General features: G+C 68.2%; 57 protein-coding genes and 3 pseudogenes (2 of these 60 only partly in view). 28 read left to right on the top strand and 32 right to left on the bottom strand.

Annotated features, from left to right (window positions below):
- A protein-coding gene (gene greA / locus OG966_RS25805; protein WP_326652240.1) for a transcription elongation factor GreA crosses the window boundary here: on the top strand, window positions 1-153 show its 3' portion. It extends 348 nt beyond the left edge of the window; only the last 153 of its 501 coding nucleotides appear in the window; its start codon lies beyond the left edge, outside the window; the stop codon is at window positions 151-153.
- 138 nt (window positions 154-291) lie between these two features.
- Here the strand turns inward: greA and OG966_RS25800 are convergent, their stop codons facing one another.
- The 3 genes from OG966_RS25800 to ilvA all read right to left on the bottom strand — a co-directional run bounded on the left by OG966_RS25800 (window position 292) and on the right by ilvA (window position 3,610).
- Window positions 292-1,143, bottom strand: a complete 852-nt coding sequence (locus OG966_RS25800) for an ABC transporter permease (protein ID WP_326652239.1) — start codon at window positions 1,141-1,143, stop codon at window positions 292-294.
- Window positions 1,140-2,159, bottom strand: a complete 1,020-nt coding sequence (locus tag OG966_RS25795) for an ATP-binding cassette domain-containing protein (protein ID WP_326652238.1) — start codon at window positions 2,157-2,159, stop codon at window positions 1,140-1,142. Before OG966_RS25795 ends, OG966_RS25800 begins: the two co-directional genes overlap by 4 nt.
- Before the next feature lie 221 nt (window positions 2,160-2,380).
- Complete coding sequence (gene ilvA / locus OG966_RS25790) at window positions 2,381-3,610, bottom strand: threonine ammonia-lyase (protein ID WP_326652237.1); 1,230 nt, start codon at window positions 3,608-3,610, stop codon at window positions 2,381-2,383.
- Between the two features lie 147 nt (window positions 3,611-3,757).
- Between ilvA and OG966_RS25785 the strand changes: the two genes are divergently transcribed.
- The 4 genes from OG966_RS25785 to OG966_RS25770 all read left to right on the top strand — a co-directional run bounded on the left by OG966_RS25785 (window position 3,758) and on the right by OG966_RS25770 (window position 5,274).
- Window positions 3,758-4,270 carry a MarR family winged helix-turn-helix transcriptional regulator gene (locus OG966_RS25785; RefSeq protein WP_326652236.1) on the top strand — a complete coding sequence of 171 codons (513 nt, stop codon included), beginning with the start codon at window positions 3,758-3,760 and terminating at the stop codon, window positions 4,268-4,270.
- A 32-nt stretch (window positions 4,271-4,302) separates the two neighbouring features.
- Complete coding sequence (locus tag OG966_RS25780; protein WP_326652235.1) at window positions 4,303-4,755, top strand: sigma factor-like helix-turn-helix DNA-binding protein; 453 nt, start codon at window positions 4,303-4,305, stop codon at window positions 4,753-4,755.
- Complete coding sequence (locus OG966_RS25775) at window positions 4,752-5,003, top strand: hypothetical protein (protein WP_326652234.1); 252 nt, start codon at window positions 4,752-4,754, stop codon at window positions 5,001-5,003. The genes OG966_RS25780 and OG966_RS25775 overlap by 4 nt, the downstream gene beginning before the upstream one ends.
- A 79-nt stretch (window positions 5,004-5,082) precedes the next feature.
- On the top strand, window positions 5,083-5,274 hold the full coding sequence (locus OG966_RS25770; RefSeq protein ID WP_326652233.1) for a DUF1059 domain-containing protein: 192 nt from the start codon (window positions 5,083-5,085) through the stop codon (window positions 5,272-5,274).
- A 111-nt stretch (window positions 5,275-5,385) separates the two neighbouring features.
- Here OG966_RS25770 and OG966_RS25765 read toward each other — a convergent pair whose 3' ends face one another.
- Window positions 5,386-6,540, bottom strand: coding sequence for a cystathionine gamma-synthase (locus OG966_RS25765; protein ID WP_326652232.1), 1,155 nt, complete (start codon window positions 6,538-6,540; stop codon window positions 5,386-5,388).
- A 71-nt stretch (window positions 6,541-6,611) separates the two neighbouring features.
- Here OG966_RS25765 and OG966_RS25760 point away from each other — a divergent pair, with 71 nt between their 5' ends.
- Together OG966_RS25760 and msrA are read left to right on the top strand one after the other, a co-directional pair.
- The gene (locus OG966_RS25760; RefSeq protein WP_326652230.1) at window positions 6,612-7,715 is read left to right on the top strand and encodes a hypothetical protein; all 1,104 of its coding nucleotides are present in this window, start codon (window positions 6,612-6,614) and stop codon (window positions 7,713-7,715) included.
- 124 nt (window positions 7,716-7,839) lie between these two features.
- Window positions 7,840-8,505 (top strand): peptide-methionine (S)-S-oxide reductase MsrA, encoded by a 666-nt coding sequence (gene msrA, locus OG966_RS25755; RefSeq protein WP_326652229.1) that lies wholly within the window; start codon window positions 7,840-7,842, stop codon window positions 8,503-8,505.
- Between the two features lie 258 nt (window positions 8,506-8,763).
- On the opposite strand, the gene OG966_RS25750 is transcribed toward msrA, so the two are convergent.
- Window positions 8,764-9,537, bottom strand: coding sequence for a polysaccharide deacetylase family protein (locus tag OG966_RS25750; RefSeq protein ID WP_326652227.1), 774 nt, complete (start codon window positions 9,535-9,537; stop codon window positions 8,764-8,766).
- Window positions 9,538-10,356: 819 nt separating this feature from the next.
- On the opposite strand from OG966_RS25750, the gene OG966_RS25745 reads away from it, so the two are divergent.
- The 5 genes and pseudogenes from OG966_RS25745 to OG966_RS25735 all read left to right on the top strand — a co-directional run bounded on the left by OG966_RS25745 (window position 10,357) and on the right by OG966_RS25735 (window position 13,105).
- Complete coding sequence (locus tag OG966_RS25745; protein ID WP_326652226.1) at window positions 10,357-10,671, top strand: hypothetical protein; 315 nt, start codon at window positions 10,357-10,359, stop codon at window positions 10,669-10,671.
- Between the two features lie 43 nt (window positions 10,672-10,714).
- Window positions 10,715-10,840 (top strand): annotated as a pseudogene (locus tag OG966_RS40905) (peptide-methionine (S)-S-oxide reductase MsrA); the annotation flags it as partial.
- 63 nt (window positions 10,841-10,903) lie between these two features.
- Entirely contained in the window at window positions 10,904-12,010 is a 1,107-nt protein-coding gene (locus tag OG966_RS25740; RefSeq protein ID WP_326652225.1) for a serine hydrolase domain-containing protein, read from the top strand.
- Window positions 11,982-12,336 (top strand): annotated as a pseudogene (locus OG966_RS40900) (DUF3885 domain-containing protein); the annotation flags it as partial. The gene OG966_RS25740 and the pseudogene OG966_RS40900, both read left to right, overlap by 29 nt.
- A gap of 292 nt (window positions 12,337-12,628) precedes the next feature.
- Window positions 12,629-13,105 carry a hypothetical protein gene (locus OG966_RS25735; RefSeq protein ID WP_326652224.1) on the top strand — a complete coding sequence of 159 codons (477 nt, stop codon included), beginning with the start codon at window positions 12,629-12,631 and terminating at the stop codon, window positions 13,103-13,105.
- Window positions 13,106-13,334: 229 nt separating this feature from the next.
- Here OG966_RS25735 and OG966_RS25730 read toward each other — a convergent pair whose 3' ends face one another.
- Both OG966_RS25730 and OG966_RS25725 read right to left on the bottom strand, forming a co-directional pair.
- On the bottom strand, window positions 13,335-14,396 hold the full coding sequence (locus OG966_RS25730) for a YhjD/YihY/BrkB family envelope integrity protein (protein WP_326652223.1): 1,062 nt from the start codon (window positions 14,394-14,396) through the stop codon (window positions 13,335-13,337).
- Between the two features lie 53 nt (window positions 14,397-14,449).
- A complete protein-coding gene (locus OG966_RS25725; RefSeq protein WP_326652222.1) occupies window positions 14,450-16,510 on the bottom strand; it encodes a restriction endonuclease in 2,061 nt (686 codons plus the stop codon).
- A gap of 317 nt (window positions 16,511-16,827) precedes the next feature.
- Between OG966_RS25725 and OG966_RS25720 the strand changes: the two genes are divergently transcribed.
- Both OG966_RS25720 and OG966_RS25715 read left to right on the top strand, forming a co-directional pair.
- A complete protein-coding gene (locus tag OG966_RS25720) occupies window positions 16,828-18,219 on the top strand; it encodes an IS1380 family transposase (protein ID WP_326652221.1) in 1,392 nt (463 codons plus the stop codon).
- A gap of 2,012 nt (window positions 18,220-20,231) precedes the next feature.
- The gene (locus tag OG966_RS25715) at window positions 20,232-20,678 is read left to right on the top strand and encodes a hypothetical protein (RefSeq protein WP_326652220.1); all 447 of its coding nucleotides are present in this window, start codon (window positions 20,232-20,234) and stop codon (window positions 20,676-20,678) included.
- A 31-nt stretch (window positions 20,679-20,709) separates the two neighbouring features.
- Here OG966_RS25715 and OG966_RS25710 read toward each other — a convergent pair whose 3' ends face one another.
- Window positions 20,710-21,195 carry a hypothetical protein gene (locus tag OG966_RS25710; protein ID WP_326652219.1) on the bottom strand — a complete coding sequence of 162 codons (486 nt, stop codon included), beginning with the start codon at window positions 21,193-21,195 and terminating at the stop codon, window positions 20,710-20,712.
- A 758-nt stretch (window positions 21,196-21,953) separates the two neighbouring features.
- Window positions 21,954-22,901: a restriction endonuclease gene (locus OG966_RS25705; protein WP_326652218.1), complete on the bottom strand. Its 948-nt coding sequence runs from the start codon at window positions 22,899-22,901 to the stop codon at window positions 21,954-21,956.
- Window positions 22,902-23,229: 328 nt separating this feature from the next.
- On the opposite strand from OG966_RS25705, the gene OG966_RS40895 reads away from it, so the two are divergent.
- Together OG966_RS40895 and OG966_RS25700 are read left to right on the top strand one after the other, a co-directional pair.
- Entirely contained in the window at window positions 23,230-23,778 is a 549-nt protein-coding gene (locus OG966_RS40895) for an HNH endonuclease (protein ID WP_442806758.1), read from the top strand.
- A gap of 677 nt (window positions 23,779-24,455) precedes the next feature.
- Window positions 24,456-24,803, top strand: coding sequence for a hypothetical protein (locus OG966_RS25700; protein ID WP_326652217.1), 348 nt, complete (start codon window positions 24,456-24,458; stop codon window positions 24,801-24,803).
- Window positions 24,804-25,611: 808 nt separating this feature from the next.
- Here OG966_RS25700 and OG966_RS40890 read toward each other — a convergent pair.
- Together OG966_RS40890 and OG966_RS25695 are read right to left on the bottom strand one after the other, a co-directional pair.
- The gene (locus tag OG966_RS40890) at window positions 25,612-25,914 is read right to left on the bottom strand and encodes a DUF7848 domain-containing protein (protein WP_442806757.1); all 303 of its coding nucleotides are present in this window, start codon (window positions 25,912-25,914) and stop codon (window positions 25,612-25,614) included.
- A complete protein-coding gene (locus tag OG966_RS25695; protein ID WP_326652216.1) occupies window positions 25,914-26,345 on the bottom strand; it encodes an ATP-binding protein in 432 nt (143 codons plus the stop codon). Before OG966_RS25695 ends, OG966_RS40890 begins: the two co-directional genes overlap by 1 nt.
- A 179-nt stretch (window positions 26,346-26,524) precedes the next feature.
- Between OG966_RS25695 and OG966_RS25690 the strand changes: the two genes are divergently transcribed.
- Window positions 26,525-27,850 (top strand): XRE family transcriptional regulator, encoded by a 1,326-nt coding sequence (locus tag OG966_RS25690; protein ID WP_326652214.1) that lies wholly within the window; start codon window positions 26,525-26,527, stop codon window positions 27,848-27,850.
- Here OG966_RS25690 and cutA read toward each other — a convergent pair whose 3' ends face one another.
- Window positions 27,851-28,171, bottom strand: a complete 321-nt coding sequence (gene cutA, locus OG966_RS25685; RefSeq protein WP_326652212.1) for a divalent-cation tolerance protein CutA — start codon at window positions 28,169-28,171, stop codon at window positions 27,851-27,853.
- Between the two features lie 569 nt (window positions 28,172-28,740).
- Between cutA and OG966_RS25680 the strand changes: the two genes are divergently transcribed.
- Both OG966_RS25680 and OG966_RS25675 read left to right on the top strand, forming a co-directional pair.
- Entirely contained in the window at window positions 28,741-29,025 is a 285-nt protein-coding gene (locus tag OG966_RS25680) for a hypothetical protein (RefSeq protein WP_326652211.1), read from the top strand.
- Window positions 29,026-29,313: 288 nt separating this feature from the next.
- Window positions 29,314-29,772 carry a hypothetical protein gene (locus OG966_RS25675; RefSeq protein WP_326652210.1) on the top strand — a complete coding sequence of 153 codons (459 nt, stop codon included), beginning with the start codon at window positions 29,314-29,316 and terminating at the stop codon, window positions 29,770-29,772.
- A gap of 168 nt (window positions 29,773-29,940) precedes the next feature.
- Here the strand turns inward: OG966_RS25675 and OG966_RS25670 are convergent, their stop codons facing one another.
- Window positions 29,941-30,228, bottom strand: coding sequence for a hypothetical protein (locus OG966_RS25670; RefSeq protein ID WP_326652209.1), 288 nt, complete (start codon window positions 30,226-30,228; stop codon window positions 29,941-29,943).
- A gap of 152 nt (window positions 30,229-30,380) precedes the next feature.
- On the opposite strand from OG966_RS25670, the gene OG966_RS25665 reads away from it, so the two are divergent.
- Window positions 30,381-30,839 carry a DUF4291 domain-containing protein gene (locus OG966_RS25665; RefSeq protein ID WP_406731131.1) on the top strand — a complete coding sequence of 153 codons (459 nt, stop codon included), beginning with the start codon at window positions 30,381-30,383 and terminating at the stop codon, window positions 30,837-30,839.
- 151 nt (window positions 30,840-30,990) lie between these two features.
- Here the strand turns inward: OG966_RS25665 and OG966_RS25660 are convergent, their stop codons facing one another.
- On the bottom strand, window positions 30,991-31,464 hold the full coding sequence (locus OG966_RS25660; protein ID WP_326652208.1) for a hypothetical protein: 474 nt from the start codon (window positions 31,462-31,464) through the stop codon (window positions 30,991-30,993).
- Window positions 31,465-31,663: 199 nt separating this feature from the next.
- Between OG966_RS25660 and OG966_RS25655 the strand changes: the two genes are divergently transcribed.
- Window positions 31,664-32,317: an ATP-dependent Clp protease proteolytic subunit gene (locus tag OG966_RS25655; protein ID WP_326652206.1), complete on the top strand. Its 654-nt coding sequence runs from the start codon at window positions 31,664-31,666 to the stop codon at window positions 32,315-32,317.
- A gap of 1 nt (window position 32,318) precedes the next feature.
- Window positions 32,319-32,921 (top strand): ClpP family protease, encoded by a 603-nt coding sequence (locus tag OG966_RS25650; protein WP_326652205.1) that lies wholly within the window; start codon window positions 32,319-32,321, stop codon window positions 32,919-32,921.
- Between the two features lie 58 nt (window positions 32,922-32,979).
- Here OG966_RS25650 and OG966_RS25645 read toward each other — a convergent pair whose 3' ends face one another.
- Complete coding sequence (locus OG966_RS25645) at window positions 32,980-33,414, bottom strand: helix-turn-helix domain-containing protein (protein WP_326652204.1); 435 nt, start codon at window positions 33,412-33,414, stop codon at window positions 32,980-32,982.
- Between the two features lie 125 nt (window positions 33,415-33,539).
- Window positions 33,540-33,722, bottom strand: a complete 183-nt coding sequence (locus tag OG966_RS25640) for a hypothetical protein (protein ID WP_326652203.1) — start codon at window positions 33,720-33,722, stop codon at window positions 33,540-33,542.
- Between the two features lie 183 nt (window positions 33,723-33,905).
- On the opposite strand from OG966_RS25640, the gene OG966_RS25635 reads away from it, so the two are divergent.
- On the top strand, window positions 33,906-35,510 hold the full coding sequence (locus OG966_RS25635; RefSeq protein ID WP_442806756.1) for a hypothetical protein: 1,605 nt from the start codon (window positions 33,906-33,908) through the stop codon (window positions 35,508-35,510).
- Between the two features lie 55 nt (window positions 35,511-35,565).
- Here OG966_RS25635 and OG966_RS25630 read toward each other — a convergent pair whose 3' ends face one another.
- Entirely contained in the window at window positions 35,566-36,192 is a 627-nt protein-coding gene (locus OG966_RS25630) for a TetR/AcrR family transcriptional regulator (RefSeq protein ID WP_326652201.1), read from the bottom strand.
- A 78-nt stretch (window positions 36,193-36,270) separates the two neighbouring features.
- On the opposite strand from OG966_RS25630, the gene OG966_RS25625 reads away from it, so the two are divergent.
- Together OG966_RS25625 and OG966_RS25620 are read left to right on the top strand one after the other, a co-directional pair.
- Window positions 36,271-36,771: a DUF1453 domain-containing protein gene (locus tag OG966_RS25625; protein WP_326652199.1), complete on the top strand. Its 501-nt coding sequence runs from the start codon at window positions 36,271-36,273 to the stop codon at window positions 36,769-36,771.
- 181 nt (window positions 36,772-36,952) lie between these two features.
- Window positions 36,953-37,321, top strand: coding sequence for a VOC family protein (locus OG966_RS25620; protein WP_326652198.1), 369 nt, complete (start codon window positions 36,953-36,955; stop codon window positions 37,319-37,321).
- A gap of 171 nt (window positions 37,322-37,492) precedes the next feature.
- Here OG966_RS25620 and OG966_RS25615 read toward each other — a convergent pair whose 3' ends face one another.
- The 7 genes and pseudogenes from OG966_RS25615 to OG966_RS25585 form a co-directional block, all read right to left on the bottom strand.
- A complete protein-coding gene (locus tag OG966_RS25615) occupies window positions 37,493-37,846 on the bottom strand; it encodes a DUF1330 domain-containing protein (protein WP_326652196.1) in 354 nt (117 codons plus the stop codon).
- Between the two features lie 558 nt (window positions 37,847-38,404).
- Window positions 38,405-39,532 carry an HTTM domain-containing protein gene (locus OG966_RS25610; protein WP_326652194.1) on the bottom strand — a complete coding sequence of 376 codons (1,128 nt, stop codon included), beginning with the start codon at window positions 39,530-39,532 and terminating at the stop codon, window positions 38,405-38,407.
- Complete coding sequence (locus OG966_RS25605; RefSeq protein WP_326652192.1) at window positions 39,519-40,103, bottom strand: DUF5819 family protein; 585 nt, start codon at window positions 40,101-40,103, stop codon at window positions 39,519-39,521. Before OG966_RS25605 ends, OG966_RS25610 begins: the two co-directional genes overlap by 14 nt.
- A gap of 345 nt (window positions 40,104-40,448) precedes the next feature.
- On the bottom strand, window positions 40,449-41,492 hold the full coding sequence (locus tag OG966_RS25600; RefSeq protein ID WP_326652190.1) for an ice-binding family protein: 1,044 nt from the start codon (window positions 41,490-41,492) through the stop codon (window positions 40,449-40,451).
- Window positions 41,493-41,521: 29 nt separating this feature from the next.
- Complete coding sequence (locus OG966_RS25595; RefSeq protein WP_326652189.1) at window positions 41,522-41,722, bottom strand: hypothetical protein; 201 nt, start codon at window positions 41,720-41,722, stop codon at window positions 41,522-41,524.
- Between the two features lie 610 nt (window positions 41,723-42,332).
- Window positions 42,333-42,563 (bottom strand): annotated as a pseudogene (locus OG966_RS25590) (helix-turn-helix domain-containing protein); the annotation flags it as partial.
- A gap of 255 nt (window positions 42,564-42,818) precedes the next feature.
- On the bottom strand, window positions 42,819-43,862 hold the full coding sequence (locus OG966_RS25585) for an NAD(P)-dependent alcohol dehydrogenase (RefSeq protein ID WP_326652187.1): 1,044 nt from the start codon (window positions 43,860-43,862) through the stop codon (window positions 42,819-42,821).
- A gap of 120 nt (window positions 43,863-43,982) precedes the next feature.
- Between OG966_RS25585 and OG966_RS25580 the strand changes: the two genes are divergently transcribed.
- On the top strand, window positions 43,983-44,843 hold the full coding sequence (locus tag OG966_RS25580) for a helix-turn-helix transcriptional regulator (protein WP_326652186.1): 861 nt from the start codon (window positions 43,983-43,985) through the stop codon (window positions 44,841-44,843).
- A 5-nt stretch (window positions 44,844-44,848) separates the two neighbouring features.
- Here the strand turns inward: OG966_RS25580 and OG966_RS25575 are convergent, their stop codons facing one another.
- The 3 genes from OG966_RS25575 to OG966_RS25565 form a co-directional block, all read right to left on the bottom strand.
- Window positions 44,849-45,928 carry a GNAT family N-acetyltransferase gene (locus tag OG966_RS25575; protein ID WP_326652185.1) on the bottom strand — a complete coding sequence of 360 codons (1,080 nt, stop codon included), beginning with the start codon at window positions 45,926-45,928 and terminating at the stop codon, window positions 44,849-44,851.
- 82 nt (window positions 45,929-46,010) lie between these two features.
- Entirely contained in the window at window positions 46,011-47,276 is a 1,266-nt protein-coding gene (locus OG966_RS25570; protein WP_326652184.1) for a L,D-transpeptidase, read from the bottom strand.
- A 210-nt stretch (window positions 47,277-47,486) separates the two neighbouring features.
- The gene (locus OG966_RS25565) at window positions 47,487-47,849 is read right to left on the bottom strand and encodes a hypothetical protein (RefSeq protein ID WP_326652183.1); all 363 of its coding nucleotides are present in this window, start codon (window positions 47,847-47,849) and stop codon (window positions 47,487-47,489) included.
- 108 nt (window positions 47,850-47,957) lie between these two features.
- Between OG966_RS25565 and OG966_RS25560 the strand changes: the two genes are divergently transcribed.
- Entirely contained in the window at window positions 47,958-48,230 is a 273-nt protein-coding gene (locus tag OG966_RS25560) for a hypothetical protein (RefSeq protein ID WP_326652182.1), read from the top strand.
- A gap of 68 nt (window positions 48,231-48,298) precedes the next feature.
- Here OG966_RS25560 and hutH read toward each other — a convergent pair whose 3' ends face one another.
- From hutH to OG966_RS25535, 5 genes are all read right to left on the bottom strand, one after another.
- Window positions 48,299-49,840, bottom strand: a complete 1,542-nt coding sequence (hutH, locus tag OG966_RS25555) for a histidine ammonia-lyase (RefSeq protein ID WP_326655368.1) — start codon at window positions 49,838-49,840, stop codon at window positions 48,299-48,301.
- Window positions 49,841-49,926: 86 nt separating this feature from the next.
- Window positions 49,927-51,126 (bottom strand): GGDEF domain-containing protein, encoded by a 1,200-nt coding sequence (locus OG966_RS25550; RefSeq protein WP_326652181.1) that lies wholly within the window; start codon window positions 51,124-51,126, stop codon window positions 49,927-49,929.
- 59 nt (window positions 51,127-51,185) lie between these two features.
- Window positions 51,186-51,986: an enoyl-CoA hydratase/isomerase family protein gene (locus OG966_RS25545; protein WP_326652179.1), complete on the bottom strand. Its 801-nt coding sequence runs from the start codon at window positions 51,984-51,986 to the stop codon at window positions 51,186-51,188.
- Window positions 51,987-52,417: 431 nt separating this feature from the next.
- Entirely contained in the window at window positions 52,418-53,515 is a 1,098-nt protein-coding gene (locus OG966_RS25540; protein ID WP_326655367.1) for an adenylate/guanylate cyclase domain-containing protein, read from the bottom strand.
- 310 nt (window positions 53,516-53,825) lie between these two features.
- Window positions 53,826-54,683 carry a biotin--[acetyl-CoA-carboxylase] ligase gene (locus OG966_RS25535; protein ID WP_326652178.1) on the bottom strand — a complete coding sequence of 286 codons (858 nt, stop codon included), beginning with the start codon at window positions 54,681-54,683 and terminating at the stop codon, window positions 53,826-53,828.
- Window positions 54,684-54,797: 114 nt separating this feature from the next.
- Between OG966_RS25535 and OG966_RS25530 the strand changes: the two genes are divergently transcribed.
- Window positions 54,798-55,321, top strand: partial view of an acyl-CoA carboxylase subunit beta gene (locus OG966_RS25530; RefSeq protein WP_326652177.1) — the beginning only. It continues 1,066 nt past the right edge of the window; 524 of the gene's 1,590 nt are visible here — the first part of the coding sequence; it begins with the start codon at window positions 54,798-54,800; the stop codon falls past the right edge of the window.

Below are 55,321 nucleotides of genomic sequence, written 5' to 3'. Positions count from 1 at the left end.
TACGCGAGCGACAACATCGAGACGTACTCACCGCAGTCCCCGCTCGGGTCCGGCGTGAACGGCAAGAAGGTCGGCGAGAACGCGGAGTACGAGCTGCCCAACGGCAAGACGGCCTCGGTGAAGATCCTCGAGGCCAAGCCGTACACGGGCTGAAACAGGAGGAACAACGGAGGGGCCGGGCCGCCGCATGCGGTCGGGCCCCTCCGTCGTTCCGGCACCTTCCGGTGCTTCAGCACCTTCCGGCGTTTCATCACCTTCCGGCGTTTCATCACCTGGTGTCAGCGTCCGGCCTCAGGCGGTCGCCGAGCGGTACTTGCGCACCGACAGCGTCCGGAAGACCACGATGATCAGGACCGACCAGAGCATCGAGGCCAGCACCGGGTGTGCCATCGGCCAGGCGTCGGACGGCGAGGCGCCCGGGTTGCCGAACAGCTCACGGCAGGCCTGGACCGTGGCGCTGAAGGGATTCCACTCGGCGACGGGCTGCAGCCAGCCGGGCAGATTGCTGGACTGCACGAACGCGTTCGAGATGAACGTGACCGGGAAGAGCCAGATCAGACCGCCGGAGGTGGCCGCCTCGGGCGTCCGGACCGAGAGTCCGATCAGTGCGCCGATCCAGGAGAAGGCGTAACCCAGCAGAAGCAGCAGCGCGAACGCGCCGAGCGCCTTGGGAATGCCCTCGTGGATCCGCCAGCCGACCAGCAGAGCGACGATCGCGAGGACGACGACGGTCAGCGCGGTCTGGACGAGGTCCGCGAGCGTACGGCCGGTGAGGACCGCTCCACGGGCCATCGGCAGCGAGCGGAACCGGTCGATGAGGCCCTTGTGCATATCGTCGGCGATGCCCGCACCCGCGCCCGCCGTGGCGAACGTCACAGTCTGGGCGAAGATGCCGGCCATCAGGAACTCACGGTAGACGCCGGGGTCCGTGGTGCCGCCGACGTTCATGGAGCCGCCGAAAACATAGCTGAACAGCACCACGAACATGATCGGCTGGATCATCCCGAAGATGATCATCTCCGGGATCCGGGTCATCCGGATCAGATTGCGCCTGGCGACGACGAGTGAGTCGTTGACGGACTGGACGACGCCGCCGCGTGGTCTCGGTGCCGTCGGCTTCAGCGTTTCCGCAGTGGTGGTCACTTCGCGCTCTCCTTCCGGGTCTTCTTGCCCTTGGCCGCCACGGCGTCCTCGGGTTCGCCGTTCTCTTCGTCCTGGAGCTCGGCGGCATGGCCGGTGAGCGAGATGAAGACGTCGTCGAGGGTCGGTCGGCGCAGACCGATGTCGTCGATCTCGACACCCCGGGTGTCCAGTTCGCGGATGACCTCGGCGAGCAGCTTCGCGCCGCCGGTGACCGGAACGGTGAGCTTGCGGGTGTGGTCGGCGACGGCGACATCGCCCTTGCCGAGGCCGAGCAGCACCTCGCGGGCGGGGGCGATCTGGTCCCGCTCGTGCACGACGACCTCGACGCGCTCGCCGCCGGTCTGGGCCTTGAGCTGGTCGGCGGTACCGCGGGCGATGACCTTGCCGTGGTCGATGACGCAGATGTCGTCGGCCAGGTGGTCGGCCTCTTCGAGGTACTGGGTGGTGAGCAGCAGCGTCGTACCGCCGCCGACCAGTTCCTGGATGACCTCCCACAGCTGCATCCGGTTGCGCGGGTCGAGCCCGGTGGTGGGCTCGTCCATGAACATCACGGGCGGGGAGACGACCAGCGCGGCCGCGAGGTCCAGCCGGCGGCGCATGCCGCCGGAGTACGTCTTGGCCGGGCGGTCGGCGGCGTCGGCGAGGTTGAAGCGGTCGAGCAGCTGGACCGCCCGTGCCTTCGCGTCGCGCGCGCTCATCTGGTAGAGCTGGCCGACCATGTGGAGGTTCTCACGGCCTGTCAGATACTCGTCGACCGCGGCGAACTGGCCGGAGAGGCCTATGCAGCGACGGACTTCGTTCGGATGCTTCAGGACGTCGATTCCGGCGACGACGGCATGGCCGCTGTCGGGCTGGAGCAAAGTGGTCAGTACGCGCACGGCGGTGGTCTTGCCGGCTCCATTGGGGCCGAGAAGCCCCAGGACCGTGCCTTCGGGGACGTCGAGATCGACGCCGTCCAGAGCCCTTACTTCGCCGAAGGTCTTGACCAGACCTTCGGCGTATATGGCGCCTGGCATATGGGTTCTCCCAAGGTGGCGGGTGGGTGGGTTCTTCGTGCGAAAACGTGGATGTGTACGTCCTCCCGCCGCCTGACGGGAGCATGGCAGGATCTTCACCGTAACGCGATACATCGCGATACTCAAGACTGTGTCGCGAGGAAGTGACGTCCCGAGGTGATCCCCGGGGTGATGCGCGAGGCGATCCGCGAGGGAGTGACGGCGAGCGCTTGCCCCCAGGCTCAGCCCACGACCGTGTAACCCGCCCCGCGCAGTGCCGTCGCGACCTCTTCGCAGTGCTCCGGGCCCTTCGTCTCCAGCTGCAACTCCACCTCCACCTCCGTGAGCCCGAGCCGCGGGTCGGTCCGTACATGACTCACGTCAAGCACGTTAGCGTCGACCACTGACAACGCCGCCAGAAGTGCGGCAAGCGCCCCCGGCCGGTCCGTCAGACGCACCCGCAGCGAGAGATAGCGTCCCGCCGCCGCCATGCCGTGCCGCAGGATGCGCTGCATCAGCAGCGGGTCCACATTGCCGCCCGACAGCAGGGCCACGACCGGCCCCTGGAACGACCGCGGGTCACTCAGCAGCGCCGCCACCGGACTCGCCCCGGCAGGCTCGACAACGAGCTTCGCCCGCTCCAGGCAGAGCAGCAGCGCGCTGGAGAGCGCGTCCTCGGAGACCGTACGGACCTCGTCCATGAGATCGCCAATGATTTTGAACGGAACGTCGCCGGGCCGGCCCACCTTGATGCCGTCCGCCATCGTCGACGGCGAATCGATCGACACCGGATGCCCGGCGGACAGCGAAGGCGGGTACGCGGCCGAGCCCTCCGCCTGCACACCGATCAGCTTCACATCGGGACGCAGCGTCTTCACCGCCACAGCGATACCGGCCGCAAGCCCGCCGCCGCCGATACCGACGACGATCGTCTGCACCTCAGGGCACTGCTCGAGGATCTCCAGACCCACCGTGCCCTGCCCGGCGATGATGTCCGGGTGGTCGAAGGGGTGGATGAAGACCGCACCCGTCTCGCGCGCGTACTCCTGCGCCGCGGTCATGGTCTCCTCGATGACCTGACCGTGCAGCCGCACCTCGGCCCCGTACTCCCTGGTCGCGGCGACCTTCGGCAGCGGCGCTCCCATCGGCATGAACACGGTGGAGTGCACGCCGAGCAGCGAGGACGCCAGCGCCACACCCTGCGCGTGGTTGCCGGCGGAGGCGGCCACGACGCCCGCCGCGCGCTCCTCGGGGGAGAGGCCCGCGATCCGTACGTACGCGCCGCGCAGCTTGAACGAACCGGTGCGCTGAAGGTTCTCGCACTTGAGGTGGACGGGCGCGCCCACCAGCCGCGACAGATGTCTGCTGCCCTCCATCGCGGTGGTTCTCGCGACGCCCGAGAGCATCTTCTGCGCCCCGCGGATGTCGTCGAGGATGACGGGACGCAAGGTGCCAGACGTACTGAAGCTCATGACGCCAAGTCTCGCAGCTCACCGGCGCGGCGGCCGCCCGGATCCCGTGCTTCCCCACCGGTTTGTGCAGCGCTGGTACGCACCGGGTCACGGCCGCGTACTCTGTCCCCCACCAACCGACCACCGCACGAGAGAGCCACGGCAGCCATGCCCACTTCTCAGGACATGACGACTCATCTCGACCCCGGCCTCCTCGATGCCCTCCAGCACCAGGTCGCCGTCTTCGCACGCCGCGCGGAACAGACCCGGCTCGGCGGGGTCGGCCAGGTCCGCAACTCCATGGACCGCGCCGCCTATCTGCTCCTCAACCGGCTCGACCTGGAAGGCCCGATGGGCGTCAAGGCCCTGGCCGCGGGGATGGGCATCGACTCGTCGACCGTCACCCGCCAGGTGGCGCCGCTCGTCGACACCGGCCTCGTCAAGCGCACCTCGCACCCGGAGGACGGCCGCGCGGTCGTGCTCCAGCTGTCCCCGCGCGGGCAGGCCAGGCTCGAAGAGGTCCGCTCCTCGCGGCGCGAGCTGATGGCGCAGGTGACGGACGGCTGGACGGAGGCGGAGCGCGAGTCGTTCTGCACTCTGCTCACCCGCTTCAACACCGCGCTCTCCGCCCGCCAGGCCGGACTGCCGCCCGTGGACACGGAGACGCCGCCGACCTCTTGACCCGGGGAGCGCAGCTGCCTCTATATGAGGAGGTGAGCGAGCGGCAGACGGCCCAGGGGCGTCGCCGGGCCCGGGAGTTCGAGGCATTCGTCGCGGGCGCGGCCGGCCGACTGCTGCATGCGGCGACGCTGCTCACCGCCGAGGCACCCGGCGTCACCCCGCACGCGCAGCAGCTGCTCACCGCCGCGCTGGCCCATACGTACGCGGAGTGGGACCGGCTGCGCGGCGAGGATCCGTACGACCGCACACGCCAGGAACTCGCCACGCGCTTCGCACGCAGTGCCTGGCGCTACCACAAGGTGCACGGCGGCGTACTGGCACGTCTCACCCCGCAGGAGCGCCTGATCCTGGTGCTGCGCCTGTACGAAGGGGTCGCCGAGGAGCAGACGGCGGCGCTGATCGGACTCCCGGTGGAACGGGTCCGCTCGATCTGCACGCGCGCAATCGCGACGATGCGCAGCGCCCCGGCGGAGGCGGTGTCATGAGCGGCCCCGACCGCAAGGAGGACGAGGTCCGCCGGATGCTGGAGACCCGGCATCCGCCGGTCCCGGCCGATCTTGCGGAGCGCGCCGCGGAACACGGCACCCGCCTGCTGCGCCGCCACCGCGTTCTGCGCCGCGCAGCATGGCTGCTGCTGGTGGCGGCGGCGATCGCGTTCGCGATCTGGGCGGCGGCGGCAGAGCCGTGGATCACACCGCCGACGAAGACGACTCCTCCGCTGGAGGGCTGGTAAGCGGTTTCATCCGGGTGTATCCGGCTTGTGCGGATCTATGCTGGAGGAAGCGGCGTACAGACCGACCGAGGAGGTCGTTATGACGAGGAAAGTTGCCGACTGCCGCAAGTTCCCCAGCGAGATGGACTGCTCTCTCACCATCTCCGGTGAGGAGGAGGAAGTCGTACGGGCCGCCGCCGAACACGCGGTCTCCGTCCACGGGCACACGGACAGCCTCGATCTGCGCGCACAGATCCGCGAGACTCTCGAGGACGAGAAGGTCAGCGCCTGACGTCGTTCGCCGGACGGGCTCGGGGTCAAGCCCGCCCGGCGATTGAGGACACACCGGCCGCCGGACGGACGTGGTACGTGCCTGCCTCCGGTCCGCGCCCGCTTCAGCTCGTCAGCCCAGCGCCTGCTTCAGGTCCGCGAGGAGGTCGTCGCCCGACTCGATGCCCACCGACAGGCGCACCAGGTCCCCCGGGACCTCCAGCGCCGAACCCACCACGGACGCGTGCGTCATCCGGCCCGGGTGCTCGATGAGGGACTCGACGCCGCCCAGGGACTCGCCCAGCGTGAAGAGCTTCGCGCGGTTGCAGACCTCGACCGCCGCCTCCTCGCCGCCCGCGATGCGGAACGACACCATGCCGCCGTACGCCTTCATCTGCTTCGCGGCGATCTCGTGCCCCGGGTGCTCCGGCAGCCCCGGGTAGAGGACCTTGGTGACCTTGGGGTGCTTGGTCAGCATCTCGGCGACGCGGCCGGCGTTCTCACTGTGCCGGTCCATCCGGACGGGAAGGGTCTTGATGCCGCGCAGCACCAGCCACGCGTCGAACGGGCCGGCCACCGCGCCCATCGCGTTCTGGTGGTACGCCAGTTCCTCGCCGACCGTCCTGTCCGCCGCGATCAGCGCACCGCCGACAACGTCCGAGTGCCCGCCCATGTACTTGGTGAGGGAGTGCACGACGATGTCCGCGCCGAGCGCGATCGGCTGCTGCAGATAGGGGCTGGCAAAAGTGTTGTCGACGACGAGCTTCGCGCCCGCGCCGCGGGCCACGTCCGCCACGGCCGCGATGTCGGTGATGCCGAGCAGCGGGTTGGAGGGCGTCTCGACCCAGATCACCTTCGTCTTCGGGGTGACCGCGGCACGTACCGCCACCGGGTCGGAGGTGTCGGCCACCGACCACTCCACGCCCCAGCGCGAGACGACCTTCGCGAAGAGCCGGAAGGTGCCGCCGTACGCGTCGTTCGGGATCACCACATGGTCACCCGGCGCCAGCAGCGTACGCAGCAGGCAGTCCTCCGCCGCCAGCCCGGACGCGAAGGCGAGCCCGCGCCGGCCGCCCTCGATGGCCGCCAGGTTCTCCTCCAGCGCGGTACGCGTCGGGTTGGCGCTACGGCTGTACTCGTAGCCGCCGCGGAGCCCGCCCACCCCGTCCTGCTTGTAGGTGGATACCTGGTAGATGGGCGGGACGACCGCGCCTGTCAGCGGATCCGCGGTGTTGCCCGCGTGGATGGCGAGGGTCTCGAAGCTGTGCACACTGTGCTCGTCACTCATGAGGTCCGAGCGTAGTCCCGGCGGGACCCCGGACGTGGCCCGGCCCGACCTCTGTCCGGAACAATGGGGTCATGGAGATTCTCTGGTTCCTGATCGCGATGGGTCTGCTGGCCGCGGCCTTCGGTCCCTATCTGCTGCGCCGCCGCTCCGGCATCCGCCAGGTCGCGCCCGGCTCGCCCGACGCCGCCGACCCGGCCACGTACGGATTTGTGCGCCAGGAGGAACTGGACATCAGGCTGCCGGGACCGGACCAGGACCTCCTCGACGTGCTCGATGTCGTCCAGCGCACCCAGGAGTGGCGGGCCGCCGCCCAGCTGCTGGCCGGCACCTCCAAGGAGGGCGAGGTGCGCTGGCAGCGCGTGCAGGCCTTCGCCGGCGCCGCGTCGCTGGAGCTCCAGCAGCGGCCCGGCGCCGGCGGCGCGTGGCTGCGCGCCTGGCGCTCCGAGTCCCCGAAGGACGCGGGCGCCGCGCAGGTGCACGCCGAGTTCCTGGTGCAGCAGGCCTGGCGGTCCTCGACCGCCGGGACGGACGACTTCCGGATCATCCTGGAGGAGGCCCGCGCGGTCTGCGGCGAGGCGGCACTGCTCGCACCCGGCGACCCGGTCCCGTACATCGTCGAACTCGCCGTCGCACGCGGACTCGGCTACTCCCCCGAGCAGTTCGACCAGCTGTGGGCGAAGGTCATCGACCGCGCGCCGCAGCACATGGGCGCGCATCTGGCCGCGCTGCACTACTGGTGCGAGAAGTGGCACGGCTCCCGCGAGGAGGCGGACCACTTCGCGACAACGGCCGCGGCACGCGCTCCGCAGGGCTCGCTCCTCGCCGCCCTCCCGCTCTTCGCGGTGTACGAGCACATCCCGGACGTGATCCTCGTGCAGGGCTTCTACCAGAGCGCGGTGGTCACCAAGGCGGTGGAGGGAGCGCTCTTCGCGGTGCACTCGGCAGGCGCCGACGACCCGATGCTCGCGCACGTACGCCACCTCCTGATCCTCTTCCTCGTCCATTCGGAGAGGTGGGCGGAGGCGATGAACCAGCTGGTGCGGGTGGACGGCCACATCGGCGCGCTGCCTTGGACACAAAGCGGCGATCCGGCGGCCGAGTACACGGTCTGCCGGGCGCTGGCGGTGGCCGGGTACGAGGCGAACGGCGGCAGCCCGGCGACGCTGCCGCACTGACGCGGGAGGGCGCGCGTCGATGCTCGGCCGACAGCAGGTCGACGGCGCATCGAGGCAGGCCGAGGAATGCCCGACAGGGGTCCGTACGTTCCCACTACGCACCCCACACCACGAGGAGCCCCGCATGTTCCTGTCCCGCCGCACCCCCGAGCTCCCCACCCCTGACCAGGCCCTGCGCGGCCGCCCCGACCCCGAATTCACCGTCCCCGACCGCCACACGGTGCTGGGCAACCCACTGCTGGGCCCGTACCCGGAAGGCCTGGAGATCGCGGACTTCGGCCTGGGCTGCTTCTGGGGCGCGGAGCGCAAGTTCTGGCAGACGGAAGGCGTCTGGACGACCTTGGTCGGCTACCAGGGCGGCTACACGCCGAACCCGACATACGACGAGGTCTGCTCGGGCCTCACGGGCCACACGGAGGCGGTACGCGTCGTCTTCGACCCGAAGATCGTCTCGTACGCGGAGCTGCTGAAGCTGTTCTGGGAGTCCCACAACCCGACGCAGGTCTTCCGCCAGGGCAACGACGTGGGCACGCAGTACCGCTCGGCGATCTACACCCACTCGACGGCTCAGGCCGAGGCGGCGGAGGCGTCGCGGGAGGCGTACCAGAAGGTCCTGACGGGATCGGGGTACGGCACGATCACGACGGAAGTGCTGCCGGCGGCGGACCGTACGTTCTACGCGGCGGAGGCGTACCACCAGCAGTATCTCGACAAGAACCCGGCGGGGTACTGCGGGATCGGCGGGACGGGCGTCAGCTGCCCGATCGGCGTGGCCAAGGCGGACGGGTGAACGCTGGCGTCACCCCCGAGCTGCTGGCTGAGCTGTGGCAGGAGCGGCGTCCGTCGGGTCCGCCCGTCGCCCACACGTTCCGCAGTACGTACTGCGACCGGTGGGTGCCCCTCTTTGTACGCTTGAGGAGCCATGATGCCCGGAGGCACACCCGAGTCGCCCGCGAAGGATCTGCGCACACTGATACCGGAGTAGGCGGGCCTTGGTGGCGCTCGCGCCGGGGCCGGAACCTCGAACGCCGGGACCGACCAGGGCCGCTCAACGCACCGGGAAGCCGCAGGAGTAGCCCTGCTCCTTGAGCCAGGGGAGGATCCGGCGCAAGGCCTCGACCGTCTGGGAACGGTCGCCGCCCGCGTCGTGGAAGAGGAGCGTCGGCCCATTCGGCAGCTCCCGCTCGACGATGGCGACGATGGCGTCCGTGCCCGGTCGTTCGAAGTCCTTGGTGTCCACGTTCCAGCCCAGCGGGCGCATCCCCCGGGAAGCGGCGAGCGTACGGCTGTGAGGGGTGAAGGCCCCGCCGGGCGCCCGGTAGTACATCGGCCGTACACCTCCGGACGCCTCGGTGATCATGCGTTCGGCGTCGCGTATCTGCTGCGACTGGTAGGCCTGGGACTTCTTGTCCATGGTGGTGTCGTGCGACACCGAGTGGTTGCACAGCCGGTGCCCGGCCGCGACCACCTTCTTCACGAGGTCGGGGTGGGCCTGCGCCTGCATCCCCACCATGCAGAACGTGGCCTTCACCCCGTACTCCCGCAGCACGTCCAGCACTTGAGGGGTCCACACAGGGTCGGGGCCGTCGTCGATGGTGATGTTGACGCCGCGCGTCCCCTTGTCCGAGGCGTGCGCGATGGTCACCGCGACCGGCTTGACGTCACTGCCCGGCGTCGCCGACGCGGCCGCTTTTGGCGACGCGCCGCCCACGGCGCCGGCCTGCGCCGTCCACACCGAGGCACCGGTGGCGAGCACCGTCACCCCGAGCGCCGCCCCGACCAGCTTGCCGTACCAGCCCCGCCCACCACCGTGCCGTGCCATGTCCGCCCCGCTTTCGCCCAGTCCCTGGCCGATCCCCGGTCACTTTGCGACCACCTGGCAGGACGAGGGGCGGCGGCCACGGGATGCGTCCGTTACCGATCACGGACAATCTCGGGGGAGTTCGCGGACAACTCGGCTGGCAGCGGCCAGAACCGGGCCAGTTGGCCCGTTCTCGGGGCGGCGGCCACGGTGCGGGTGTCGTTCCACTCAGCCTCCCCGGATATCCCCGGACATCCCGACGACGAAGCACCGCGTTGGTGGACAGTCCAGCGACTGGCGGAAGGCCAATGAACGCGACACTCACCCTCGACCGGCGCGACTTTGGCTCCCCAACAAAGCGGGGCTCTGACACCAGCAGTACCTTTCGAGCTGTACGTGGGGCAAAGGCCCTTGAGGCGAAGCGACTCGACTACAGCCTCGGGCATCGCATCAGCGGCGCGAGTTTCCCGACGACGCCGAGACTGCCGCCCATCTCGCGGCGGCAGCCCTATGCGGCCCCCGACCGGGGCATCCTAAGAACAGCCACGCTGTGACACGGTGCGGCGGTCTCGCTCAGCAGGGTCCAACCAGGCAACGAGTGTGGCACTCAGAATCGACAGAACAGAGGTCTAACGTCAGGAGCGAGCCATGGGTGAGGCGTGGACAGTGGGCAGCACACTGGCAGCACTCCTGGTCGCGGTCGCGGCATTCCTTGTCCCTCATCGCAGGGCGCTCAAGGCAGAACGGGAAGCCGCAGCTGTACAGGCACGCTCGGCCGCGGGCCGTGCATCCTTGGTCACGGCTTCAACCCCCTGGTCCAGTAGCACAACCATTGACGTAATGATCACCAACGGTGCACCGACCGCCATCGCCGATGTGGACCTGCTCAGTGTGCGCGCAGCAGCGGCAGACCCAGAAGCAACCTGGCGCCTCAATCCGAACATCTCGCACAACACTGCAGAGGCGTGCATCTTGCAGCCTGGAGAATCTCTGACGTCGCGTGTACAACTGCTCGATGCAGGGGGCGTACCACTTTCACCCACGCCGGGCATGAGGCTTGTGATCACCTTCGGTTTCCGCGACGCGGATGGCCAGTGGTGGAAGCGAGACATCGGCCACCCCCCGCAGCGCTGCGAGACGCGTCCGGTCGCCTGACTTGGGTCAAGGAAGCAACGGTGCAAGCGAGCTGGGCCGCCGGCAGAACCCCGCGGGGTACTGCTGGATCGGCGGGACGGGCGTCAAGCTGAGTACCCCGTTCGAGACGAACTGGGGAGCGTCCTGCCCGACCGGCATCGCCCCTGCGCCGGAAGCCACTGAGGGATAGTCGCCCCTAGCGGGCCGGGAATTCAGTTGCCTCGCGTCACCCCAAGCTGGCTAGATTCTCAGCATGGCGGACATTCAGGGATCATACGATGATCTGTTCACTGCCGTGCCCAGCGCGCTGGCGGCATTGCTGGACGAGGGAGACGCCGGTGGCTCGGTGGCCGTCTTCGTGGATGGCCGGCCGGTGGTGGACGTCTGGGGCGGATTCACCGACGCCGACCGTACGATCCCGTGGCAGCGCGACACGATCGTCAACGTCTGGTCCGTCACCAAGACGATGACCGCGCTGTGCGCCCTGGTTCTCGCCGACCGTGGCGAACTGGACCTGGCCGCGCCGGTCGCCCGGTACTGGCCGGAGTTCGCCGCGGCGGGCAAAGAGAAGGTGCTGGTACGCCACCTGCTCGCGCACACGGCTGGCCTGCCCGACTGGGACGGGCCGGTGGCGGAGCTGTACGACTGGACGTCCGCCACGGCACGACTGGCCGCGCAGGCTCCGCAATGGGAGCCGGGCACCGAGGCCGGATACCACTCGCTCACCCAGGGATTCCTCGTGGGCGAGGTCGTACGCCGCATCACCGGTCGGACTCTGGGCGCGTTCTTCGCCGACGAGGTTGCCGGCCCGCTGGGCGCGGACTTCCACATCGGCCTGCCCGCCGAGCACGACCACCGGGTGGCGCTCACGATCCCGCCACAGTCCCGGGACGACGGCTACGCCGCGAGTGCCCGCGTCAGCGGCGCGGCTCCCGCCGCCGGGACACCGATACGGGTCCACGACGGGAACAGCGTGGCCTGGCGCCGTGCGCAAATCCCTGCGGCGAGCGGGCTCGGCAACGCCCGCTCGGTCGCCCTCGTCCAGTCCGTGATGGCCTGCGGAGGATCGGTGCGGGGGGCGCGGCTGCTGTCGCAGGCGGGTTGTGACCGTGCCCGGGAGGAGCAGTTCCACGGCGATGACCGCGTCCTGGGCATGCCGATGCGCTGGGGTCTGGGCTACGGACTGTTCGGCAACACCTATGGGTGGGGCGGTTGGGGCGGCTCACTGGTCGTGATCGACCCTGATGCCCGTATGGCAGTGGCGTACGTGACACATCAGATGCGTGAACCCGCCGACGACAATCGGGGACTAGAGATCGTCACGGCCGCGTATGACGGACTCACGGGTCTGCGCGCCTGATCCAACGGGTCACATGGCAGCACAGGCTTGGCGGGACGGGCGTCTCGTGCCCGATCGGCGTCGCCAAGGCCGACGGTTGAGCGCTGGCGTCACCCCCGAGCTGCTGGCGAGGCTGTGGCAGGAACGACGGCAGTCGGGCCCACCCGCCGCCCACACGTTCCGCAGTACGTACCCCGACCGCTGGGTGCGCTTCCACAGCCTCCCCGGCTCGAAGCGCTACCCCGGAGTCCGAAGACGAGTACGCGATCGTGCTGGACCGGTACAACACGATCCTCGACGAACTGTTCGCGGGCACAGACCTGTTCGTGATGACCATGGACTGGTCGAACACGCCGACCGGTCCCGCCGGCTACCCGACCGCCCGAGCGGACCTCAGCGACCGCCACGCCGATAGTTCGCATCGAGGGGGTAGTCCGTGCCCGATCCGTGCCCGACGAGACGGGGAAGCACGGTCAACAGCGGATGCCGGACCAGGCCTTCGGGCTTCATTGCAGCACCCGTTGTACCTGGTCAGGACGCAGATCGGACCGCCGAAGCGCGATGATTCCCGAGCTCGGAGCGCACGTCCAAGGTACGCCCCCGAGCGGCGGGCAAACGGACGTCCTACGCTCCCCTGCCATGGAGTGGATATCGCCAGTCAGTACGGCACTTGGCGCGGTAATCGGGGTCGGGTCGACGTTGATTGGCGATCGGCTCAGGTGGGGCAGGGAGCGCGCCGGCCAGAGTCTCGACGTACGGAGGCAGCTCTCCGACTACACCGCTGCACTCTCGCGTATGCGAACGACGCTCCACGAGTGCGCGCAGGCAGACATACCTGCAAGCGAGCGCCCTCAGAGGGTGCGCGAGCTGTTTCTGACGCCCGGGGCGTACGAGATCCGCCACCAGCTGGCCATCATCGCCCCGCAAGATGTCGTTGACGCCGCCCGCGCCGCGTTCGTGGTCTTGAGGCACACGAGAGACCTGCTCGTGGACGGAGCTGTGATCGAGAGCCCGGCGTACAGCGAGCTGGAGAACAGGTTCGATTCGGCAGTGGCCGAACTCCGCCGTGTCATGCGCCAAGATCTCGGCGTGCCAGAATCGACCACGAGAAGATGACACCGCCGGGGCCATTCAAGATCCGGCCCGGCTCAGCCGACCTTGCCTAGCCGAGCAACCGCCCGCACCAGTGCCGCCACGTCATGAGCCGCTGCCGCCGACAGCACCAGGCGCACCGTCCCGGTCCCGTCTGCATTCGTCCTGGCCTGCCACTAAAGCTCCCCCGGTGCTCTCTCTCCTGGCTGTAGACGTTGGGAACGTGAATGCCGGTCGTGGCCGGCGCCGCCTGTCAGTGGTCCGCGCCCTTGATCCGACGATGAGAGACCTGTTCCCGCGCCGTGCGCCAACGTGACCGTGTCTGCTCGACCACACTGTCCCACTCCTGGCGAACCTCATGGTCTGAAGGGCGCTGGCCCTGACGGATCCGGCTGAGCTCGTCTCGTACTTCTCGTCCGAGTGCAGCCGATGCGACGAGGACGAGCATGGCTCCGAAGAGGGCCGAGATCATCGCGAAGACGGCACCGAACACCCCGTAGCGTGAGACGGAGGAGTTGAAGAGACGCGGCAGGTAGAGGGTTGCGCCCACGGAATAGACCGCTGTCAGAACGGCTGCAGTGACTCCGAAAGGGATCAGGTCGGGCCAGTTGATCCGCTTCGCTGACAGGATCCAGCCGCTCCAGACAAGGAACACGGCGGTTACCGCTGCCTCGCCGGCCGCGGTCACCAAACCCAGCCCGCTCCCGCCAAGGACTACGGAGAGCCACCCGGTGACCAATGCGTAGCCGCCAAGAGTCAGGATCCACCACAGGCCGTTTCGTGTGTTGCGCACGCTGAGGGGCTTGAGTTCCCATGTCTGTTCGAAGAGCCGCTGCGAGGCCCGCGCGAAGCTCAGCACCGAGATCGTCAGGAACACCACCCCGAAGATGCCCGCACTCGCGTTCGTGCTCTCGGCAGGGGTGAAGAGGGAGTTGACTGCCTCGGCGCCCGCTCCGGAGAGGCTGTAGCGCTTGATCATCCGGTCCGCGGAGTCGTAGTGGACGAAGTCGCTCAGGACGGCGCTGCCGAGGATTATGAGCGGAACCAGTGCGGTGAGAGCGCTGGACGCCAGGGCCATCGAGCGGTCGAAACCAACGATCCTCTGAAACCGGTTGATGACTCGCAACGCGAAGGCGGGACGCAGCCAGAATGTCAGCGTTCTGACGAGCCGCTCGCGATTGATCCTCGCCGTCCTGCCCTCCGTGAAGATCGGAACCTGTGTGGCGGCCGAGCCTAACGAACGGTCATGAGGCCGATGACGGGCGACACGGATGTTTCGCTCAAAGGGCTGTGAGCCAGGCTTGACCTGGGTCATCAAGCTGCGTTCACAGCCCATCCATGCCGCTCGCAGGATCCGGACTCGCTGAGCTACTCCACCTCGATGCCGTAACCCTGAACGAGTTCCTCCAGGCCGCCCGTGTAGCCCTTGCCACCGAGGACGAAGTCCCAGTCCCCGTTGGGCCTTCGACGGAAGGAGCCGAGTACCAAGGCAGTCTCGCGCGGCCGGCCGTCGGAGACCTCAAGCCGTCCCAGCTCCGCCATCCCCGGATCGAGCAGCCGGATGCAGGCGTCAGTGAAACCGGAGAGATCGGCGTCCGGGTTGACCTCTGGGTCGATGGCGGCCACGAGTACGAACCGATCGGCCTCCTCTGGCAACCCGTCGAAGGAGACGCACATTGCTGCCTTGTCGGGCGCCGCTGCGGGAAGAGCACGCACTGAGCCGTCCGGAGTCTGCGGGTTGTTGTAGAAGACGAAGTGATCGTCGCTGAGGACGCGGTTGCCACTGCAGACGAGGGCACACACGTCCAAGGCGACCCTTCCCGACCACGACATGCCCAGGACGTTGTAGTCGTCAGGCAAACGAGTGTCCGGGCCCGACGGTGTCAGCTGTGCAGCGGCTTGACGACGGCTCTCGCCCAGTCGCCCACGCAGCCCATGACGATGCAGCAGGTCGACGAGCTCTGTGCCCGAGACAAGTTCCAGCGGCTTGCCATTGGCGAAGGTGTGTGAGCCAGGACCGAACCCTGACGTCGTCACGAGGACACCCTTGTTGGCGCCGGCGTCCTGCACAGTCCCGAACAAGTCACGCACGGCAGTGGGAGGCACCGTGTTGCGGTAACGCTTCACCTGCACGACGATCTTGCCGCCTCGGATCGGTGCCGGATCCAGGGCGTCGACGTCCACACCGCCATCGTTTGAGCGTTGGGTCGTCACCGCTTGCATCCCCATGGCCCGGAAGAGATCGGCGACAAGATTCTCGAATGCGACCGGATCCATGTCGTACAGATCCGGTTCCTCGTCGCTGCCGTGGGCGACGACGCGGTTCCCGACATCTTGCGGCCGCCGACTCGGCCGTACTGGTATGAGTTGGTCCGGCCTGGCTGAGAGCTGCCCTCGCAGAGCGTCAGCCAGGCAACTGCCTGCCTCCACCTGCGCTAGGTGCAGGTCATGGAACGAAGAGCGCGAGGCCATGACAGTTGCGAGGAAGATATGGCCCGGTCGGCCCGTCGTAGGGTCGTGTCCATCGACGAACCCGTTCAAGGCCACCGACTCAAGGGCACCCAGCTCATCTGCGGCGAAGAGTTCGTGCAATACGAGCAGCATGCACTGCGCGAGTACCTCCCTGTACAGAGCTCGACGCTGGCCTACCGGACGGGGGGTCTCCTTTTCCTGATCGACCCCGGACATGTACCGAACGGACTTGACCTCGGGGACGATGCTGTAAGCGGGCAACTCCCAATCCAGCACCAACTGCCGGGCTGCCGGGTCGTAGGCAGCTGCAACCTGACGCGGGAAACCTTCGGGCCACGCCGTTGAGGCATAGAGAGCGGCGGAGAAGTACTCGACCACGGAATCGGGACCCCGGCGCTTTACGCCCTCGATTACCGCGACGACGCCGGCATTGTGCGCGCGCACCTCAGCCAACTGAGCGTCGGCCCAGTGCTGGTACTCCCGCTGGTACGACGCCAGCTGCTGCTGTCGCTGAGCCTCCACGGCCTGGGCAGCCTGCCAGTCCCGCTCGAAGCGCGTCTGCGCTTCGGCCTGCGCCTGAGCCCGGCGACTCGCGGTCCAACCGCTCTGCGTTTGGTACTGATTGAAATCCGGCATGGGCACGGGCTGCGCCAACGGTCCGGGGGCGAAGGGCTGGATCTCCTCATGTCGCATGAGTGAGGCAGCCCTGAAAGCCGGGGCTCGACAACCCGATGCGAGAAGAGCTTGCAGTGACGCAACCTGTGCGTCCAGTTCCTCCGTGCGACGCAGCGCCTCTGCCTGCTTGTATTCGCGGTGGCTCTGGGCAGCTCGTCGCTGGTAGGCCCGCGCTTGCTGAGCTTCTTGTCTCCGCTGTCTGGCTTCGGCTTCCAGTTGGCGTTGCTGCTGCCGTTGCATCTCAGCCCACACGCCGACAAAGCCAGTAGAGCGACGACTCATGTGCTGCAGGCCCTCCCCAGGACGATGGCAGCCGAAAGGCGCTTTTGGTTGTCCCCACAACCAGTTGTAACGAGACGACTCTATCCAGCAACTGCCGTCTCGCATATCCACTCGTCAAAGGCAACCAGCTCGGGCCATCCCCGCAGGTCACCCTTACTGGAGGGTAGCTATGGCCGTGTCGGGCGGCAGCGCCTAAGCCTCGATCCACCGAGTGACCCGCGTCCTGTGGATAAGGAATCAAGAAGAGGTGCCTGCTGACCTGCGATGATGGGAGTTCTGACGCTTCCAGCACGCACAATCAGCAAGGCACCTCGTAGATGAAAGTTTCCCATACTCCGGCGGCGGTCTCCGCTGCGTTCGACGACCCGAATCTGATCGCGCATGCCGGGCTGGTCCCGGTGATGCAGCTGGCCGAGCGGTGCGGGCTGGCCCGTCTGGTGGCGGAGAAGGTGAAGCTGACCGGAGCGAAGAACGGCGCGGGTGCCGGGCCGGATGCCAAGGTCACCAGCATCGTGGCCGGGATGGCCGCCGGTGCGGACAGCATCGACGACCTTCACGTCCTGCGCCACGGCGCGATGCCCGTGTTGTTCGCAGGCGTCCGTGCGCCCTCCACGCTGGGCAGCTTCCTGCGCGCGTTCACCCACGGTCACGCACTCCAGCTCCACGCGGTGCACCGCAGGTTCCTGGCCGCTTTGGCCTCGCACACGCCGCTGCTGCCCGGCGCAGGCGAGAAGGCGTTCATCGATGTCGACTCCACCCACAAACGGGTCTACGGCCGGACCAAGCAGGGCGCCGAGTACGGCCGGTTCAAGGGCGTCCGCACCCTGCACCCGCTGCTGGCCACGATCTGCACCCCCGCCTCGCGGCCGGTGATCGCCACCGTGCGGATGCGCCGCGGGAAGGCAGCCGACTCACGCGGCGCCCCGAAACTGGTCAGTGAGGCGCTGGCCACCGCCGTCGAGGTCGGCTGCACCGGCCTGCGGATCCTGCGGGCAGATTCACAGTTCTACAACGCCGGTGTAATCGCCGCCTGCCGCCGGACCGGGGCCCGCTTCTCCATCACCTGCGGCATGAACCCCTCCATCAAGCGGGCCGTCCTCGGCATTCCGGACGAGGCATGGCAGCAGATCACCTATCCCACCGCGGTGCCCGACCCCGACACCGGCGAGCTCATCTCCGGCGCCGAAGTCGCCGAGATACCCGCCTACACCGCCTTCACCGGCCGCAAGAAGAGCGAGCGGGTCACGGCCCGGCTGATCGTGCGCCGGGTCCGGGACCTGGCCGAACCCGCCGTCGTGGGTGAACAGGGCGAGCTGTTCCCCCTCTGGCGCTACCACCCGTTCTTCACCGACAACCCCGCCCCGACCCTCCAGTCAGAACGGGAACACCGTCACCACGCCGTCGTCGAGCAGGTCATCGCCGACAGCAAAGCCGCAGCTCTGGCCCACCTGCCGTCCGGACACTTCCACGCCAACTCCGCCTGGCTGACCCTGTGGGCGATGACCTACAACCTGCTGCGGGCCACCGGTGCTCTGACCTCCGCCTTCCACGCCAAGGCCACCACCGCCACCCTCCGCGCCCACCTGATCCACGTTCCCGCCCGGACCGCCCGCTCCGCACGGCGCGTCACCCTGCACCTACCGAACAACTGGCCCTGGCAGCACGCCTGGACACACCTCTTCGACACCGTCCACGGCCCAGCCGGCTGACACGAACGTCCCTGCCCACCCCGCCCGCAAGGGCCCAACCGGAACCGAACACGTGGAAACGCTGGGCAGACCAGCAGCTACAAGGTGCCCAATCCAACGGCCGTCCCCCGACCTCAGCCAGAAGATCACCCTCAGCCCACATCGGTGGATCGAGGCTAAGGGGTCGTCCTTGGCAACGTTGACCCCGGGAGGTGTGCCAGCCGCAGAAGGTGTCGACGACGAAGGCGACGGAGACGGTGCCGGCCCACGCCGCGACGTGCGTGGACCCTGACGCAATTGAGCGCCGGGACTCGTCGGGGAAGTGCCCGCGGGGCCCGCACGGCTTTGCGGAGGCGGGAAACGGGACGGCTCGCAAGCGCCTCTTCTACCTGCGAAGTCGGTAGGACCCGCTTCTCGGTATCGGCAAGTACACCCCCGGCCCGTCGAAGAAGAACGCCGCACGAGGTTCGTTGGCTGCCATCGTGCCGTCACCTGGGCAGCCGGTGACGGTGTGTAAAGCCATGGCCTGTAATGTCCCGCGGAGCAACTCGGTGGGGGGCCGGGTGCGATGAGCCGAGCCTGAGAGTGCCCCCTTGAGTCGCGCACATCGAACACAACGACCGTGGGGGCCTATTCATGAAATACACCGGCCTGGGGCGCGAGCTCTGCTCCATAGCCGCAGGCGCAACCATCGTGCTACTCCTTCCCGCCACCAGTGCCGACGCCGCCAACACCACCGGCACCCAGGTCTATTCGGGTAACGGCTGGAAGGCACTGCCCGGCATCAAGTCCCTGTCGGCGGACGGCACCGGCTACACCATCCAGTTCGCCAGCGCCGACGCCCGGACCAAGCTGGGGCCCGCCGCCAAACAGGCCGCGGCCCAGCTCACGTCGGTGACCGGCATCAAGTTCACCGTATCGACGGTCCTCAAAGCCTCCCCCGAGGGGTGCGCAGTCCAGCACTTACGATCACCCTCGTCACGGCGTCGGTCGCCTCGGGGCTCGCGATCTGGCAGGTGCGGACGCAACGCGTGCGCCAGGTCGAGGACTTCTACGTTGCTCGCTACTGGTCGTTGCTTGACAAGCTGTCACCTCGCACTCTGCGCGGCATAGGGACACCCGCATTGAACGAGCGGGAGGAAATGGCGATCCGTCTGTACTTCCGTCTCAGTGAGGACGAAGCTGACTTGCGGGCTCAGGGGTGGGTTTCCGACGACACGTGGCGTGACTGGAGCGGTGCCATCTCTTCACAGATGCGCCGGCCGCCGTTCGACCGTATTTGGGCCGAAACTTGTGAGGACTCAGCGGCTGGGCGCGACTACGAATTCAGGCACCTGCGCCGGGGCTGTGGGACGACGCCAGCTATGACCCTGCGCCGACTGGCACCTTCCGAAGGCGCTTGCGCCGGACTCCGTGGCGACGGCCCCGACCGACAGCACCGCAACGGTCGTCGCTGTAGCTGTGCCCTCCTGCACCACAAGCGCACCAGATAGAGCGGGGAACAGCGGGAAATCACGGTGAAAGCGAGCAAGGGCGATGACATCCCGTCTCAGACGTTCTCCCAGGTCAGCGCCCGAAGCCACCGCCAATGATCGCAGCTTCCCAAGCTCAGATAGAGCCGAGTGCGGCCAGCACATGTCGCAGTAGCAGATGTGTAGCTGCAGGTCCTGCCCGAGCCAAAGCCGAGCTTCTGCGACAGGCGCTCCCGGGTGATGCGGCTTGCAGCACGTACAGGATGCCGTGACCACCAGTTCGGGTACCGCTTGCGGCCGCGATACCACACGGCATCCGTGATCTGACAAACGGCCAACCACGTCAGGTGACAAAGTAGATACTGACGGCGACCTACGGTCCTCCTATGTCGAATCGGGTGATTCATGTCCGTTCAGCCGCCCCTGCCGCCACCCGTGCCGTCGCCATCGCCCGCCTCTGCGACTCACCCGGCTGGGGCGCCAGCCTCGCCAAACAGTCCTTCATGGGCGGAGAGACACAATGGCCTCGTCATCGCCCTCAGCAACCTGGTGACGGCACTCATGGTGTTGGCCGCAGCCTTCATCGCAGGGCCATGGCTTCAGGACGAGGAAGCGCCAACGAAGAAGCCGACTGGTTCCATCGAGCAACCTCGGAACCCGGCCGTTGGTGAGCGCGTCGAGTTCTCCGGTGACGTTCAGCACCGGCCGGCCGGGTACGCAGTGTGGGCGTTCGTCAGAGACGTGGATGGAGGGCTCTTCTACCCCAAGTACAGTCCCTGCACCCTGCAGGGCGGCGAGTGGGACTGCGCCTATCTTCGTGTCGGGACCAAGGACACCCTGGACAAGCAATCTGATTTGCACGCCGTGCTGGTCGATGCCGAGGGTGCAGCGCAGATCAAGGACCACGTGATCGACGTCGAGTTCCGCAAGATCAAGAACGAGGGCATGAAAGCCCTTCCCCCGGGGGCCATTGTGTTGGACACCTTGCGGGTGACGCGCGTCTCCTGAAGCGGTGCTCGCCTGTTCTCGACTGTCGCCCTCAGTCCTCGCCCACCTGCAGCAGCGCGACAACGAGCCCATTCCCAGCACCTGCAATGACCCCATCGAAGGTCTGTCGGGTCACTGGTGTCCATGCTCGGACGTCGGCGGAGAGGTCGTCGATGTTCGTCCACCACTGCGAGTCATAGCCGAGGAGCTTCACCAGGCGCTCAGCGGCTCGCAACGCGCGGGCACGGTCGCGCCTACCCTGCCCAAGGAATACCAGGTCATCGACCGAGAGGTAGGTCATGAGTTCCACCGCACGCTGGCTCGTCGTCTCACGAAGCGCGTCAGCGGTCTCCGCCGGTGAGTCCGGTCCCAGGGCCCCCTTCACGGCATAGCGCGCCCAGGCCTGCTGAGCCTCCGCGGCGAGACGATGAACCTCCTCCGCGACGGCGCCAACATCCCCGGGGGCAACTCGCCCGTAGACGCTCTCGCCGTCGGCCAGCGATCCCACCAGGCGCTGCAACTCCGTTCTGATCTCCACGGGCCCATGGTTCCAGACCGCGCCCCTTCCATGTCCGTGCCAGATCCGTGCCAGATCGATCGGTAAATCACGGTCAACCATGGACCCGTCGCAGGTGCGAAGACCCAAGTGAAGGCGGCCAACTCGCAGGTCAGGCTGTTTGCGTGAGACCTCACACACGTGATTCCGAAGCTCCGGTCTCAGGCGAACGGCGATATGCCGCGGCTCTCCAAGTGGGCGAGTGTGGCCTCAAGGCATGCTTCGGCGGATGCCAAGTCACGCCTGAGGAACGACTCCCCCAAGACACCGCCAGAGACGATCACCATCCATCGATGTCCGCGTGTGCGCTCACCATCAGCCTTGAATACCATCGAGCACCCTCGCTCGGCCAGCCATTCCATCAGTTCTACAACGTCCATATCCGTCCCTCCGGGGAAGATCATGCCCGCAGACCGGTGGGCATCGTCGGCCCGCCCCATGCCGTACGAGGGCAACTAATGGCCCGACTGACCGTAGGCGCCGGATCTCGCTGGAGCTACGGATCTGAAGCCGTCTGTGCCACAACCGCGCCAGATTGGGCGGGGACTCACGGGGAGCTGCGGCTGCTGACGGAGGTCACAGCTAGCAGACGCCGAAGTCGGCATCCCGCAGGTCAGACCCCAACTCGCCCCACCTCGCTCCTAAAGCGGTGATACTCAACCGCCCTCCGTACGCCAGTGCAGCCACCAGTGCGCCGCCGGCTTCGGTGAGGATGCAATCCACTACCGGCAGCAGGCAGGTCATCGGAGACCATGGGCTGCCGCAAGGTGGGGCTTCTGCGCGAGCAAGGTCTCCAAACGGCTGTCGGGCCACAACTCTATGTATGGAGCGGAGCCGCTCTCGTTTTGTTGTTCCGCCCAGGAGACTGCGTCGGCGGTGAAGCGGCCGGAGGTCGCCATGACGAGTCCGCGCACGACTGGCGGCTCCCACAACTTCACGGCTGCGACGGTCGCCGCTAGAGCGGCCACATCCACCGATCGCTTCAACCAATGCTTGGCTTGGACGATGACCCGCTCGCTTCGCACACCACCAGTGCCGTCTCTGATGACACGGTCTAGAGAGAGATCACGTCCACGATCAGGTGCGCGCGTGTGCATCAACCACTGGACATTCTCATCTTCGGCGAAGTCGCGGAGGAGGTCGTATAGAAGTCTCTCGAACTTGTCATCATCTAAGCGGTCCCAGGGTAGCGCAATCGTAGCTACGCCCGTCAGGCTTCCGGCTGCTGCGCTTCCAAGGTCGAGGTCCGGCACAGGGAGCGGATCGGAATCGGACAAGGCACCGCTGTCGATATCGGGCTGGATACTGGGCCAATCGATCTCCGCGATATCGTGCCAGTCGTGGCCCTCTCCGAAGGAAATGTGTCGGTGAAGGTCGCCCCAGCGCCCCTTCCTCTCCGCAGTATCCCCGAGGAGCCTCTCAATCGCGCTGACCGCAGAGGTGATGATGTTGACCGAAGGGTTGACGAGCCGTTCGCGAGATGCGCGTGGAACATCTTGAAGAATTCCCGGCAGAGCTATTTCCACCTGGGCCTGAAGTTGTTGCAGTCGTCCTGCAACTGCCCTTCGCCGGGCCCGATGTAGACGATACCGATAGTCGGCAAGGTCTTTGGCTGGCTTCTCGCCGGCTTCCCAAACAGCCACCGGCAGCTCGCCAATTTCGGCATAGTCGATAAAGCTCTGACCCATTTCATCAATGTCGGGTAGCTGGCCGGTAATTATCCAACCATCAATCGGCGGAAGGCCCGGGAGAAAGTCGGCCCAGGCTCGGCGATGATCATCGTATTCAGGGTTAGATCCCCGCGCGGGCTATCGGGGACAAAGACCGACGCGCGTGCCCAGACGGCTTCTAGCTTGGCCAAGTTGGCGGCAGCACGGTCCATGACGCTCAGCAACTCTTCGAGGTCCACGCTTCAGACTGACCCAGGTCTCCGCATCAGGGGGTGCCGAGCCGCGAACTGGGCCGCGTACAGCACCAACCAGCCTGAAACCGGCACATGTTCTCCCAGCCGCGGTCATGCCTGCTGAAGGCGACTGGAGGGGGCCCGTGTCGGACCATAAGACGGTCTCAAGGAATCCATTGAGCAACGGACAGCCCTACTCGGCGCGCCACTTGAAATCCAGACGAGTCCGCCCTAGTAGTTCCTTGGCAATCCGTGACTTGCAGCCGCCCAGGGTGTCTGCCAGGTATCGCGCGCTCGTAGAAAAGGTCGAGGAGCGCGAATCCGCCGCCAGCGGGGGTCGGCGTGAGCATGTGAGACGTGAACCGGTACGCCTCAAGGAAGCTAGGGAGGCTGTACTTCTGCGTTGCCAGGGACAGTGCGAGAATCCCTCGTGCGGCGGCCAACCCTCTGACCTTACTGATCATGGTCAGGCGATCTTGGAGGTGGACCATGTGGAGCGCATTGCTGGTGGCGGCCGCGATCATCCTGTACAGATGGTCGCTCTATGCCCCAACTGTCACGCGATGAAGGAGCGTGGCGCACACCGGGCAGCCCTGCAATCGGTTCTCCTACACGTAGCTAAGGAAACGCATCTCCGGTGGAATGCCGGAGATGCAGGATGAGATGGGGGCACGAGCCGAGGCGACGAGATAGGGAAATCGCCTGGCTACTCCGCCATCGAGCGCGTTATTAGACCGGCTGATCTGAGTACAGAGCCCGCAGGTGACGACTGAGGTGATCTTGAAGGTCATCCAAGGCCGTCCGGGCCGCTTCTGCGCTTGCATGAGACCCCAACCACTCCTGCACGCTAGTGGCAAGCTCACGGTCCTCCAGCCGAGCGACGTGCGCGTTGAGATGAAGAGCCGACTGCGTAGCCGCCGCACGGAACTCATTACTCAGGGATCGTCCTCGATTAGGACTGTTCGCTGCCATGACGGCTTCGAGCCCGTGTTGAATCTCGATAATGGCTTCCCGCTGGAGGGTGACCCGCTCGGCACGCAGACGAAGCTTCGCTTCTACGTGAGCCAATATTCGGTCCCGCCGGAGGGAGCGGGTGTCAGCCAGCCTCTGCCCCAACAGCGTGCCAAGGCTGCCCAGAGCAACGCCCACAAGCGGCGCGATCGTCTTCCACCATTCCATCGGCGGATGGTATCCAAGCCCGCCAGGTTGCCGATTGCAGCGTGTTCATCGTCGTACAGTCCTCGACCGACGCCCTCAACGGACGTGGGTTACACGGCTGACGTCAACGTAGAGGGGGTCTGCTGGCTCCGGCTGAGCTGTCACCTGCAACGATTCGCCTGTGAGCTACGACCTTGCTGTGTGGGACGGTGAACGTCCACTCGACAACCATCAGGCGGACTCGGTCTACGACGAGCTCTATGCGCGCTACCTCGAGTCGGATGGCGCCGTCGTGCCGTCGGCGCCCCGCATCGTGGCCTACGTCGAAGCGCTCGTCGAGCGATACCCGGACGTCGAGAACAGTGTCGTATGGGCGTCGCCACCGGTCAGCGACGAGGCCTCGGGGCCGATCGTGTACCTGCTCATTTCCGACAGCAAGGCTGAGGAAGTGTCTGAGTACGCCGCTTCGCTGGCTCGCGAGCACGGACTCGTCTGCTTTGATCCGCAGGGAGAATGCCTGCGGCCGTGAGCTGGCTGCTTTCTCAGCGGGCGCACCCTCAGGTGCCCGTGCCAGATCGGTGCCAGAACAAGTGGAGAGGGCCGCCGGGCCTCTGCTTCGCCAGCCGTAGCTGGTCTACGGGCCCCGGCAACTTGCAGCTCAGGCTTCGCCCAGTCAAGGCAGCTGCGGCACGCCAACGGCCCACGGCACGGGAAATCAGGTTGAGACACCGACTTGGTGCCTGTGCCACAGACTTGGCACGCTGCTGCCTCAGCTTGCCTTGCCTAGCCGAGCGACCGCTCGCACAAGCGCCGCCACGTCACGAGCCCCTGCCGCCGACAGCGCCAACCGCACCGTCCCGGTCCCGTCTGCATTCGTCCTGGCCTGCCAGTGGAGGCCCGCCCTGTCGAACCCCGCGCTCGCCAACGCGTCCGCCAACTCCGCGCCGGCGTCCGCCGCATCACGCCAGCCCGCCACGTAGTCGAACCCGCGCACCCACACCACGTCGTCAGGGTCGAAGGCTCGCTCTCGAAACCCGCGTCCTCTGGGTCGTGCATCCGCTTGCAGTCCCTTCCCCGTCGCTGGCTCAACTCCGACCATGAGAGGGGTCATCGATCATGGACACGACGTTGCCCCGGTACCATCGGCACCGGGTTGCATCTGCACCCCAAACCGGACCGCCCCCGAATGCTTCCAGGCCAAGGGGGCGGTCCGGCCTGCATCCGGCCTACGCGGGCCAGACGCCAAAAGGCTTACGAATAGGGATCACTGATCACCGCCAACGGCACGTAGACCGCGATCCAGAAGACGACGATTCCGAGGGCGCATAATCGCTGCCTCATGAGTCCGCACCATCACTTCGCGCGTTGACCAGAGCGGCGCGGAAGAACGCGGTCGTGATCCCGCGGAAGCCGGTGTGTCCGAGAGCGCCCGCGTGCCGCAAGCACCAAAGCTCAGGCTCGTCCTTGCTTTCCGCCGCGTCGGAGGACTCGCCGCATGTCGTGCACTCGGCCTCATAGACCGGCCCGCTGCCTTGCCTGTCCGTGCTCAACATCCAGTCGGCGAACCGCATAACTGAGCGAGGTCTCGCCGACTGAGGCTCCAACGCGCCGGCGTTCACAGGCTTCTGAGTACCGTCCATCAACTGTCTCCGTCCTGAGGCGGCACCGACATCAGTGCCCATACGGACTTTCCGACCCCGCCGCGTTCGCTCACGCCCCACTGGTCCGCAAACACGCCGACCAGGACGAGTCCTCGTCCGCACTCCGAGTCGCTGGCAGCGGCATGCTCGTGGGGCCACACGTCCGAGCTGTCATGCACCTCGATACGGAGGTCTTCGCCGGCCAGTTGAAAGCGGGTCTCGATCTCACGCCCCGGCGAAACGTGCGCATGCCGGACGGCATTCGTGACCAGTTCGGAGAGCACGAGCAGAGCCGTGTCCTCAATCTCTGCCAGGCCCCAGGCGGCGAGCGTCTTGCGCAGCTCGACGCGGGCCAGGCCGACGCACCGCGGATGGCGAGCCCATCGGCACACCATCTCCGGGCCGTTCAGCGCATCCTGTCGCTCCTGCATGCCTCAGAGGATGGGCGTCTCATCCGCCCCATCGATTCCCGGCGATAGGGGTACCCATGATGGGTAAACTCGGCGCTGAGAATCGCTGATATTCCTTGTGCCCAGGCAGTTTGGGGAAGCGCGTGTCAGGAGACCTCTCACCGACGGCATTACCGGCCCATGTCCTTGGCCGATCCGATGTGCAGACCGCGCTGAAGCGACACGACTTCGGACAGGTCTTCAGGCTGGCCCGGCAATGGGGCGGGATCAGCTTCCTGAAAATCGCCGACGCGTGCGACATCAAGCCGGAGCGAGTGGGGAAGCTGGCGCGAGGCGACGGCGCGATCACCACGTACGAGAAGATCGCGTACATCGCAGACGCCCTGAGCATCCCCGGCCACATGATCGGGATGGCACCGCGCCCGTGGGAGCAGGCATCGACGCCCACATCCGCAAGTCGCCCGGAGCTGATCTCTCCCCTCGCGACCGACGCCCCAAGAATTGCGGGTGTGCCCGAGCCCGATGATGTGGGAACCGTCGACCTCGAAGGAGACGAAGTGCAGCGCAGGAGGTTCCTCGCAGCTTCCATCGGCATCGCCACCGGCGCGGCCATGACGCCAGGATCCACCGCCGGCCGCCGCATCGGGCAACGGCAGGTGCAGCACCTTCAGCGGCGCACCACCCGTCTTCGCAGCCTCGATGACGTACTCGGCGGAGCCGATACCCGGCACATTTACCGCGCCGAACTCGGCACCACCATGAACCTGCTGCGCAACGCCTCGTACACGGAGAACACCGGTCGACAGCTCCTCAGTCTGGTGGCCGAGCAGGCGCAGCAGGCAGGCTGGGCAGCGTTCGACGCAGGACGGCAGACCGAGGCGTCAGCCCTCTACGAGAAGGCCTTTCAGGCGGCGACCGAGGCCCAGGACGCGGCGCTGGCAGGCAACTCCCTCGCGTTCCTCGCATACCAGCAGGTCAGCACCGGCACGTCCGGAGTGGCGACCGCCGCCGCATCCTGCGAGACAGCCAGCGCAGACGCGCCCGCGACTGTCCGGGCCCTGCTCTTTGAACGTCGCGCGTGGGCCCATGCCAAAGCAGGCCAGGCCAAGGAAACCGAGCAAGCACTCGGCCAGGCCGAGGAAGCGTTGACGGGGAACGGCGGCGATCGACCCGGGCCCGACTGGTCATCGTGGGTAGACACCCGCGAGCTCCAGATCATGAAGGGCCGCTGCTGGACCGAGCTGCACCGGCCACTACGGGCCGTGCCCGCCCTCGAAGAAGCGCTAGCCGACTTCGACGACGCTCACGCCCGCGACAAGTCGCTGTACCTCACCTGGCTGGCACACGCCTACCTGGACGCCGGAGAGATCGAGCAGTCAGCAACCGTGATCACCAAGGCCATGGATCTCTCCGCCGGAATCGGCTCCGTCCGGCCCCAGCAACGCGCGAACGAGTTCCTACTCAGGCTTCAGCCGCACCGGACGATCGCGCCCGTCGCCGAGCTGCTGGACCGCGCGGCCATGTGATCACTCAGCGACACTGCGGGCGATCCAGTCCAGGCCGGCCGCAGAGCCCGCCACGATGGGTACCGCGTTGATCTCGGGGTTCTTCCACGGGTGGTGATCCAACAGATGCGCCTCAAGTTCGGGGTATCGAGCCGCCGTTGTCTTGAAGATCACCTGCCACTCTTCGCCCTCACCGAATTCGCCAAGGTGCCAGAACACCGAGGTGACAGGGCCGACCACCTGCGCACCCGCGGCCAGACGTGCCTCCGTCGCACCCCTGGCCAGTGCTACCGCTGCCTCACGGCTCTCCGTCGCTGTGTACACCTGCACGCACTCAGTCATGAGCCAGAGCCTAGGGCGGACCACGACCCGCCAACCAGGCCGCGCAAATAAGTGTGCCCAGGCCCCGCGCGACAGCTTCCCACCAAAAGGCTATGAGGAAGGCATGACTGTACCCACTCCCCCAATACCGCCACCCGGCAGCCGGACCCCGAGGTTGGCAGCGGTCGGCAGTAACGTCATGGCGGCGGTACCCACAGGTGGCGTAGACAGACGGAGCCGGGGCGTGACAATCTGCCGTACCCGGAGAGAACGATCACTGGGCAGTCGGTTGACCTGCGGGTATATGGCAGAGCAAAAAGGACTATGAACACGGCTTGACTGAGTCATCAAGCCGCGTTCACAGCCTCTTCCGTGCTGCAGGCAGCCGCCGGCCGAGGCTGCTCTCTCCACGTCAATGCCGTCTCGTGACAGACGTGCGCAGGGCCGTGTGTCCGGGCCGGCGGCCGCCGTTCGGATCACCCCAGGCGGCCCTTCAGGTGATTACCGGACGCCTCATGAGCCAGGCAGCCGCCGCAGAGGTACGACGTCTCAGCAGAGGACGAACCCAGAACGCCGTGAGGAGCTTGACGATGTACGCAGCAGTCCGGCGGTACGAAGGGGTGACCGATTCGGCCGAGGCGGCACGTCTCGTGAACGAGGGGTTCGTGCCGCTCATGCGCCAGGTCTCCGGCTTCGTGGCCTACTACTGGATCGATACCGGGGACGGAGTGATGATCTCGACCAGCGTCTTCCAGGACCAGGCCGGTGCCGAGGAATCGATCTCGAGGGCTGCGGGCTTCGTGCGGGACAACCTTGCTTCACTGCTCCCCAACCCTCCCCAGGTCATGGCCGGCGAGGTGGTGGCTTTCGCATGACTGCGTTCGGACGAGCCACAAGAGATGCCCTCCAAGGCTGTACCGGCCTGCAGTGCCCACGTCGCCCTTCTCAGCGCCGATCCCGCGAGGTGCGTCGGCCGCAAAGAGGACTGTGAACACGGCTTGACATGACTCATCGTGGAGCGTCCTCAGGGTGAGGCGCTGCCGCCAAGGACACTGGCTGTTGAGCCCATTCGGTGGCTACCGGCAAACCTCCCCGTGCTGACTACATACTGTCCGAGACCGATTTGCCGATATCCGGCGCGACGCACACGTCCAGGGGGGACCATGCGCACCCGCATCATCACGGCACTCACGGCAGCTCTGCTGCTCGGTGTCACCGGTTGCAGCAGCGACAGCGATGACAAGAAGGAACGCTCTGACAAGCCAGCCGTCAGCGCCACCCCTAGCAAAGGCGTCACCAACGACGAGGCGTCCGCATCGGACAGAGCTGCATTGGAGAAGGCTGTACGCGAATACACCGCGGCGTACTTCAAGCCTGACGTCGACGCCGGGTACGCGATGGTGTCCAGGCGATGCAAGGAGGCGACCAGCAAGGAGCAGTTCGAGGTGATGCTGGAGCGAGCGAGCGGCGACTACGGGCAGCAGGACGTTAGGAGATTCAGCGTCGATCAACTGTCCGGGGACATGGCCCGAGTGTCATACGGGGTGGCTCTGCCGAAGTTCGATCAGAAGCAGCAGCCGTGGGTACGCGAGTCAGGACAGTGGCGGTACGACTCCTGCTGACGTCCAGCTCTCCGGTCCTCACCCGACGGCAGGTTCGCGGCACTGCGGCCCAGCGGAGGGCTCGCGCTCTCCGCGCGTTCAGTCGAACGCCATGACCAGACGCACGCAACCGTGCTCACGGCGCCGCGCCCTACAGTGCTCCTCGTGGAGGCGTGAGCGCCGAGCTCGTCAGTAACGGAGGCGGGCCGTGTCCCCGTGGATACGCACGATGCACGTTCTGAAGCAGTCCAGCGGAGTGCCCCCGTCTGTGGGGACCAGCGTCAGCCCCAGATCCATCAGGGGCCGGATGGTCTGCGCGGTCCGGCTTCCATCAGGGTCAGGGTCCTGCACGGCCGCCCACGCTTCGAACAGCCCTTGGACGGCCTCCCAGCCCGGCCCGGGTACGAAGTGGCACAGAAACGTCGGCTGGTCGACCCCGTACTCGCGGAGCTCACCGACTTGGACTTCGCCCTGCATGAGCCACCACGTCCTGGCCAACGCTCCGCACCTCACATTGCCGACTTCGGTGGCACGTTACCGTTCTCAGTACCCCCTCACGCCACGAGAACTGGCCGCTCTCGATCACGCCCGCTGGGTTCGACCGTCGCGAAAAGGACTATGAACGCTGCTTGACTTGGATCAAGCCGTCGTTCCTGTGGATGATGTACCGCTGCGGATGGGGCACGAAGGCCGGTCAGGAGACCGTCCTGGCCGTCGAGATCTCCCGCAGCGGCTTCGAGTGGGCGTTGCGCCACGCATGCCTGTCGAGCTACGTGCGCGGGGTGCATCCCGACCGCAGCACCTGGCAACGCCAGGTGAAGCGCGCACCCGCCCGCGTCCAATGGGACCCCGAACGCGATCTGCACCTGCGGCCCCTGCCGTACCGCTCACTGCAACTCGGGCTCTCCGGTGAGGCCGTACGACGCTACGCGGACGAGTGGACGGTCAGCATCAGCGACGTGACTCCGCTCGCTCGCGACATCCACGCGCTCGTGAGCGACGGCGACCTGGATTCCGCGGCCCAACTGCTGCCCCAGGAGCGTCCCTACCCCGCCCAGGACGAACTGCTGACACACCTGTATCCGTGACCGGGCGGTCCCGGAACCTCAGCCCTTCGAGGAAGCCCTGCTCACCCTGGATGCTGAATTCCAACGGATGGCCGACCTGGCCCTGCAGGGCGGCGAAAGCGCCCCCGATCGCGATCACCGCTGACCGGGGACGCTTCACCCCACGTCCCGCTCAGACCGGGGACTGCTGAGACCGCCCCGCCTCCGCGGTGTCGCTCGCCGTGGGCGAGCCGGTACCTCGCGTGCGACGCAGGGCCGACCAGATGTTCCAGGCCGCGACGAGCAGGCAGAACAGACCGGTGGCGCCTGGAGCCAGCCAGGCCCCGACACGGTGCTCGACCGCCACCGTGGCCGAGGGGCCGTCGACCGTGGCGGCCACCGGCCCGGTCGGCCTCTCGTCGAACGTGGTCTCGACATCGATCTGCGTAATCCGGAAGGCCCCGTCTTCAGCCTCGAAGGATCCGGAACACAGCAGACCGTCGTCACCGTGCCGGGACTCCGAGATCTCGCAGCGCTCGGCGCGGAATTGTCCGGCCACCCCCGTCAGCCGTGTCTCCAACCGCATCAGACCGGCGCCCAGAAGAAAGACACCCGCGCCCAGGGCCACCACCGTGACCAACACCCGTCTCGGGCCTATTCGTTGCATCCCCGCCCTGCTCTCCGTACTCCGTGTTGTCAGCCGGCGCAGCGTAGCGCCCCCGCCGGGCTCGGCAGCGGCCGGGATACCCGCCCCCTCTGCCGTCAGCGAATCTGCTCCCGGCCAAGAAAGCTGACGGAGCGCCAACCGCGGGCCAAGAGTGGTGGGACCGCGGCTGACCCGAGCCGCGCCACTACAAGGAGGACCGATGGCGCCACTCATCACCGGCCGGGACCCGGTCATGGACCCACGAGCCGCCGAGGGTGACACACCTGCGACGCGGTTCGACGACCACCTCGCCGCACAACTCCTCGCACAGCGGATCGTCTTCCTCGGCACCCAGGTGGACGAGGTCTCCGCGAACCGGGTGTGCGCGCAGATGCTCCTTCTGTCGGCGGAGGACCCGAGGACCGACATCAGCCTCTGCATCAACAGTCCGGGCGGGTCGGTGACGGCGGGGCTGGCGATCTACGACACGATGCGGCTGATCCCCAACGACGTCTCTACGCTCGCCATGGGCTTTGCCGCGAGCATGGGGCAGTTCCTCCTCACCGTCGGGACGGAGGGGAAGCGCTTTGCGCTGCCGAACGCGCGGATCATGATGCACCAGCCGTCGGCCGGCATCGGCGGGACCGCCGCCGACATCGCGATCCAGGCCGAGAACCTCGAGTTCACGAAGAAGGCCGTCGAGCGGATCACCGCGGAGCACACCGGCCAGTCCGAGGAGACGATCTCCCGGGACGGCGACCGCGACCGGTGGTTCACTGCCGAACAGGCGAAGGAGTACGGCATGGTCGACCGCGTCGTCGAGTCGCTCGACGACGTCCGTCCTGCCGGACCGCGGCGACGGGTAGGGCTCTGACATGGGCCAGTACACGATCCCGAACGTCGTCGAGCGCACCCCGCAGGGAGAGCGGTCGTACGACGTCTTCAGTCGGCTGCTGTCCGAGCGCATCATCTTCCTCGGCACAGAGATCGACGACGGCGTCGCGAATGTCGTCATCGCCCAGCTGCTCCATCTCGAGTCCTCGAACCCGGACCGCGAGATCGCGATCTACATCAACTCACCTGGTGGCTCTTTCACTTCACTCATGGCGATCTACGACACGATGACCTTCGTCGGCGCGCCGATCTCGACGTTCTGCGTCGGGCAGGCGGCCTCGACCGCGGCGGTGCTCATGGCCGGCGGAGACCCGGGACGGCGGTTCGTTCTCGAGCACGCCCGGGTGCTGTTGGGGCAGCCGACGAGCGGCGGCCGGCAGGGGACCGTCTCGGACCTCAGTCTCCAGGCCAAGGAGATGCTCCGGGTCCGCTCCGAGGTCGAGGAGGTCCTGTCCCGGCACACGCACCACGATGTCGCGACCCTGCGCGCGGACATGGACCGCGACAAGGTCTTCACCGCGCAGGAGGCAGTGGCGTACGGGCTCGCCGACGAGGTTCTCAGCCGACGGATCCCACCTGCCTGACGCGCTGATGTGCGCCGGCGCCCGACGGCCGCGCCCCGGCCGGGGCGACGGCCGTCTGTCAGGCCGCGAGGCACATTCCGCCGTGCGGCGAAGCTGCCGCGCGCCCGGAGCTGCGGTCGCGCCCCGAGACGACCGAGGTGACCGCAGTGGGTTCGGTCTCGGTCCGGGCCGGCCTCGCCCGGGCCGAGCGGGCAAGCTCACCGTGGGCCAGCGCGAGGACATCGGCCAGTCCCAGGCCCAGGGCACGGGCGGCGGCCGCGAGGACTTCGGACGAGGCCTCCTTGCGGCCCCGCTCGAGCTCGGAGAGATAGGGCATCGAGATCCGGGCGGCGTCGGCCACATCCTTGAGCGTGCGTTCCTGGGCGAGGCGCTCACGGCGCAGTACGTCACCGACGACGTGCCGCCAGAGGGGCTCTTTGGCCGCGGGGGGCGGCGCCGCAGTGGCCGGGCGGAGTGGAATGACGCGGGCTTGGTTCGGCACGTGGCTGCTCACCCCCTCAGGGTAGGAGCGTTGTGGTCGGCCGGGAGGCAGCAGAGTTCCGCCCCGTGCGAAATCACGCGTTCCGGCCGCCGATGCCAGCAGAGGGAGTGCCGGTGCGCTCTGCGGCAGCAACGGCGTTACGGCTTCCCCGGTTTGCGGGCCATGAGGTGCGCCTGCTGGACCTTCTCGTCCCGGTCGGGCTCGCGCAGCATCCGGGCGTCCGGCTCGGCCTCGAGTCCGGTGCGGTAGCGCTCGGCGTAGTCGACGGCGACGGCGTCGTAGAACGGCCGGGTGGCGCGCAGGCAGGAGGGTTCGGCCATGGTCGAGGACAGAGTCCCCCACGGCCCGCACCCGACACCGCTCGCCGGCGCCCGCCACCACAAGGAGCGCTCGACCGATCCGCTCCTCGCAGGAGGAACCGTTCGCCGCGTGGCCCGTTCGCCGCGTGGCCAGGTGCCGGCGAACTCACGGCGGGGCCGTGAAGCCCCATTAGGGTTTGCGGCGTGGGGATCAGCGAGCGGGCAGAGACCGTACGAGCCGATGACGACGAGCGGGACACACCACCCCGGTGGCGTGTCCCGCTCGTCGCGACGGCCGTCGTCGTGCCGCTGTACCTCCTGTGGGCCGTCTGGCTCGCGACCGGCGGCGGCGACCTGGCGGCGCAGCTCGCCTGGGCGGGGTTCATGGAACGGCACCCCACATCGGCGTACAACCTCTCCTGGTACGGCGGCGCCCACACCGCCAACTACAGCCTGCTGACGCCACCACTCATGGCCGTCTTCGGCGTGCGCGCGGTGTCCGTCGCCGCCGGTCTGGCCGGCACATGGCTGCTGGCCTGCCTGTTCGTACGCAGCGGAGTGCGGCGGCCCGGCCCGCCCGCCGTGCTCGGGGCACTGGCTCTCTGGTGCGATGTCGCCTCCGGTCGTACGACCTTCGCGCTGGGCGTCGCGATCGGGCTGCTCGCCGTGCTGTACGTACGCAGGACGGGCGTCGCGGTGGTGTGCGCGGCGCTCGCTGCCATGGCAAGTCCGGTGGCCGGGCTCTTTCTGGTGGTGGCGGGGGCCGCGTATCTGCTGGACCGCCAGTGGCGCAACGGCGCCGCGCTCGTGCTGCCGCCGTTCGCCGTGGTGGGCGCGGTGACGCTGCTCTTCCCCTTCCAGGGCGAACAGCCCATGGCGGCCGGGAAACTGTGGATGCCGCTGGCCGCCTCCGCCGCCGTGGCGGTCGCGGCGCCGCGCGACTGGCGGGTGGTGCGGTACGGAGCCGGGGTGTACGGCGTCGGCGTCGTCCTCACCTATCTCATCGCCTCGCCGATCGGCACGAACGTCGAGCGTCTGGTGGGTCTCGTCGGGCCGCCGGTGCTGCTCGCGGCGGTGCTGGCGGGAGGGCTCGGCAGACTCCTGCGGGCCGTGCTCGCGATCGGGCTGGCCGTGAACACCTACTGGCTGATCGACAAGACCGAGGACGATCTGGCCGTCTCCGGCGAGGTGCCCGCGTGGGCCGCGCACACCGACGGCGTCGTACGGGAGTTGCAGCGGCTGGGCGCCGACCGCACGCGCGTCGAAGTCGTCCCCGCCCGCAACCACCGCGAGGCGAGCGTTCTCGCCCCGCACGTCAATATGGCGCGCGGCTGGAACCGGCAGCTGGATGTGGAGCGCGGGCGGCTCTTCTACGACGGGTCGCTGACACCGGCGACGTACCGGCAGTGGCTGGACCGCTGGGCGGTGGGCTTCGTGGTCCTGCACCACGGGCGTCCTGACGGGCCCGCCGAGGACGAGGCTGCGATCGTCAGGAGCGGGCCGGGCTGGCTGGAGCGGGTGTGGCAGGACGGCGGCTGGACGGTCTACCGGGTGCGGGACGCGGTTCCGCTGGCCGCAGCACCGGCGACGGTGGTCAGCGGCGACGACGCGGAGCTGGTCGTACGGATGCCGGCGGCCGGATCGGTGACGGTACGGGTCGCGTACTCGCCGTGGCTGCGGGCGCAGAGGGCGTGTCTGCGGCAGGAGGGCGAGTGGACGCGGCTGACCGTGCCGCGGGCGGGTGAGTACCGGTTGGACTCGCCCTACCGTCTGTCGCGCTCGGGCGGCTCGGGCGGCTCCGGCTGCTGACGGTGGCCGGCGCTGACGGCTGGTCGGGTTCTGGCACTGATCTTCCCTGCGGGTCTCAACCGGGCTGGGCGGGAACCGTGAGGGACTGAAGATGCCGACGGAGGATGTCGCGCGCGGCATCAGGGGCGACACCGCCCGGGTACAGCACTCCCCCGAAGGCGAGACCGTCCAGAAGCGCGGCAAGCCGCAGCGTCTCCAGCTCGATGTCGAGTCCGGCGGGAATGCCGCCGGACTTCTGGGCCTCGTGCAGCACCCGAGCGATCAGCTCGCGCATCTCGTCATGCATCCTGCGGGCGCACGGCCGGAATTCGGGGCGGGTGCTTGCGGCGGTGACGAACGCCGTCCAGAGCACGGCTTCTTCACGTCGAGTCTCGTCGAGGGGGAGGAATTCGGCGAGTAGTTCCTCGGTGCGGACCCGGCGGTCGATACCGGCGTCCGGGTCGAGGAGCTGCTCGGCATGGCGGCGGATGCGGTTGTCGATGCGCCGCCGGAGCTCCTCCATCGTAAAGATCATCAGCTCCGTCTGGCCGGCGAAGTAGTGCCGCACGGAACCGATGGCCAACCCCGCCTCCTCGGCGACGTTGCGCAGTGAAGCACTCTCCAGCCCGTCCCGGCCCACAACGCGCAGCACCGCCTGTGCGACGTCCTGACGGCGGGCTTCGGCCACGACAACTTTTGGCATACTGTCTTTATAGCACGGCCACGCTAAATAAACGCCGTTCGCCGGACGCGGACAGGCTGGAACAAAGAGGGAGCTGTGGTGAATATCTGGTTACTCGTCACGATCATCGCCGTCGTGGCAGTCGCAGTGGTGGTCAAGCGGCTGATGGGCGAGCCACTCAACGCCCGCGACTTGTTCGCACCGCCGCTGGTACTCACTGGACTCGGAATCTGGGCACTCACCGAAGTCGAGGAACTGTCCGGGACCGACCTCGGCTGGGTGATCGGCGGAGCGGTGGTAGGCGTGGGGCTCGGCGCGCTGCGCGGAGCAACCATCCAGGTCTACCCCAAGGACGGGATTCTCTATCAGCGCTATACGGGCAGGACGTTCCTCGTCATCGTCGGGTCCCTGGTGGTGATGGCGGGTTTCGGCTTCCTCGCCGTACGGATGGGCATGCACGAGGAAGCGCGGCCGATCAACCTGTCCATCGGCGTCGGCTTCCTGGGCGAGGCGCTGGTCGTCGGCGCGCGGGGCCTGGCGAGCGGAGTCCCCTTCGCCCCCGAGAAGCCGAGCCTGCTCGACAGATATTCCGGGCGCTGAGCGCGGCGGAATCCGACAGCGCTTCACCACAGGACTGCTGACACTTGTCGTGAACGCGGGGTACGACACCGACATCGTGGCTCGAGAAGAAGGGACGACCGCCTCGTCGAGGTCGCGTCCGCCTGAGCTCCGGCTCCGGCGCTGGCGGCCGGTTGTCAGTGGCGTGTGCCACGCTCGGCTCATGATTGACCACATCTCGGTACAAGTGGCGGATCCGGCGGCCGGCGCCGCCTTCTACGACCGTGTGCTGGCCCCGCTCGGCGGCAAACGGCTGCTCGACTTCGGTGAGGTGATCGGTTACGGCACGACGCAGCCGACCTTCTGGATCGGTCCGGTGACGACGGAGGGGCAGGCCCGCGAGGTGCATATCGCCTTTGTCGCGGCCGACCGCGCGAAGGTACGGGCGTTCTACGCGGCGGCCGTCGAGGCGGGGGCGGAGGTGCTGCACGAGCCACGGGTGTGGCCCGAGTACCACGCGGCCTACTACGGCGCGTTCGTCAGGGATCCGGACGGCAACAACGTGGAGGCGACCTGCCATATGCCGGAGTGAGACCGGGGCGCAGCAGCCCTTCTTCCGCCTGGGTTCGGTGCGCGCCCGGGGCACGACGGCCGGTCATCCGCGCGCTGGGGTGCGGGCCGTTCCTCGGTTCGTCGGCTTGGCTCGGATCGCGCCGGGCCGCCAGCGCCGTACGGGCCTCTCCGTAGATCGTCATCGTGACTGTCATGACGCCTCGGCCTGGGCCGCCCGGAACCGGGCGGCGGTTGCCGAGGCGTCGTAGCCCGGGGAGACGCCGTCGACCAGGATCACATCACCGGCCATATGCCGGGTACGCAGCGGCAGAAGCTCCTGGTAGGCCTCGGATTCGTACCACCCGCGCGCCCGCTCCATGCCCGCGAAGCCGATGATGACGAGCGCGCCCGGCCACTCGCCCTCGCGGAGTTCGACGGTCGCGCCATGGACGAGGAAGCGACCGCCGAAGGGGTCGAGGGTGGACTGGATCCGCTCCATGTAGTCGAAGATCTCGTCGTGCAGGTGCGCGGCGGGCAGCAGGTGCCCGACGGCGTAGGCGGTCATGATGTCCTCCTGGTGCGGGGGCTCGTTCGGATGTCTTCGATCCTGCCGAGGGAACGGGAGGCCGTCGATTACCCGCGAGGTAATGGCGGCAGGGTGCTCCCTGTCCAGGTCACAGACCCAGTCCCCGGCGCTCACCGGCTGTGGGGAGCCAGAGAGGAAACCACGACGCTCAGCGCGGGCTTCCCGCTGTCTCTGTGGCTGTCGCGCCGCGGCTCGCCTTGAAGATGTCGTCCATGGCTTCGGCACCCGATGTGGTCACCGGACGCAACTGCTTGCGAGACACGCTCGGGTGCCCCGCGTCCAGGCTCTGATCAGGGCGGTCCGTTCAGCTCTGTGAGTCGCCCGCACCGTCTGGAGCGGCGTCGGTCAGGCGGAAGACGCCGCGACGCGGAACTCGTCGCCCTCGGGTCTCCCGCCGTCCCGACAGACAAGTACCGGGTCAGGGGCCTGATCTGCAGAGCGGGTCAGGCCCCTGAGTGGTTTCCGGGGCCGGCATGCCCAAGGACCCCCCGTCCACGGCGGGGCCCTTGGGTCGGACTCGGCCTGCGGAGGTTTGCGTCAACCAGCGGGCCGGGGTTGCGGCGGTACCGCGGCGTGTGCTGATCCGGGCGAGGCTCCCGCTCCCGTGACACCTGGGGGACGGGGGGCGCGCTGCCACAGGCGTCCCAGGGAGCGGTAGAAGCGGTCAGGCAGGAACGCGGCATCGGCGACGATCATCGCGCCGGAGAAGAGCGGCAGTCCCATGAGCACCGCGATATTCACGTGCATGCCCAGGAGAACGATCAGGACGGGGTATTTGAGCCTGCCGAACAGAACGAACGGAAAGGCGACCTGCACCAGCACCGTCAGGTAGCCGGCGACGGCGATCAGCACGTGATGGCCGTCGATCATCTGGGACAGACCCGGCCAGGGCCGGAACAGGTCGATGTTCAGGACGTAGTGGAGGGCGGTGCCGTTGCCCCAACTGGGGCCCTGCACCTTGTACAGGCCCGCGCACCCGTAGAGGAAACAGACCTGGACGGCGATGACGAACATGCCGCAGTTGTGCAGCACGGTGGTCAAGATATCGCGGGTGTCGCCGAGTTGGTGCCGGAGACCGCCGCCGCGCGGGCCTGCCGTCTTGCCCACCGACGCTCGGAGCCGGGTCCTGCGCGCGTCGAGGGACCAGCGCCGGCCGGATGCGGTGAAGACGAGGTAGACGGCCATGAGGACCATGAGATTGTCCCCGCCGTCCGCCATGAAGATCGCTTTGGCGTGGAACGACACCACCACGACCGCGAACAGCACGGACACCGCCCGGGTCCGCCAGCCCAGCAAGAACAGCGCACACGTGACGAGAGCCACGGCGTAGCAGACCTCGAAGTACACCCGGCTGTCGGACAGGGTGAGGACGCTGAACCACCCGCTCTGGTCGAGCATCTGTCTGGCCAGCGCGGGCGTCCACGGTGAACCGGGGCCCCACATCTCGTCGCGGTGCGGAAACTCGCGGAGCAGGAAAGCGAGATAGAGCAGCCCGTACCCGATGCGCAGCACCGCTGCCGCATACAGGGAGACCGGCCGCTCGGTCAGGAGGACGAGGAACGCATGGACCCTCTCGGGTACGCGCTGCGGCGTGCGTACGGCCGCCGGCTCGGTGGTGCGTCGGGACGTTGTGGGCGTGGCGAGTGCCTGCTCAGTCCGTTCCATGTGAGGCCACCTTCCACCAGGGCAGATACCGGGTTTCGACCCGCGCCGGTGCCGCGCTGGCCGGGCGGAAACCGCCCGCTGCGCCGGGCGCGGCGATGGGCAGGGTGATCACCCGAAGCTGGATGGACTCGAAGGTGCCGCCACGTTGGGCGGCGACGCGATGCGCTGCGATGTTGCGCAGATACTTCTGCATCATCAGAGCCCGTTCCGAGCGCGGCTGGTCGTCGCCGCCGTGCGTTCTGAGGTAGGAATTCCAAGCCTGGCGCAGCATGTTCTGTGCCGTATGGCTCGGGAAGACACTGTGCTTGACGGCGGAATCGTCCATGGCGCTCAGATCGATCCAGTCGCTCACCCGTGCGGTGCCGTCCGGTGCTGTCAGCCTGGTCCTCGCCGAGATCTGCCGGTTGACCGACTGCGGATTCGGGGCGAAGAGCCGCCAGTTCTGCTCGAACACGGGCAGGACCCACGCGTTGATCTGCCGGCTGTACGCCTGCGAGATGGCGTTCGGGGGCGCAACGTACAGAAACACCAGGAGCACATGGACCAGGGCCACTGCCAGACAGAGGGCCACCGCGGCTCCCGTTCCCGCGCTCAGCGGGCGGGGTGGCCCTGAAATCCCACGGGTCCTACGCGGTACCCCGCCACCGCCTTGCGTTGCCGGCTCAGCGCCGGTCCGCTGCGATTCCTTCACATTCGTCGACTCAACGCCGCCCAGCACGGTCCCACCCGGTCCTTCCCATCCCGCCTGCTCGCACCTGCTGCTCCTTGCTTCCGCATGCGGCGCGCGACGGAATCGATGACGATCCCGCCGCGCGCCACCCGTCCCACTCGCCTGTGGGGCGACTACCTGTGCGCGCACTCCGCCGAAGCGACGCACGCGCGTCTCACTGCTCCCACCGAACTTCGGGGGAAGGACTCACTCGGTGGTGAACTGCGCCTTGTGCTTCCCCTCGTCCTTGTCGGGCTTCCCCGGCTTGTTGTGGTGGCCGGGCTTCCAGGGCTTCACCGGCTTCGGCTTCGAAGGTTCCCAGCAGTGGTCGCAGTAGTGTCCGCCCGTGTGTCCGCCCGAGCTGGTGCCGTGGGCATCACCACCGTTCGCATCACCACCGTTGGCACCACCACCGTGGGCATCACCACCGTTCGCATCACCACCGTTGGCACCACCACCGTTCGCATCACCACCGTTCGCATCACCACCGTTCGCATCACCACCGTTGGCACCACCACCGTTCGCACCACCACCGTTCGCATCACCACCGTTCGCATCACCACCGTTGGCACCACCGGTGCTCGTGGTCGTGGCCGCGCCATCGGTCGTGGTCGTGGCCGCGCCATCGGTCGTGGTCGTGGCCGCGCCATCGGTCGTGGTCGTGGCCGCGCCATCGGTCGTGGTCGTGGCGGCGCCATCGGTCGTGGTGGTGGCCGCGCCATCGGTCGTGGTCGTGCCGACGCCACAGTCATCCGGCCGGGTGATCACGTTGGTGTCCAGCGTCACGGCCCCGTTTCGGGCCAGCGCCCGGCCTTGGATGTTCGCCCCACTGACGACGGTGATCGAGGTGAGCGCCATGATGGTGCCCGCGAAGATGGAGCCGGCTTGGATCGTGGCGGATTCGCCGACCACCCAGAACACGTTGCACGCCTGGGCGCCGTTGGCGAGGACAATGCTGCTCGTGGTTGTCGTTGTCAGGCCCTCAGGAATCTTGAAGACCCAGACGGCATTGGGGTTGTTCTGGGCGTCCAGGGTCCAGATACCGTTGACCAGGAGACCGGCCGTGGCGCCGTAGGTGCCCGGAACCAGCGTCGGAGTCACCGGCGCCGCGGAGATGTTGGCTTGCGTGGGCTCGGCGAAGGCGAAGTCGTACGCCGTGCCCAGGTCGTCCTGCGCCTGCCCAGCCACTGCGTCCCCGGGGTGGAACGTACCGTCCACCACCACCCCGGGCGGGAATCCGCCCAGGGCCATCGACGGAGATACGCCGACGTCTCCGGTGATCACAGAACTGCCGGTTTGGTGACAGCCGAACCGGCCAGCACCGCGAAGCTTTCCGCGGTACCCAGAGGTACAAATGTTGCTGCTTTTGCCTGTGTAGGCGTCACTGCCACAACTGCCAAGGCGACCAGCAGGGCAAGTACCCCTGCGGTCCAGGCCGTCATTGTGCGCCGATGCGGCGCATCGGGAATATTCAGTGTCATCGAGGAGCCAACTCCTGTGAGGGTGGTGACGCCCGGCGTTCACCGCCGGACGGAATCGCCTCTTCTGTCAGCGGCAGATTACGGCGATACCCCTCCTCGGTTATGATTCATCCGGGTGATGTCGCCGGAACTCACCATATAAATTCAAGAATGTATGACAAATATTGAGCCGACTGGCTGTCATTCATCCCGTGCGGCAAGCCACCGCCGTCGCTGCAGTCAATCACTCCTGACAGGCCGACCGTCGACCACTGCCCGTCAGGGGAGTGGGGATCCGGTGGTTCGTCCGCGCCATTGATTTTCTTCACTGAGGGTGCTCGCCTCGGATTACGCCACGACACGCTGGCGGCACACAGAAAAGCGCGGCGTTACCGGCCGCCGGCCCGCCGCTCACTGCCATTCCTGTGAAGTCAGAGACAGAAGACGATTTCGACTCCGAACACTCCACGCCTTTGCGATATTGAACAAGCGGCAGCAAATGCCCTCTGGACGGCGCAGGCCGGAAACATACGCCGGGCCGGATGCGAATTCCTGGATCCAGAGATCTTTAATGGCTGAGGTTACGGCGGTTGGAGGTCGAGGCCAGTCCTGGCGACGAGGCCCTCGATGAGGATGGGACCTGCACACTCCAGCCGATGCGGTGCAGCAGCAGGTCCAACCCGGCCAAGGTGTATGCCACGCCGAATCGGCGTCGCACCACTTCGTTGATCCGGGCAAGGGTCCAGCACTGGTCACTCCAGCCGGATGCAGCCGGACCAGCACCCAACACCATTTCGACACAACGCAGTTGGCTGGCATCGAGCTTGTAGCGGGCACCGCCGGAGCCCTTGGAAGCCAGGGCTGGTCAGAAAGGCGGCGTGTGTCCTGGCCCGCCTGGACGGAAGCCCCCGTCGGCCCTGGAACCGACGAGGGCTTCACCGTATTCGCGAGGCTTACTCGCCGATGCTGTACGTGCCGGTGCTGCCGTGGTCGGCCGTATGGTGTACGCACCGAGGCCCCGGCCCGCGCCGGATCGGCACGAAGCTGATCCGGCGCGGCCGGGGCCGCAGTTGAGCCGGTGAAGCGGTGAGGCGGTGCGACTTCGAGAGGGTGGGGCTCAGATCGTCGCCGTGTCGATCACGAAGCGGTAGCGGACGTCGCTCGCCAGCACCCGCTCGTACGCCTCGTTGATCTGGTCCGCGCGGATCAGTTCGATCTCCGCGCCCAGGCCGTGCTCGGCGCAGAAGTCGAGCATCTCCTGGGTCTCCGCGATACCGCCGATCCCCGAGCCCGCGAGGCTCTTGCGGCCGCCGATGACGGAGAACAGGTTGAGCGAGACGGGCTCCTCGGGAGCGCCCACGTTCACAAAGGCGCCGTCCGTCTTCAGCAGGCGCAGATACGCGTCCAGCGGCAGCGGCGCGGACACGGTCGAGACGATCAGGTCGAAGCTGCCGGCCAGCTCCTCGAAGGTCGCCTCGTCGCTCGTCGCGTAGTAGTGGTCGGCGCCCAGCTTCAGCCCGTCGTCCTTCTTGCGCAGCGACTGGCTGAGCACGGTCACCTCGGCACCCAGCGCATGGGCGATCTTGACGCCCATGTGGCCGAGGCCGCCCAGGCCGACGATGGCGACCTTCTTGCCGGGGCCCGCGTTCCAGTGGGCGAGCGGCGAGTAGAGGGTGATGCCGGCGCACAGCAGCGGGGCCGCGACGTCCAGCGACAGGCCGTCGGGGATGCGCAGCGTGAAGGCCTCGTCGACGACGATGTGGGTGGAGTAGCCCCCGTAGGTCGGCTCGCCGCTCTTGTCGAGGGCGTTGTACGTGCCGACGTTGCCGCCCGAGCAGTACTGCTCAAGGCCGGCCTTGCAGTTGTCGCACTCACGGCAGGAGTCGACCATGCAACCGACGCCCACCCGGTCGCCGGCGGCGAACTTCGTCACACCGGGACCGACCTCGGTGACGATGCCTGCGATCTCGTGGCCCGGCACCATCGGGAAGATGCCCTCGGCCCAGCCGTCGCGCGCCTGGTGGATGTCGGAGTGACAGATGCCCGCGTACTTGATCTCGATGAGCACGTCGTGCTCGCCGACAGGACGGCGCGGGACGGTGGTCCGCTCCAGCGGCGCCTTGGCGGCGGGAGCGGCGTATGCGGAAACGGTGGTGGTCATGGCTACGAGCGTGCCGCGGAGCGGGGCACTTACCCAGCCCTCTGTTGTGCCTACGTCCAGCGTGCGTACGACTGGCAGGGTCAGGATGGACATGCTCCCCGGCCGGTAATACTTGGCTGTATGGACCAGCGCGCCGAACTCAGCGAATTCCTCCGCTCCCGCCGTGCCCGGCTGCAGCCGGAGGACGTCGGCCTGCCGCAGCTGGGCCGCCACCGTCGTGTCCCCGGGCTGCGCCGTGAGGAGCTGGCACAGCTCGCCGGGGTCTCCGTCGCGTACTACACACGTCTCGAGCAGGGCAACGGACGCAATGTGTCCACCGAGGTGCTCGACGCGATCGCGCGGGCCCTGCGCCTGTCCGACGTCGAGCGGGACCATCTCAGCCACCTCGCGAAGCCGAAGCAGAAGAAACACCGGCGCATGGGCCGACCGCAGCAGCTGCGGCCCGCGGTGCAGCAGCTGATTGACGCGATGGACGGGGTGCCCGCGTATGTACTCGGGCGCCGGCTGGACATCATCGGCTGGAACCGCATGGCCCGCGCACTGCTCGGCGACTTCGCCGCGCTGCCGCCGCAGGAGCGGAACATGGCCCGGCTCGTCTTCCTCGACCCCAACGCGCCTGATCTGTACGTCGACTGGGAGTGCAAGGCGACCGAGGTGGTGAGCGTGCTGCGGATGTACGCGGGCTGCTCGGCCGACGACCCGCAGCTGCCCCCGCTCATCGGCGAACTGTCGGTCAAGAGCGAAGAGTTCCGCAAGCTCTGGGCCGCGCACACGGTCCAGGACAAGGGCCACGGCACCAAGCGGCTGCACCATCCGCTGGTGGGCGAGATGACCCTGTCGTACGAGACGCTGAGGCTGCCCGACGACCACGATCTCTCGCTGGTCACCTACCACGCGGAGCCCGGCACGCGCGCGGCCGAGTCGCTGCGGCTGCTGGCCGGCTGGGGCGTGGACGAGGTGGCGGACGCCGACGCGCTGTAACGCCGTTACAGCTTGGCCTGGAAGAAGGCGACGGGACGCTCACGGCGGTAGCCGAGACGCGCGTTGACGGCCAGCATCGGGCCGTTGTCGTCGGCGACGGTCGTCGCAATCTCCCGTACGCCCGGTTGCAGTGCGCTCACAGTCCCCAGCATGTGGCGCTTGACCGCACGGCCGAGCCCGCGGCCCCGATGGGCCGGGGTGACCACGGTGTCGTACTGGATGGCGCGGACGTCCGACGGGTCTCTCAGCACCAGTTCGGTGTAGGCGGCGACCTCGCCACGGCCCGTGGCACCGCCCTTCACCGCGCCGTCGTCCGCCATGTGCAGCACGACCGAGGAGAGGACCACGCCGCCCCGGTCCACAATCACCTGCGCGGCGGCCCGCACCCGGTCCGCGTCCCAGACGTGAGCCCGCTCATCCAGGTCGCCGGTGGGAGCGTCCTCCATGGCTTTGTGGGCCTCGGCGAAGGCGTCGGCGAAGGCATCCGGCACGACGCCCGCCCACTGGCCGTAGGTGTAGCCCTCGGGCAGTGCGAGCTGCTCCGGGTGCGCGGCGAGCGCGCCCTGGATGTTCTGTACGTACCAGGCGAGCGGCAGCACATTCTCGAAGCCGAGCCCGGTGGCGAACTCCTCGCCCGCGCCGCCCGGTTCCAGGACGGTGGAGACCGACGTGCGACCGTCGGCAGCCAGTTCGGCGCGTACGGCCGCCCACAGCGCCGCTCCGACGCCGCGCCGCCTCGCCTCCGGACGTACGGTGAGCACATCGAGGAAGGCGGTGTGGCGGTTGCCCTCTTCCGTGAAGAGGACCAGCGAGGCCACCCCGTCGTACGAGCCGCCCCCCGAGCCCTCGTTCGAGCCGCCCTTCGAGCCGTCCGCCGAGCCCTCGTTCGAGCCGTCGGACGCTGTCGCGACGAGATGGAGCGTGCGCCCGCTCACCGAGGACTGCCGCAGCTTTCCTTCGGTGTCGACGCGGCCGGGCACCGGCACCCCGGCGGGTAGATCGTGGCCGTGCGCCGCGGTGACCACCGCGTGCCAGGCGTCGACAGCGGATTCGGCGGGCGGTACGGGGAGCTGTGTGATCGTCATACCGATGACGGTACGGGGAGAACGGACGAGGGCGGCGGCACCCCACGGGGTGCCGCCGCCCTCATGCGCATGAGGTGGTGGCTCAGGCGGCCGAGCCGGCCTTCCACTCGCTCCAGCTCAGGTTCCAGCCGTTCAGGCCGTTGTCCGGCTGGACGGTCTTGTCCTTGGAGTTCTTCACGATGACGACGTCGCCGACGATCGAGTTGTCGAACAGCCAGGCGGCGGGCTGGTTCGGGTCGCCCGCGCCCTTCACATCGTTCAGACCGACACAGCCGTGGCTGGTGTTGGCGCTGCCGAAGATCGAGTCGGCACCCCAGTAGTTGCCGTGGATGAATGTGCCCGACGTGGACAGCCGCATCGCGTGCGGGACGTCCTTGATGTCGTACTCGCCCTTGCCGTCCTTCTTCTTGAAGCCGACCGTCGAGCCGTCCATCCGGGTCTCCTTGAACTTCTCGGAGATCACCATCTGGCCGTTGTAGGTGGGGTTGTCCGGGCCGCCGGCGGAGATCGGGATGGTCTTGATCGTCTTGCCGTCCTGGGTGACCGTCATCGTCTTGGCCGACGCGTCGACGGTCGAGACCTGGTTACGGCCGATCTTGAAGGTGACCGTCTTCTGCTGGACGCCGAAGACTCCCTGGGCGCCCTGGACCCCGTCGAGGTTCAGCTTCAGGGTGACCGTCGAGCCCTCCTGCCAGTACTGGTCGGGGCGGAAGTCCAACCGCTGCCCGTTGAACCAGTGACCGACGACCTCCTGGCCGCTGCTCGACGTCACGGTGACCCCGGCCTGGACGGCCTTCTTGTCCGTGATCGCCTTGTTGAAGTTGATCGAGACCGGCATACCGACGCCGACGGTGGAACCGTCCTCGGGCGTGAAGTTGCCGATGAAGCTGTTGGCGGGCGAGACAGTGGTGAAGGAGGAGTTCTCGTGGGCCTCCAGGCCCTTGGCGTCCTTCGCCGAGGCGGAGATCTTGTACGTGGTGGAACGCTCGAGCTGCCCGTCCGGCTTCCAGCTCTTGCCGTCGGGGGCGAGGGTGCCCTTGACGCTCGCACCGTCGGCCGTGGCCATGGTGACCTGAGTGAGCGTGCCCTCGCTGACGGTTACCTTGGCGTCGTTGTTGATGCCCGCGTTGGTCGCGCCGTTCTTCGGCGAGATGGCTATGCGGGCCTTCGACGCGTCCTTCGCTGCCGCCTCGTCGACCTGGGCCTGCGACTTCTTCGAGCTGTCGGCACTACCGCCCTTGTCACCGTCGCCGCTGCAGCCCGACATCACCAGCACGCCGCCGAGCACTGCGGACGCGGCTATGAGGCCTTTGCGCCGCTTGCTGTCCGTCATCACACGCTTCTCCATCGTCGCCGATTTACCTGACCCACTACCCTGATCCACTACATGGACAACACCCATTTCGGGCTGTCCGGTTCCATATCCGAAAGGGATGTGGGGAACACCACTCACAGATATTCATCGACGCAGCCACCGCCCCTGCGGTTGCACTGCGACACGAAAACGGACGGGCGCCGGTTCACGTCACGGCGCCCCCGAGCCCGTCATACGCACGCGCTACGGCCGCCCGGCGTCACCGTCGTCCGCCTCGTCATCGTCGTCGTACTCCCCATCTTCCTCGTCCGGATCCCAGTCCTCAGCATCGGGGTCGTACTCGATCTGCTCACTGCTCCACGAAGCCTGCGCGAGCTCCACCCCCGGCACCTCACTGACCAGGTCGAAGGGGTCCACGAGATAGGCGATGGCCTCCGCCTCGTCCTCGCGTACCGCCGACTTGGCGTGCACTCGCTCCTCGTCGGGCATGGAGTCGTCCGCCGCGATGCGTTCGAGGGCGCCGCCGGTCAGCGTTTTGGAGTCCTCGATCTCCAGCACCAATTCCACCCGCAGCCGCACATACCGTGATGTCTCAGAAGTGGTCATACGACGGAGCGTAGAGCTCCCGCGCCCGCGGCTTTCCCACGACCCGCTGCTTTCACTAGCATCAGCGCACCCGGCCAATTCGAGGATGCCTCAAGGGGGATCGAGTCCGTGTCCGTCGCACGTCGACCGCTTCTTACCGCCACTGCCGCAGGGACCCTGCTGTGTGCGCTGTGGTTCGTTCCCTCGGCGAATGCCACTGCCGAGCGGGAAGCGGTGCAGAGACAACAGACCGGCGCCAGCGCGTCGTCCCAGGAGCTGACCCTGGCCGCCACGGGCACCGTGGACACCACTCCGTATCTGGTCGGCGGCACTGCCTTCCTCGGCATCGGCATGGGCTTTGTGACGTACTCCGTGCGCCGGCGCGGGGCCATGTACATGTGACGGGCCGGGCAAGGGCCGCCCCGCGGTGTGCGGAGCGGTCCTTGTCCGGCCCTGCGTGCTGCCGAACCCTAGGCCAGCGGGCCGGTCACCGGCTCCACCGCCGCGACGAGCTTTCCGTCCCGTACGAACGCGTCGGCGGCCTCCAGGTCGGGCGCGAGGAAGCGGTCCGGACCGGGGCCCTCGACACCTGCCGCGCGCAGCGCCGCGATGGCGGCCTGCGAGGCGGGCGCGGGGGTCAGCCCGCGCCGCAGCTCGATGGCGCGGGTCGCGGCGTAGAGCTCGACGGCGAGGATCCGGCCCAGGTTGCCGACGGCGGTGCGCAGCTTGCGCGCGGCCGACCAGCCCATGGAGACGTGGTCCTCCTGCATCGCCGATGACGGGATGGAGTCGGCGGATGCCGGGACGGCGAGCCGCTTCATCTCGCTGACCAGGGCTGCCTGCGTGTACTGGGCGATCATCAGGCCCGAGTCGACCCCGGCGTCGTCGGCGAGGAACGGCGGCAGACCGTGCGAGCGGTTCTTGTCGAGGAGCCGGTCGGTGCGGCGCTCCGCGATGGAGCCGAGGTCGGCGGCGACGATGGCGAGGAAGTCGAGGACGTACGCGACCGGGGCGCCGTGGAAGTTGCCGTTGGACTCCACACGGCCGTCGGGCAGCACGATCGGGTTGTCGACGGCCGAGGCGAGCTCGCGGTCGGCGACCAGACGGGCGTGGGCGAGGGTGTCCCGCCCGGCGCCGGCCACCTGCGGCGCGCAGCGCACGGAGTAGGCGTCCTGGACCCGGGGCGCTTCCTCCTCCTGGAAATGCCCGGTGAGACCGGAGCCCTTGAGTACGGCACTCATATTGGCGGCGGAGACGCCCTGGCCCGGGTGCGGGCGGATGGCATGCAGCTCGGGGGCGAGGACCTTGTCCGTGCCGAGCAGCGCCTCGAGGCTGAGGGCGGCGGTGATGTCGGCGGTGGTGTAGAGGCGCTGGAGGTCGGCGAGGGCCATGACCAGCATGCCGAGCATGCCGTCGGTGCCGTTCAGGAGGGCGAGGCCCTCCTTCTCGCGGAGTACGACGGGGGTGATTCCGTGCTCGGCGAGCAGCTCTCCGGCGGGCCGCACCTGGCCGTCGGGGCCTTCGGCGTCACCCTCGCCCATCAGCGTCAGCGCGCAGTGCGAGAGCGGGGCGAGGTCCCCGGAGCAGCCGAGGGATCCGTACTCGTGGACGACGGGCGTGATGCCGGCGTTCAGTACGTCGGCCATGGTCTGGGCGACCTCGGGGCGTACGCCGGTGTAGCCGGAGGCCACGGTCTTCAGACGGAGGAACATCAGCGCGCGGACGACCTCGCGCTCGACGCGGGGGCCCATGCCCGCGGCGTGCGAACGGACGATGTTGCGCTGCAGCTGGGCGCGGAGATCGGGGCTGATGTGCCGGCTGGCGAGCGCGCCGAATCCGGTGGAGACCCCGTAGACGGGCTCGGGCTTGGCGGCGAGCGCGTCCACGATCCCGCGGGCGGTGGCGAGGGCGGCGACCGCCTCCGCGGAGAGCTCGATGCGGGCGCCCTCGCGGGCCACGGCGATGACGTCTTCGGCGGTGGTACCGGACGTCCCCACCACGACTGTGTGCATATCCATATTCAGGAGCGTACGGACTGAATCGCAACCTGTCACTAGCGGCGGGCCGGTCGGCCCCTTACTGCAATGTCACAGCGGTCTCAGGGCTCACTCCAGGGCTCCGTGGCGTCCTCGGGACGTACGCCCCGGAACGCGCGGCGCTCGTGCGGCGAGCGCGGCGGAGTGTCCGCGAGGCGCATCACGGTGCCGTCGCGTCCTGCGACCACCGGCTTCGGCGAGCGGGCCGCCTTCGCGCGGTACTGGGCCGCGTCCGCCAGCCGGAACAGCCGACGGGCCGAGCGGACCTGGCCGATCGGGTCACCGGTCGAGGCCACACCACAGGCAACACCCTCACCGAGCTCCAACTCCCCTGCCCGCACACAGAGTTCGTCCGCCACCCGGACCACCTCGTCCGCCGCCGGACCGACCGAGACCAGACAGAACTCGTCACCGCCGAGCCGTGCCGCCAGCGTGCCGGGAAGCATCGCCCCGCAGAGCGAGAGGACCGAGCCGAAACGCTCGAGCAGCCGGTCGCCGACGGCATGGCCGTGGGTGTCGTTCACGCGCTTGAGGCCGTTGAGGTCGCAGACCACCAGGCTGACGACCGAGCTGTCCGAGCGGTGCCGCTCCAACGCCTCGTCGAGCCTGATGTCGACGGCGCGGCGGTTGGCGAGACCGGTCAGCGGGTCCGTGAAGGCGAGCCTGCGGACCTCCTCCAGCCGCTCGTTCTGGGCGATGCCGGAGGCCACGACGGAAGCGAGGACGGTCGCGAAGTCCGCGTCGTCCCGGTCGAAGACCGGCGCGCCCGGCGGCCTGGCCACATACAGTTCGCCCCAGGCCCGACCGTGCAGCACGATCGGCGCGACGACACAGCAGCCGCGGCCGCGCCGTCGCAGGGCCGCGACCCTCCCCCACAGGACTTCGTCCGTGGGAGGTGCCTTCTGGTGGCGGTAGCCGTGCGCGGGCGACGCCGGTTCTTCCACCGTCGCCACCCAGGCGTCCGGCTCGCCGCCACCCGCCCACCGCTCGTGCAGAAACTCCGTGATCTCCGGGAAGCGGTTGACCGGGTACGTCTCGGATTCGGGGAACTCCTCCTCCCCTGCCGCCCGTTCGCCGGCGTTCACGAGCACCTTGAGCCGGCCGAGCTCGCGCTCCCATACCGACAGCGCGGCGAAGGAGCCGGCCAGCGCGTGACAGGCGCCGAGCGCGGCCGCGCGCCAGAACTCGCGCGGTGTGTGGGCGGCCGCCATCGCCTGCGCCAGCGCCACCACGGCTCGCAACCGCCGATCCTCAGCCATCATCCCAGCTTAGGGAGGTTCGAAACGATTTGATCAGTTGGAGTGGGCCGTTGTCGGAACGGTCACTCGCCGGGCCACTGCGGCTTCCGCTTCTCGTTGAAGGCCGCGACGCCCTCCGCCCGGTCTCCGGAGAAGGCCACCGACCGCCAGGCCGAGTCCTCCACCTCCAGGCCGGCCCGCAGATCGAGCCCCTGTCCGAGCCGCATCGCGCGCTTCGCGGCGCGCAGCCCGACGGGAGAGTTCGCGGCGATACGTCCCGCAAGCGCGAGCGCCTCGGTCCTGGCGTCGTCCGCCAGCTGGTCGACGAGCCCCAACTCCCGCGCCTCGGCCGCCTCCACGCGCCGCGCGGTGAACACCAGCTCGGCGGCGCGCGCGGCACCGACACGGCGCGGCAGCAGCTGGGTCCCGCCGCCGCCGGGGATGACGCCGACGGACACCTCGGGCAGCCCTACCACGGCGGTGGCGTCGGCAACGATCAGATCGCAGGCGAGCGCCAGCTCGAACCCGCCGCCGAGGGCGAAGCCGTGCACGGCGGCGACGGTGGGCATCGGCAGCTCGAGGACGCCGGTGTACGCGGCCCGGGCGGTGGGCCGCTGCCGCACCAACTCGGCGTCGGAGAAGGAGTTCCGCTCCTTGAGATCGGCGCCCACGCAGAAGGCGCGCTCGTGTGTGGAGGTGAGCACGGTGACGCGCACGTCCGGGTCGGCGGCGAGGGCGTCACAGGCGGCGGCGATGGACCGGGCCATCTCCGTGGAGACGGCGTTCATGGCCTTGGGCCGATCGAGCACGAGTTCCGCGACGTGCCCCTGCTCGCGCCTGCGTACGACGACGAATTCCCCGAACCGCTGCTCGGACTCGGTCATGACGGCACCCTCCCGGTTAACGATGGTTCACCGGATCATAGGCGCGCACCGCGCCGGGGTCTCCCCCCACCCGGCTGTCCCCCGAACCGGGGGCACGGGCCCCGACCCCGGGAGCGGCGGCTTCGCGCCGCAACCATGGCATCGCGGCCCGCCGGCCAGGCGCCGCGATCCGCTGAACGGAGCCGCCGGCCGCACCGGAACCGCGCCGGGGCGCCCGCACAGGGACGTCAGCCGGACGCCCGTGAAACGGCTGCGGGTAGCGCGGGCGGACGACCCGGGGTCTCCCCGAGGCGACGCTCAGCGCCGTGGCCGGCAGCCGGGCCGGGCTGCACCGAGCGGCGGTCCGGGGCGCCCGCTCCCCCAAGCGGCGGCTTCGCGCCGCAGCGCAGGCCGGGCGCGCAGGCCCCGTCCCCACCGCGCCGCCCCACGGCTCAGGCGTTCGTCCGCCGCGACAGCTGCCACGGCTCCACCACGCCCAGGCCTCGCACCGGGCGTTGCCACATCGGCTGGAGGGCGAAGCGGTACGAGGGGGGTTCCTCGCCCTCCTTCTCCGCCGCTGCCGCCGCTTCCGCGGCATCCGCCTCGGAGGCCGGCGCGTCTTCGGTGCGTACCAGCTCCTCCGCGAAGGCCCCGTCCACCAGCACCCCGTCCTTCGGCGCTATCGAGGTCAGCCGGCTGGCCAGGTTCACCGTCGTGCCGAACACATCGCCCATCCGCGTGGTGACCGTGCCGAAAGCGATGCCGACGCGTAGCGCCGGCATCGTCTCGTCGTGCGTCATCGTTTCGATGAGGCGCAGCGCGATTTCCGCCGCCGTGCCCGCGTCGTCCGCCGCGAAGAGCACCTCGTCGCCGAGGGTCTTGATCAGCCGGCCGCCGTGCGCGGCGACCAGGTCGGCCGAGGTGGTCTCGAACGCCTCGACCAGCTCGCCCAGTTCCTCTTCCTCCAGCCGCCGCGTCAGCCGGGTGAAGCCCACCAGGTCCGCGAAGCCCACCGCCAGCCGGCGGTCGACCATCTCCTCGTCGTCCGCGGCCTGGACCACGCGCCCGGTGGCCGCGGCGAGCTGCCGCCGCCACACGTACACCAGGAATTCCTCCAGCTCGGGCAGCAGCAGCTCGACCAGCGGATAGGTGACCTCGGTACGGGTCATGCCCGGCTCGGGCGGCTCGGTGAGGCCCTCCAGGAAAGAATCGATCTGCCATTCGGCCAGCCGGGCGGTGGTCTGGCCGGTCGAGCGGGCCACCTGGACCGCCATCGGCTCGCTCAGCAGGCCCGCCTCGACCAGACCGGCGAGCCGCCGCAGGGCCAGTACGTCCGCCTCCGTCAGCGCTTTCGCCTGCCCGATGTCGGCGAAGCCCATGGCCCGCCAGAAGCGGGAGGCGAGCTCCATCGAGACGCCTGCCGTACGGGCCGCCTGGAAGGGCGTGTAGCGCCGGTCGGCGCCGAGAATGAGCTGCTCCAGACGGATGGCCAGAGGGTCGTGCGTCGGCTCCGCGGTGTGGTCGACCTCGTGGTGCGGGGTCGGATGCACCGACGAGGAGGACGCAGGAGACGACTCCGATGACCCGGCCGAGCCGGAAGACCCGGCCGACCCGTTGGATGCCACCGCGGACGAAGACCCGGACGAAGAGCCGGACGAATCGGACGCACCGGAAGAGGAGTCCGACGGGGGCTGCGCGCCCGCGCCGGAATTGGTGTCGTCGACGGTCACCAGCCGCCTCCTGCCCGTTCCCTGCGGCACTGCCCTGCCGATCTGTCGCTCGATCGCCTCAACGATACGACAGGTGTGCCCTAGCTCACGTCCCGGTCCGCCATCGGGATTCAGCCGGGTCCACCCGGGATCAGTCGGCCGGCCGCAGGTGCACGACGTCACCCGCACTGATCGACTGCTCCCCGCCACCCTCCGTGGTCAGCACCAGACGGCCGTCACCGTCGAGCGCGACCGCCTCGCCGGTGACCGAACGGCCACCGGGCAGCTCGGCCCGTACGGTGCGCCCCAGCGTCGCGCAGCCGGCCGCGTACGCCGCCTGGAGCCCGGAACGCGCCGGGTCGCCGCCCGCCGCGCGCCAGTCGCCGTACCACTGCTCCAGCGAGCGCAGCACGGCCCGAAGCAGCGGGTCGCGGTCGGTGGAGATGGCGTCCGCCAGCGCCAGCGAGCCCGCCGTCGGCACCGGCAGCTCGTCCGCGTGCAGCGTGACATTGAGGCCGATGCCGACCACCACCGCGTCGTCGCCCGCACGCTCCGCGAGGATCCCGCCGGTCTTGCGCTCCTCGCCGCCGATCGTTACCAGCAGGTCATTAGGCCATTTGAGGGACATATCGACTCCGGCGGCCCGGGCGAGGCCGGTCGCCGACGCGACTCCGGCGAGCAGCGGCAGCCAGCCCCAGCGCTCCACCGGCACCTCCGCCCCGGGCCGCAGCAGTACCGAGAAGAACAGCCCGGAGCGGGCCGGCGACGTCCAGGAGCGGTCGAGCCGGCCGCGGCCCGCCGTCTGCTCCTCGGCGACCAGCACCGCCCCCTCCTCCAGGGACGCGGCCCGTGCCGTCAGGTCGGAATTGGTGGAGCCGGTGCTGGGCACGATGTCGAGCGAGGTCCACAGCCCGCCCGGCAGCAGCAGGGCGCGGCGCAGTGCCGCGACGTTCAGCGGCGGCCGGTTGAGGTCGGACCAGCGGCTCTCGGGCGCATTCTCAGGCGTCATGCAAGCCAGGTTAGGTGTGGCAAACGCCGCACTGCCGAGCGCCATGCGCGCCGATACGCTACGTGTCAGTAGCCATTCCGGTTGACGTTGACCAGGACAGGGAGCCGCATCCCGATGTCGGAGTCCGAGATTGACATCCACACCACCGCGGGAAAGCTCGCGGATCTGCAGCGCCGCATAGATGAGGCGACGCATGCGGGCTCCGCGCGCGCGGTGGAAAAGCAGCACGCGAAGGGCAAGTTGACGGCCCGGGAGCGGGTTGTTCTGCTGCTGGACGAGGGGTCGTTCGTAGAGCTCGACGAGTTCGCCCGGCACCGCTCCACCAACTTCGGCCTTGAGCAGACCCGCCCGTACGGCGACGGCGTGGTCACCGGTTACGGGACGGTCGACGGCCGCCCGGTCGCCGTTTTCTCGCAGGACTTCACGGTTTTCGGCGGCGCGCTCGGCGAGGTCTACGGCCAGAAGATCATCAAGGTGATGGACTTCGCTCTGAAGACCGGCTGTCCGGTCATCGGAATCAACGACTCCGGCGGCGCCCGTATCCAGGAGGGCGTCAGCGCGCTGGGCATGTACGGCGAGATCTTCCGCCGCAACACCCACGCCTCCGGCGTGATCCCGCAGATCTCGCTGGTCGTCGG

Origin of the sequence: Streptomyces sp. NBC_01750 (genome assembly GCF_035918095.1) — a bacterium.
GTDB lineage: Bacteria > Actinomycetota > Actinomycetes > Streptomycetales > Streptomycetaceae > Streptomyces.
This window is presented reverse-complemented; position numbering and strand designations above follow the sequence as displayed.

Bases quoted from the DNA above. Each gene is read 5' to 3' on its own strand.
- OG966_RS25670 (WP_326652209.1), bottom strand. From the start codon at position 30,228: ATGCAGGGCGAAGTCCAAGTCGGTGAGCTCCGCGAGTACGGGGTCGAC.
- OG966_RS25770 (WP_326652233.1), top strand. From the start codon at position 5,083: ATGACGAGGAAAGTTGCCGACTGCCGCAAGTTCCCCAGCGAGATGGAC.
- OG966_RS25715 (WP_326652220.1), top strand. From the start codon at position 20,232: ATGGTGTTGGCCGCAGCCTTCATCGCAGGGCCATGGCTTCAGGACGAG.
- OG966_RS25535 (WP_326652178.1), bottom strand. From the start codon at position 54,683: ATGACGCCTGAGAATGCGCCCGAGAGCCGCTGGTCCGACCTCAACCGG.
- OG966_RS25545 (WP_326652179.1), bottom strand. From the start codon at position 51,986: ATGACCGAGTCCGAGCAGCGGTTCGGGGAATTCGTCGTCGTACGCAGG.
- OG966_RS25655 (WP_326652206.1), top strand. From the start codon at position 31,664: ATGGCGCCACTCATCACCGGCCGGGACCCGGTCATGGACCCACGAGCC.
- OG966_RS25620 (WP_326652198.1), top strand. From the start codon at position 36,953: ATGATTGACCACATCTCGGTACAAGTGGCGGATCCGGCGGCCGGCGCC.
- OG966_RS25660 (WP_326652208.1), bottom strand. From the start codon at position 31,464: ATGCAACGAATAGGCCCGAGACGGGTGTTGGTCACGGTGGTGGCCCTG.
- OG966_RS25600 (WP_326652190.1), bottom strand. From the start codon at position 41,492: ATGGCCCTGGGCGGATTCCCGCCCGGGGTGGTGGTGGACGGTACGTTC.
- OG966_RS25570 (WP_326652184.1), bottom strand. From the start codon at position 47,276: ATGGAGAAGCGTGTGATGACGGACAGCAAGCGGCGCAAAGGCCTCATA.
- OG966_RS25720 (WP_326652221.1), top strand. From the start codon at position 16,828: ATGAAAGTTTCCCATACTCCGGCGGCGGTCTCCGCTGCGTTCGACGAC.
- OG966_RS25750 (WP_326652227.1), bottom strand. From the start codon at position 9,537: ATGGCACGGCACGGTGGTGGGCGGGGCTGGTACGGCAAGCTGGTCGGG.
- OG966_RS25740 (WP_326652225.1), top strand. From the start codon at position 10,904: ATGGCGGACATTCAGGGATCATACGATGATCTGTTCACTGCCGTGCCC.
- OG966_RS25735 (WP_326652224.1), top strand. From the start codon at position 12,629: ATGGAGTGGATATCGCCAGTCAGTACGGCACTTGGCGCGGTAATCGGG.
- OG966_RS25695 (WP_326652216.1), bottom strand. From the start codon at position 26,345: ATGCAGGAGCGACAGGATGCGCTGAACGGCCCGGAGATGGTGTGCCGA.
- OG966_RS25610 (WP_326652194.1), bottom strand. From the start codon at position 39,532: ATGGAACGGACTGAGCAGGCACTCGCCACGCCCACAACGTCCCGACGC.
- hutH (WP_326655368.1), bottom strand. From the start codon at position 49,840: ATGCACACAGTCGTGGTGGGGACGTCCGGTACCACCGCCGAAGACGTC.
- OG966_RS25745 (WP_326652226.1), top strand. From the start codon at position 10,357: ATGATCACCAACGGTGCACCGACCGCCATCGCCGATGTGGACCTGCTC.
- OG966_RS25585 (WP_326652187.1), bottom strand. From the start codon at position 43,862: ATGACCACCACCGTTTCCGCATACGCCGCTCCCGCCGCCAAGGCGCCG.
- OG966_RS40890 (WP_442806757.1), bottom strand. From the start codon at position 25,914: ATGGACGGTACTCAGAAGCCTGTGAACGCCGGCGCGTTGGAGCCTCAG.
- cutA (WP_326652212.1), bottom strand. From the start codon at position 28,171: ATGACTGAGTGCGTGCAGGTGTACACAGCGACGGAGAGCCGTGAGGCA.
- OG966_RS40895 (WP_442806758.1), top strand. From the start codon at position 23,230: ATGCCTGCTGAAGGCGACTGGAGGGGGCCCGTGTCGGACCATAAGACG.
- OG966_RS25795 (WP_326652238.1), bottom strand. From the start codon at position 2,159: ATGCCAGGCGCCATATACGCCGAAGGTCTGGTCAAGACCTTCGGCGAA.
- OG966_RS25575 (WP_326652185.1), bottom strand. From the start codon at position 45,928: ATGACGATCACACAGCTCCCCGTACCGCCCGCCGAATCCGCTGTCGAC.
- OG966_RS25580 (WP_326652186.1), top strand. From the start codon at position 43,983: ATGGACCAGCGCGCCGAACTCAGCGAATTCCTCCGCTCCCGCCGTGCC.
- OG966_RS25550 (WP_326652181.1), bottom strand. From the start codon at position 51,126: ATGATGGCTGAGGATCGGCGGTTGCGAGCCGTGGTGGCGCTGGCGCAG.
- OG966_RS25760 (WP_326652230.1), top strand. From the start codon at position 6,612: ATGGAGATTCTCTGGTTCCTGATCGCGATGGGTCTGCTGGCCGCGGCC.
- OG966_RS25615 (WP_326652196.1), bottom strand. From the start codon at position 37,846: ATGACCGCCTACGCCGTCGGGCACCTGCTGCCCGCCGCGCACCTGCAC.
- OG966_RS25640 (WP_326652203.1), bottom strand. From the start codon at position 33,722: ATGGCCGAACCCTCCTGCCTGCGCGCCACCCGGCCGTTCTACGACGCC.
- OG966_RS25595 (WP_326652189.1), bottom strand. From the start codon at position 41,722: ATGACACTGAATATTCCCGATGCGCCGCATCGGCGCACAATGACGGCC.
- OG966_RS25675 (WP_326652210.1), top strand. From the start codon at position 29,314: ATGCGCACCCGCATCATCACGGCACTCACGGCAGCTCTGCTGCTCGGT.
- OG966_RS25705 (WP_326652218.1), bottom strand. From the start codon at position 22,901: ATGGGTCAGAGCTTTATCGACTATGCCGAAATTGGCGAGCTGCCGGTG.
- OG966_RS25765 (WP_326652232.1), bottom strand. From the start codon at position 6,540: ATGAGTGACGAGCACAGTGTGCACAGCTTCGAGACCCTCGCCATCCAC.
- msrA (WP_326652229.1), top strand. From the start codon at position 7,840: ATGTTCCTGTCCCGCCGCACCCCCGAGCTCCCCACCCCTGACCAGGCC.
- OG966_RS25725 (WP_326652222.1), bottom strand. From the start codon at position 16,510: ATGAGTCGTCGCTCTACTGGCTTTGTCGGCGTGTGGGCTGAGATGCAA.
- OG966_RS25650 (WP_326652205.1), top strand. From the start codon at position 32,319: ATGGGCCAGTACACGATCCCGAACGTCGTCGAGCGCACCCCGCAGGGA.
- OG966_RS25730 (WP_326652223.1), bottom strand. From the start codon at position 14,396: ATGACCCAGGTCAAGCCTGGCTCACAGCCCTTTGAGCGAAACATCCGT.
- ilvA (WP_326652237.1), bottom strand. From the start codon at position 3,610: ATGAGCTTCAGTACGTCTGGCACCTTGCGTCCCGTCATCCTCGACGAC.
- OG966_RS25680 (WP_326652211.1), top strand. From the start codon at position 28,741: ATGTACGCAGCAGTCCGGCGGTACGAAGGGGTGACCGATTCGGCCGAG.
- OG966_RS25785 (WP_326652236.1), top strand. From the start codon at position 3,758: ATGCCCACTTCTCAGGACATGACGACTCATCTCGACCCCGGCCTCCTC.
- OG966_RS25775 (WP_326652234.1), top strand. From the start codon at position 4,752: ATGAGCGGCCCCGACCGCAAGGAGGACGAGGTCCGCCGGATGCTGGAG.
- OG966_RS25630 (WP_326652201.1), bottom strand. From the start codon at position 36,192: ATGCCAAAAGTTGTCGTGGCCGAAGCCCGCCGTCAGGACGTCGCACAG.
- OG966_RS25565 (WP_326652183.1), bottom strand. From the start codon at position 47,849: ATGACCACTTCTGAGACATCACGGTATGTGCGGCTGCGGGTGGAATTG.